Annotated in this window: 58 protein-coding genes and 1 riboswitch (2 of these 59 cut by a window edge); of the genes, 55 read left to right on the forward strand and 3 right to left on the reverse strand. The window is 52.8% G+C overall.

Going from position 1 to position 57,671, the window contains the following annotated elements; translation table 11 throughout:
* From ACFQ2I_RS00275 to ACFQ2I_RS00290, 4 genes are all read left to right on the forward strand, one after another.
* Positions 1-183: the 3' end of an S-layer homology domain-containing protein gene (locus ACFQ2I_RS00275; protein ID WP_377561430.1), read on the forward strand. The gene continues 2,196 nt to the left of window position 1, outside the view; 183 of the gene's 2,379 nt are visible here — the last part of the coding sequence; its start codon lies off the left edge, out of view; the stop codon is at positions 181-183.
* A gap of 291 nt (positions 184-474) precedes the next feature.
* Positions 475-1,824 (forward strand): ABC transporter substrate-binding protein, encoded by a 1,350-nt coding sequence (locus ACFQ2I_RS00280; protein WP_377561431.1) that lies wholly within the window; start codon positions 475-477, stop codon positions 1,822-1,824.
* Positions 1,825-1,927: 103 nt separating this feature from the next.
* Positions 1,928-2,785 carry a carbohydrate ABC transporter permease gene (locus ACFQ2I_RS00285; RefSeq protein ID WP_377561432.1) on the forward strand — a complete coding sequence of 286 codons (858 nt, stop codon included), beginning with the start codon at positions 1,928-1,930 and terminating at the stop codon, positions 2,783-2,785.
* Between the two features lie 22 nt (positions 2,786-2,807).
* Entirely contained in the window at positions 2,808-3,689 is an 882-nt protein-coding gene (locus ACFQ2I_RS00290; protein ID WP_377561433.1) for a carbohydrate ABC transporter permease, read from the forward strand.
* Positions 3,690-3,824: 135 nt separating this feature from the next.
* On the opposite strand, the gene ACFQ2I_RS00295 is transcribed toward ACFQ2I_RS00290, so the two are convergent.
* Positions 3,825-3,968, reverse strand: a complete 144-nt coding sequence (locus tag ACFQ2I_RS00295) for a hypothetical protein (protein WP_262676180.1) — start codon at positions 3,966-3,968, stop codon at positions 3,825-3,827.
* 267 nt (positions 3,969-4,235) lie between these two features.
* Between ACFQ2I_RS00295 and ychF the strand changes: the two genes are divergently transcribed.
* The 3 genes from ychF to prmC all read left to right on the forward strand — a co-directional run bounded on the left by ychF (position 4,236) and on the right by prmC (position 7,942).
* Positions 4,236-5,336, forward strand: a complete 1,101-nt coding sequence (gene ychF / locus ACFQ2I_RS00300) for a redox-regulated ATPase YchF (protein WP_377561435.1) — start codon at positions 4,236-4,238, stop codon at positions 5,334-5,336.
* A 376-nt stretch (positions 5,337-5,712) separates the two neighbouring features.
* Complete coding sequence (gene prfA, locus ACFQ2I_RS00305; RefSeq protein WP_377561436.1) at positions 5,713-6,789, forward strand: peptide chain release factor 1; 1,077 nt, start codon at positions 5,713-5,715, stop codon at positions 6,787-6,789.
* 175 nt (positions 6,790-6,964) lie between these two features.
* Positions 6,965-7,942: a peptide chain release factor N(5)-glutamine methyltransferase gene (gene prmC, locus ACFQ2I_RS00310; RefSeq protein ID WP_377561438.1), complete on the forward strand. Its 978-nt coding sequence runs from the start codon at positions 6,965-6,967 to the stop codon at positions 7,940-7,942.
* A gap of 495 nt (positions 7,943-8,437) precedes the next feature.
* Here the strand turns inward: prmC and ACFQ2I_RS00315 are convergent, their stop codons facing one another.
* Positions 8,438-8,875, reverse strand: coding sequence for a carboxymuconolactone decarboxylase family protein (locus tag ACFQ2I_RS00315; RefSeq protein WP_377561439.1), 438 nt, complete (start codon positions 8,873-8,875; stop codon positions 8,438-8,440).
* 323 nt (positions 8,876-9,198) lie between these two features.
* Entirely contained in the window at positions 9,199-10,092 is an 894-nt protein-coding gene (sigJ, locus tag ACFQ2I_RS00320; RefSeq protein ID WP_377561440.1) for an RNA polymerase sigma factor SigJ, read from the reverse strand.
* 175 nt (positions 10,093-10,267) lie between these two features.
* Here sigJ and spoIIR point away from each other — a divergent pair, with 175 nt between their 5' ends.
* The 48 genes from spoIIR to ACFQ2I_RS00560 form a co-directional block, all read left to right on the forward strand.
* Entirely contained in the window at positions 10,268-10,972 is a 705-nt protein-coding gene (gene spoIIR, locus ACFQ2I_RS00325; RefSeq protein ID WP_377561441.1) for a stage II sporulation protein R, read from the forward strand.
* 70 nt (positions 10,973-11,042) lie between these two features.
* On the forward strand, positions 11,043-12,098 hold the full coding sequence (locus tag ACFQ2I_RS00330) for an L-threonylcarbamoyladenylate synthase (protein WP_377561443.1): 1,056 nt from the start codon (positions 11,043-11,045) through the stop codon (positions 12,096-12,098).
* Positions 12,099-12,164: 66 nt separating this feature from the next.
* The gene (locus tag ACFQ2I_RS00335; protein WP_377561444.1) at positions 12,165-12,713 is read left to right on the forward strand and encodes a manganese efflux pump MntP; all 549 of its coding nucleotides are present in this window, start codon (positions 12,165-12,167) and stop codon (positions 12,711-12,713) included.
* A 36-nt stretch (positions 12,714-12,749) separates the two neighbouring features.
* Positions 12,750-13,319: a low molecular weight protein arginine phosphatase gene (locus ACFQ2I_RS00340; RefSeq protein ID WP_377561445.1), complete on the forward strand. Its 570-nt coding sequence runs from the start codon at positions 12,750-12,752 to the stop codon at positions 13,317-13,319.
* Positions 13,320-13,382: 63 nt separating this feature from the next.
* Positions 13,383-13,464: riboswitch (ZMP/ZTP riboswitch) on the forward strand.
* Between the two features lie 138 nt (positions 13,465-13,602).
* The gene (gene rpiB, locus ACFQ2I_RS00345) at positions 13,603-14,061 is read left to right on the forward strand and encodes a ribose 5-phosphate isomerase B (RefSeq protein ID WP_377561446.1); all 459 of its coding nucleotides are present in this window, start codon (positions 13,603-13,605) and stop codon (positions 14,059-14,061) included.
* Between the two features lie 39 nt (positions 14,062-14,100).
* The gene (locus ACFQ2I_RS00350; RefSeq protein ID WP_377561447.1) at positions 14,101-14,706 is read left to right on the forward strand and encodes a TIGR01440 family protein; all 606 of its coding nucleotides are present in this window, start codon (positions 14,101-14,103) and stop codon (positions 14,704-14,706) included.
* A gap of 75 nt (positions 14,707-14,781) precedes the next feature.
* On the forward strand, positions 14,782-16,029 hold the full coding sequence (locus tag ACFQ2I_RS00355; protein ID WP_377561448.1) for a serine hydroxymethyltransferase: 1,248 nt from the start codon (positions 14,782-14,784) through the stop codon (positions 16,027-16,029).
* A 629-nt stretch (positions 16,030-16,658) separates the two neighbouring features.
* On the forward strand, positions 16,659-18,326 hold the full coding sequence (locus ACFQ2I_RS00360; protein ID WP_377561449.1) for a peptide ABC transporter substrate-binding protein: 1,668 nt from the start codon (positions 16,659-16,661) through the stop codon (positions 18,324-18,326).
* A gap of 130 nt (positions 18,327-18,456) precedes the next feature.
* Positions 18,457-19,392: an ABC transporter permease gene (locus ACFQ2I_RS00365; RefSeq protein WP_377561450.1), complete on the forward strand. Its 936-nt coding sequence runs from the start codon at positions 18,457-18,459 to the stop codon at positions 19,390-19,392.
* A gap of 4 nt (positions 19,393-19,396) precedes the next feature.
* The gene (locus ACFQ2I_RS00370; RefSeq protein ID WP_377561451.1) at positions 19,397-20,341 is read left to right on the forward strand and encodes an ABC transporter permease; all 945 of its coding nucleotides are present in this window, start codon (positions 19,397-19,399) and stop codon (positions 20,339-20,341) included.
* Between the two features lie 31 nt (positions 20,342-20,372).
* Positions 20,373-21,374, forward strand: a complete 1,002-nt coding sequence (locus ACFQ2I_RS00375) for an ABC transporter ATP-binding protein (protein WP_377561452.1) — start codon at positions 20,373-20,375, stop codon at positions 21,372-21,374.
* Positions 21,371-22,327, forward strand: a complete 957-nt coding sequence (locus ACFQ2I_RS00380) for an ABC transporter ATP-binding protein (RefSeq protein ID WP_377561454.1) — start codon at positions 21,371-21,373, stop codon at positions 22,325-22,327. The genes ACFQ2I_RS00375 and ACFQ2I_RS00380 overlap by 4 nt, the downstream gene beginning before the upstream one ends.
* Before the next feature lie 217 nt (positions 22,328-22,544).
* Positions 22,545-23,174, forward strand: a complete 630-nt coding sequence (gene upp, locus ACFQ2I_RS00385; protein WP_377561455.1) for a uracil phosphoribosyltransferase — start codon at positions 22,545-22,547, stop codon at positions 23,172-23,174.
* 39 nt (positions 23,175-23,213) lie between these two features.
* Complete coding sequence (gene wecB, locus ACFQ2I_RS00390) at positions 23,214-24,362, forward strand: non-hydrolyzing UDP-N-acetylglucosamine 2-epimerase (protein WP_377561456.1); 1,149 nt, start codon at positions 23,214-23,216, stop codon at positions 24,360-24,362.
* 190 nt (positions 24,363-24,552) lie between these two features.
* Positions 24,553-24,786 carry a hypothetical protein gene (locus tag ACFQ2I_RS00395; protein ID WP_377561457.1) on the forward strand — a complete coding sequence of 78 codons (234 nt, stop codon included), beginning with the start codon at positions 24,553-24,555 and terminating at the stop codon, positions 24,784-24,786.
* Entirely contained in the window at positions 24,779-25,159 is a 381-nt protein-coding gene (locus ACFQ2I_RS00400; protein WP_377561459.1) for an ATP synthase subunit I, read from the forward strand. The genes ACFQ2I_RS00395 and ACFQ2I_RS00400 overlap by 8 nt, the downstream gene beginning before the upstream one ends.
* A gap of 8 nt (positions 25,160-25,167) precedes the next feature.
* A complete protein-coding gene (gene atpB / locus ACFQ2I_RS00405; RefSeq protein ID WP_377561460.1) occupies positions 25,168-25,968 on the forward strand; it encodes a F0F1 ATP synthase subunit A in 801 nt (266 codons plus the stop codon).
* A gap of 102 nt (positions 25,969-26,070) precedes the next feature.
* The gene (gene atpE / locus ACFQ2I_RS00410) at positions 26,071-26,283 is read left to right on the forward strand and encodes a F0F1 ATP synthase subunit C (protein WP_087569495.1); all 213 of its coding nucleotides are present in this window, start codon (positions 26,071-26,073) and stop codon (positions 26,281-26,283) included.
* 92 nt (positions 26,284-26,375) lie between these two features.
* Entirely contained in the window at positions 26,376-26,858 is a 483-nt protein-coding gene (gene atpF / locus ACFQ2I_RS00415; RefSeq protein ID WP_377561461.1) for a F0F1 ATP synthase subunit B, read from the forward strand.
* Positions 26,855-27,403, forward strand: coding sequence for a F0F1 ATP synthase subunit delta (locus ACFQ2I_RS00420; RefSeq protein WP_377561462.1), 549 nt, complete (start codon positions 26,855-26,857; stop codon positions 27,401-27,403). The genes atpF and ACFQ2I_RS00420 overlap by 4 nt, the downstream gene beginning before the upstream one ends.
* A 15-nt stretch (positions 27,404-27,418) precedes the next feature.
* Positions 27,419-28,924, forward strand: a complete 1,506-nt coding sequence (gene atpA, locus ACFQ2I_RS00425) for a F0F1 ATP synthase subunit alpha (RefSeq protein ID WP_377561464.1) — start codon at positions 27,419-27,421, stop codon at positions 28,922-28,924.
* A gap of 132 nt (positions 28,925-29,056) precedes the next feature.
* Positions 29,057-29,917, forward strand: coding sequence for an ATP synthase F1 subunit gamma (gene atpG / locus ACFQ2I_RS00430; RefSeq protein ID WP_377561465.1), 861 nt, complete (start codon positions 29,057-29,059; stop codon positions 29,915-29,917).
* Between the two features lie 32 nt (positions 29,918-29,949).
* The gene (gene atpD, locus ACFQ2I_RS00435; protein WP_377561466.1) at positions 29,950-31,353 is read left to right on the forward strand and encodes a F0F1 ATP synthase subunit beta; all 1,404 of its coding nucleotides are present in this window, start codon (positions 29,950-29,952) and stop codon (positions 31,351-31,353) included.
* A 24-nt stretch (positions 31,354-31,377) separates the two neighbouring features.
* Positions 31,378-31,779 carry a F0F1 ATP synthase subunit epsilon gene (locus tag ACFQ2I_RS00440; RefSeq protein ID WP_377561467.1) on the forward strand — a complete coding sequence of 134 codons (402 nt, stop codon included), beginning with the start codon at positions 31,378-31,380 and terminating at the stop codon, positions 31,777-31,779.
* A 199-nt stretch (positions 31,780-31,978) separates the two neighbouring features.
* Positions 31,979-33,493: a spore germination protein gene (locus tag ACFQ2I_RS00445; protein ID WP_377561468.1), complete on the forward strand. Its 1,515-nt coding sequence runs from the start codon at positions 31,979-31,981 to the stop codon at positions 33,491-33,493.
* Between the two features lie 32 nt (positions 33,494-33,525).
* A complete protein-coding gene (locus ACFQ2I_RS00450) occupies positions 33,526-34,731 on the forward strand; it encodes a Ger(x)C family spore germination protein (RefSeq protein ID WP_377561469.1) in 1,206 nt (401 codons plus the stop codon).
* 13 nt (positions 34,732-34,744) lie between these two features.
* The gene (locus ACFQ2I_RS00455; RefSeq protein ID WP_377561471.1) at positions 34,745-34,993 is read left to right on the forward strand and encodes a hypothetical protein; all 249 of its coding nucleotides are present in this window, start codon (positions 34,745-34,747) and stop codon (positions 34,991-34,993) included.
* The gene (locus ACFQ2I_RS00460; protein ID WP_377561472.1) at positions 34,990-36,150 is read left to right on the forward strand and encodes a GerAB/ArcD/ProY family transporter; all 1,161 of its coding nucleotides are present in this window, start codon (positions 34,990-34,992) and stop codon (positions 36,148-36,150) included. The genes ACFQ2I_RS00455 and ACFQ2I_RS00460 overlap by 4 nt, the downstream gene beginning before the upstream one ends.
* A gap of 119 nt (positions 36,151-36,269) precedes the next feature.
* A complete protein-coding gene (locus ACFQ2I_RS00465) occupies positions 36,270-36,635 on the forward strand; it encodes an NADH-quinone oxidoreductase subunit A (RefSeq protein WP_377561473.1) in 366 nt (121 codons plus the stop codon).
* The gene (locus ACFQ2I_RS00470; RefSeq protein WP_377561474.1) at positions 36,626-37,144 is read left to right on the forward strand and encodes a NuoB/complex I 20 kDa subunit family protein; all 519 of its coding nucleotides are present in this window, start codon (positions 36,626-36,628) and stop codon (positions 37,142-37,144) included. Before ACFQ2I_RS00465 ends, ACFQ2I_RS00470 begins: the two co-directional genes overlap by 10 nt.
* Entirely contained in the window at positions 37,141-37,782 is a 642-nt protein-coding gene (locus ACFQ2I_RS00475) for an NADH-quinone oxidoreductase subunit C (protein WP_377561475.1), read from the forward strand. Before ACFQ2I_RS00470 ends, ACFQ2I_RS00475 begins: the two co-directional genes overlap by 4 nt.
* A gap of 6 nt (positions 37,783-37,788) precedes the next feature.
* Positions 37,789-38,889, forward strand: a complete 1,101-nt coding sequence (locus ACFQ2I_RS00480) for an NADH-quinone oxidoreductase subunit D (protein WP_377561476.1) — start codon at positions 37,789-37,791, stop codon at positions 38,887-38,889.
* Complete coding sequence (gene nuoH, locus ACFQ2I_RS00485) at positions 38,889-39,899, forward strand: NADH-quinone oxidoreductase subunit NuoH (RefSeq protein WP_377561477.1); 1,011 nt, start codon at positions 38,889-38,891, stop codon at positions 39,897-39,899. Before ACFQ2I_RS00480 ends, nuoH begins: the two co-directional genes overlap by 1 nt.
* Positions 39,900-39,920: 21 nt before the next feature.
* Positions 39,921-40,370 carry an NADH-quinone oxidoreductase subunit NuoI gene (gene nuoI, locus ACFQ2I_RS00490; RefSeq protein ID WP_262676142.1) on the forward strand — a complete coding sequence of 150 codons (450 nt, stop codon included), beginning with the start codon at positions 39,921-39,923 and terminating at the stop codon, positions 40,368-40,370.
* Positions 40,371-40,883 (forward strand): NADH-quinone oxidoreductase subunit J, encoded by a 513-nt coding sequence (locus ACFQ2I_RS00495; protein WP_377561479.1) that lies wholly within the window; start codon positions 40,371-40,373, stop codon positions 40,881-40,883.
* A gap of 3 nt (positions 40,884-40,886) precedes the next feature.
* A complete protein-coding gene (nuoK, locus tag ACFQ2I_RS00500; RefSeq protein ID WP_377561481.1) occupies positions 40,887-41,189 on the forward strand; it encodes an NADH-quinone oxidoreductase subunit NuoK in 303 nt (100 codons plus the stop codon).
* Between the two features lie 5 nt (positions 41,190-41,194).
* The gene (gene nuoL, locus ACFQ2I_RS00505) at positions 41,195-43,075 is read left to right on the forward strand and encodes an NADH-quinone oxidoreductase subunit L (RefSeq protein ID WP_377561482.1); all 1,881 of its coding nucleotides are present in this window, start codon (positions 41,195-41,197) and stop codon (positions 43,073-43,075) included.
* Positions 43,072-44,703: a complex I subunit 4 family protein gene (locus tag ACFQ2I_RS00510; protein WP_377561483.1), complete on the forward strand. Its 1,632-nt coding sequence runs from the start codon at positions 43,072-43,074 to the stop codon at positions 44,701-44,703. The genes nuoL and ACFQ2I_RS00510 overlap by 4 nt, the downstream gene beginning before the upstream one ends.
* A 21-nt stretch (positions 44,704-44,724) precedes the next feature.
* Complete coding sequence (locus ACFQ2I_RS00515) at positions 44,725-46,266, forward strand: NADH-quinone oxidoreductase subunit N (RefSeq protein WP_377561484.1); 1,542 nt, start codon at positions 44,725-44,727, stop codon at positions 46,264-46,266.
* A 1,168-nt stretch (positions 46,267-47,434) separates the two neighbouring features.
* Positions 47,435-50,788 (forward strand): S8 family serine peptidase, encoded by a 3,354-nt coding sequence (locus ACFQ2I_RS00520; RefSeq protein ID WP_377561485.1) that lies wholly within the window; start codon positions 47,435-47,437, stop codon positions 50,786-50,788.
* 33 nt (positions 50,789-50,821) lie between these two features.
* Positions 50,822-51,088: a DUF1146 family protein gene (locus tag ACFQ2I_RS00525; RefSeq protein ID WP_377561486.1), complete on the forward strand. Its 267-nt coding sequence runs from the start codon at positions 50,822-50,824 to the stop codon at positions 51,086-51,088.
* 235 nt (positions 51,089-51,323) lie between these two features.
* Positions 51,324-52,703, forward strand: a complete 1,380-nt coding sequence (murA, locus tag ACFQ2I_RS00530; RefSeq protein ID WP_377561487.1) for a UDP-N-acetylglucosamine 1-carboxyvinyltransferase — start codon at positions 51,324-51,326, stop codon at positions 52,701-52,703.
* A 217-nt stretch (positions 52,704-52,920) separates the two neighbouring features.
* Positions 52,921-54,132 (forward strand): stage II sporulation protein D, encoded by a 1,212-nt coding sequence (gene spoIID, locus ACFQ2I_RS00535; protein ID WP_377561488.1) that lies wholly within the window; start codon positions 52,921-52,923, stop codon positions 54,130-54,132.
* Between the two features lie 77 nt (positions 54,133-54,209).
* Positions 54,210-54,953 carry a peptidoglycan DD-metalloendopeptidase family protein gene (locus ACFQ2I_RS00540; RefSeq protein ID WP_377561489.1) on the forward strand — a complete coding sequence of 248 codons (744 nt, stop codon included), beginning with the start codon at positions 54,210-54,212 and terminating at the stop codon, positions 54,951-54,953.
* 178 nt (positions 54,954-55,131) lie between these two features.
* The gene (gene spoIIID / locus ACFQ2I_RS00545) at positions 55,132-55,419 is read left to right on the forward strand and encodes a sporulation transcriptional regulator SpoIIID (protein WP_377561490.1); all 288 of its coding nucleotides are present in this window, start codon (positions 55,132-55,134) and stop codon (positions 55,417-55,419) included.
* Positions 55,420-55,547: 128 nt separating this feature from the next.
* Complete coding sequence (gene mreB / locus ACFQ2I_RS00550; RefSeq protein WP_377561491.1) at positions 55,548-56,537, forward strand: rod shape-determining protein MreB; 990 nt, start codon at positions 55,548-55,550, stop codon at positions 56,535-56,537.
* Between the two features lie 167 nt (positions 56,538-56,704).
* On the forward strand, positions 56,705-57,568 hold the full coding sequence (locus ACFQ2I_RS00555) for a flagellar hook-basal body protein (RefSeq protein WP_377561492.1): 864 nt from the start codon (positions 56,705-56,707) through the stop codon (positions 57,566-57,568).
* A 41-nt stretch (positions 57,569-57,609) separates the two neighbouring features.
* Positions 57,610-57,671: the 5' portion of a flagellar hook-basal body protein gene (locus ACFQ2I_RS00560; RefSeq protein WP_377561493.1), read on the forward strand. The gene runs 778 nt beyond the window's last position; 62 of the gene's 840 nt are visible here — the first part of the coding sequence; its start codon is at positions 57,610-57,612; the stop codon falls past the right edge of the window.

Here is a 57,671-nt window from a genome sequence, read left to right on the forward strand (position 1 = left end):
AAGGATGCGGACGGCATTGCGAACAAAGGCCAGGCGGCCATCGTCGTCGGCCTCAAAATTATGACGCTGTCGGACGGCAAGTTCCTGCCGAGCAAGGAAGTGACAAGAGCGGAGGCTTCCATCGCCTTCTACCGCTACCTGCAGAAGCGTGCGGAGCTTCATGAGGCGCCGCTGCGCATCTGATCCCCCCTTTTACCATAATAATACAGAGCCTGTACTGCCCTAAGGGCGGTGCAGGCTCTATTTGCATATGGGCCCGCTCACGTCGTTCTACTTGAAAATTTCCCCCTCCCAGCAGAAAATTGTGCCCCGCAAAGCCATGGAATATCCCCCGTGAAATCATAGGAATATCCCCCCGTTACGGGCTCTGGAGCCGTTGACGGAGCCGGCTGCATGCCCTAACATTTTAGGTGTAGCTCACATGAACCCCGGCCGGGATCATACGAATGAACTTTTATCAAGGGGGATTGCCAAGTGAAGAAAACCGCTTTTACTTTCCTAAGTGTGATAGTAGTGATGACGATGTTCCTGGCAGCTTGCGGCAACAGCACGAAGCCAAGCAATGAGGGTAAACAAGGCTCAACCGGCAATGTGAACCAGGAGGCCCCGAAGGAAACGGAGCAACCTAAGCAAGAAGAAGTGAAGCTTCGCGTATTCTCGACGTTCGGCGGCACGGATGCAGCGCGTGAAGCGTTCGCTGGCGCTTTGGATGCGTTCCAGAAGGCGAATCCGCATATCAAAATCGAAAATGACGTGATGTCTGCCAATGACGACGGTTTCAGAACGAAAGTAAATACGGATATGACAAGCGGCAACGAGCCTGACTTGCTGTTCTACTTTATCGGAGCCGATGCCAATGAGATGATCAACGCAGGCAAAGTGGTTGCGCTTGACGAACTGCTAGATGCGGACCAAGAGTGGAAGAATGGCTTCGCTCCCGCCGCGCTGAACTTCGCCAGACATACCGATGGCAAAATATATTCCATTCCGATGACAGGCTTCTACGAAGGCTTGTTCGTGAACAAAGCGCTATTCGAGCAGCACGGTGTGGAGCTTCCGACGGATTGGGAGAAGCTGAAAACAGCTGTAAAGACGTTCTCTGAAAAAGGTATTATTCCTCTGTCCGGTCCATTCGATCAATCGCACTACCTGATTGAGCACTTCGTGCTGGCTGCAGCGGGCGCTGAAGGTCAGAACAAAGGACTGGTCGACGGCATCGAGCCGAATTGGGAGAAAGGTCTTGCGGCTATGAAAGAGCTGTATGAGCTTGGCGCATTCCCGCAGGATGCTGCAACAATCGACCTGAGCATGGCCGGCAACTACTACTCTGAAGGTCTCGCTGCAATGATTCTGGAAGGCTCATGGGCAATCGGCGGCTGGAAGGACGAAACGAAAGCGAATACGACGGTGCTTCCGTTCCCTGCCATTCCGGGCGGAGCGGGTACGGGCAAGGATGTCGTAGGCGGCTTCGGAACAGGCTTCTACATGTCCACGGCAACTTATGAGAACGCTCAGAAGAAAGACGCTACCGTTCTGTTGCTGAAGCATCTGACATCGCAGGATACGATTAAAGCAATCGCGACGGCTAATGGCGGTACGCCGGCAGCGCAAGGCGTTGAGCCTGACGGCCTGCCGCAAGCAGCGCTGGACGGCTTCAAGATGGTCGGAGAAGCGGTGTCCATCAGCATGCCGATCGACAGCAAGGTTACTCCGGAGACGTTCAATACGATTCGCGCCAACATTCAACCGATTCTAACCGGAGAGAAGACACCGGCTGAAGGACTTGGAGCGGCAAGAGAGATCGAGCTTGCCAATAAGAAGTAATCTCTGACATGCAACGATAGGAATAGTCGCCGCCCCTCTGAGCTCAAGGGCGGCGTCATCATTTCAGGGTTGCGTCTTAAAATAATCCCCAAAGGTGATGACGATGAAGGGCGACCGCAAATATATAGGAATGTTTCTGCTGCCTGCCGCAGCTATCATGTCCGTATTTCTGTACTATCCGTTTTTCAAAAGTGTGTTCTTCAGTTTCTTCCGCACAAAGGGCTTCTACGAGAAAACGTTCGTCGGCCTCGAGAACTATGCCAGAATGCTGTCCGACGAGTTGCTCAGAGCAGCGACGCTGCATACTTTGGAAATTATGTTGTATGTGATCGTCTTCCAGGTCGGCATAGCGCTTGTGCTGGCGGTGCTTGTAGACAGCATCAAGTGGGGCAAGAGCTTTTATCGCATGGTCTTTTTCTTCCCGGTGGTTATCTCCGGCACTGCCATCGCCTTGCTGTTCGTGTTGTTCTACAATTTCCAATTTGGCTTATTGAACAATCTGCTTCAGAAGATGGGCATGGATAAGGTGTTGTGGCTGAGCGAGAGCTTTGCGCTGAAGGCGATATCCATCCCTACCGTATGGCATTATGTGGGCTTCTACTTCGTCTTGTTCCTGACGGCGATGTCCAAGATTCCGTCCGACTTCTATGAAGCGGCGAAGCTGGAGGGCATCACCGGGTTCAAGAAGACGATGAAGCTGACGATCCCGCTTATTATGAGCGACATCAAGGTTGTCATCACGCTGGCCATTACAGGCACGCTGAAAGTGTTCGAGTTCATCTTCGTTCTGACCAGAGGACAGAACGGCACGGAAGTGCTTGGCACATATATGTACAAGAAGGCGATTGTCGATCAGAACTTCGGCTACGGCTCTACGATCGCGATCTACATTGTCGTATTCGGCGTGTTGCTGGCGCTGCTGGCGAACCGGCTTATGAAGAGAGAGGAAATCACATATTAAGCAGTATTAGGGGTGTTCATCCATGCAACAGACAGTAAGGGGAAGCGTTCCGCTCCATCGGAGGGCTGCGAAGCGGAAGGGTCGAATCAGCATCAGCACTATTCTCATGTATATTGTGCTTACAGCCTGGTCATTAACGACGATCTATCCCATGTTCTGGGTCATCAATAATTCATTCAAGGTCTCCAGAGATGTCATGAACAATTCGTTCGCCGTATCCTGGAATCCTGTCATGGTCAACTATACGACGGCCTTCGATCGTATCAACATCGGCAAGAGCTATTTGAACAGTCTGATTATGTCGGGCAGCGTCGTTATATTGGTATTGCTGGTTGGCGGGCTTGCCGCTTATGTGCTGGCCAGATTCCAGTTCCGGGGAAGAAGATGGATCTACTCCATCCTGTATGCCAGCTTGCTGATTCCGGCCTTCGCTACCGTTGTTCCAGTCTACGATCTGCTGATCAGATGGGGCCTTGTGAACACACATTTGGGCTTAATTCTGCCGCAGACGGCGGGTAACCTGACTTTTGCCATCCTGGTGCTCGCGGGTTATATGGCGACGATTCCGAAGGATTTGGAGGAAGCGGCGTTCATTGACGGTTGCAACCGTTGGAGTTTATTTACGAGAATATTTTTCCCTGTCGCAAGGCCTGCATTTGCTTCAACAAGCATCTTCGTATTCCTGTGGTCCTATAACGACCTGTTCTCGGCGTTAATATTCGTCAATAAAGAGAATGTTCGTCCCATCGTTGCCTTGCTAAGCGAGATCAGCTCCCAGTACGGCACAGACTTTGGGCTAATGGCGGCTGCGGTATCGCTCACAGTCGTACCGGTTCTGATCGTCTACTTGTTCATCCAGAAGTATATCGAGAAAGGACTGACAGAGGGTGCGGTCAAAGGCTGATGGCATTTGACGGCGCCCGCAAGTCCTCTCTGCGAACCTGGCTCGAAAGGACGAAAGCCAAGCAGCCACGCTATAACCGGAAGTTGCCGGTTATGCCGTGGTTGCTTGTCGTCTATTCAGTGAATGTAACGCAAGCTAATGCTTCTTTTTTTTACGGGAAGTAAAGTTGGAGACGGACTTGGAATCCTCTACTGTATCGTTGACGAAAGCCATATCCTGATTTTTGGCATGCATTTTTGTTGTTCCTTTATAGTTGCCGCGATGCGTGTTGTTTTCCATACAGGGGTGTCACCTCCTCATGGACTGTAGTATTTCCCACCTTTCTGGAGACATTCCGCCTTGAGACGTTGCGAGCTGCATTCCCTAAGAAGTTCCCTAATGGCAATATCGCCCGTGCGGATATCGACGCCGGAGTAGGCGACACATTCTCCTTCGTAGATAAGAGTTGCTTCAGCGCCGGTTGATGAATGATAGTTTCACAAAAGATGGCGTCTGGGGTATAATGACTGGAGTTGTTTACTTTCGGAAATAGGGGTGTCTTCTCGCATGGCTTTGAAAGCAGGTATTGTAGGGTTGCCGAATGTGGGCAAATCAACGTTGTTTAATGCAATTACGCAGGCGGGTGCTGAATCCGCGAACTATCCGTTCTGTACGATCGACCCTAATGTCGGGGTAGTGGAAGTGCCGGACGAGCGTCTATATAAGCTGGTAGAGCTGGTGAAGCCGAATAATGTCGTGCCGACCGCATTCGAATTCGTCGATATTGCGGGTCTTGTGGCCGGGGCCAGTAAGGGAGAAGGGCTTGGCAACAAGTTCTTGGCCCATATTCGAGAAGTGGATGCGATCGTGCACGTCGTACGCTGCTTCCAGGATGAGAACATTACGCACGTATCCGGCAAGGTGGATCCGCTGGGCGATATAGCTACCATTAATATGGAGCTCATTCTGGCGGATATTGATTCCATCGACAGAAGGCTGGAGCGTTCCAAGAAGAACTTGAAGAGCGGCGATAAGAAAGTGGCGCAAGAAGTCGAGGTGCTGGAGCGTCTGAAGGAAGCGCTATACGAGGACAAGCCCGCACGCAGTCTGGAGCTGACCGATGACGAGAAGCTTCTGGTGCGGGATCTGCATCTGCTGACGATGAAGCCGATTCTGTACGCCACGAATGTGAGCGAGTCGGAAGCGGGCGATACCGAGGGCAACGAGTATGTCCAGATCGTGCGCAAGTTCGCGGAAGCAGAAGGCGCCGAGGTTGTGCCGATCAGCGCCAAAGTGGAAGCGGAGATCGCTGAGCTGGAGGGCGAAGACAAGGAGATGTTCCTGGAGGAGCTTGGCCTGACGGAATCCGGCCTGAATCGGCTCATTCGAGCGGCGTATAAGCTGCTGGGACTATACACATACTTTACGGCCGGTGTGCAAGAAGTGAGAGCATGGACGATTCGCCAAGGGATGAAGGCGCCTCAAGCGGCCGGCGTTATTCATACAGACTTCGAGCGGGGCTTCATCCGTGCCGAGGTTGTGTCCTATGACGATCTGGTAGCCGCAGGATCCATGGCAGTCGTGAAGGAGCGAGGCCAGCTGCGGCTGGAAGGCAAGGAGTATGTCGTACGCGACGGCGACGTTATGCACTTCCGATTTAACGTATAATTATCCTGTTACAATTTTTTGAGAAGAAGGATCTTAGTCTCCACTTTGTAGTGGAAATTGAGGTCCTTTTTTGAACGGGATGGCATGTTCGCCCGTTATTTGGACACACTTGAGACAGCTCTGTCCGTTGTATTTTATATAGTTGTGGACAAGGTGTGCACAGCCTGTGGACAAATATGTGTATAAGTTCGGCTAATTTGTGTACAAGTTGTGAGTATCCCCGTGGATAACCGCCATAAAGTTCGTTATCCACGGGGATAACGAATAGCGAAGGGTCGTTCATGCTGATTTCTCCATAAACCTCATATTCAACCGGAACTTTCGTTATGCTATAATGATGATTATCTTAATGGAATATAAACTGAGGTGAATAACGGTGCTAGACCGATTACAAGCGCTGGCCGACCGATACGACAAGCTGAGCGAATTGCTGTGCGATCCCGATGTATCCAGTGATCCCAAGCGGCTTAGAGAGCTGTCCAAGGAACAGTCGGACTTACAAGAGGCGTATGAGGCCTATACGGAATATAAAGAAGCGTCGCAGCAGCTGGAAGATGCGAAGCTGATGTTGAATGAGAAGCTTGACGACGAGATGCGCGAGATGGTGAAGCTGGAGATCGAAGAGCTCTCGCCGCGGGTGACGGAGTTGGAAGAGCGCATTCGCGTTCTGCTGTTGCCGAAGGACCCTAACGACGATAAGAACGTTATCGTGGAGATTCGCGGCGCTGCGGGCGGCGACGAGGCCGCTCTGTTCGCCTACGATCTGTACCGGATGTATACGAAGTTCGCGGATTCGCAAGGATGGCGCGTAGAGTTGATGGATTTCAGCGAGAATGATCTGGGCGGATTTAAAGAGGTTATCTTCATGATTAACGGCAAGGGTGCGTACAGCAAGATGAAATACGAGAGCGGGGCGCACCGGGTGCAGCGTATTCCGGTGACGGAATCCGGCGGACGCATTCATACATCGACGTCGACGGTAGCTGTGATGCCTGAAGTAGAGGATGTTGAGGTGGAAATTCTGGATAAGGATATCCGTATTGATACATTCTGCTCCAGCGGTGCCGGCGGCCAGTCTGTCAATACGACGAAGTCTGCGGTCCGCGTGCTTCACGTGCCGACGGGCATTATGGCGACGTGTCAGGACGGCAAGTCACAGAACGACAACAAGATGAAGGCGCTGCAGGTGCTTCGGGCGCGCATCTATGATGTCCGTCGCCAGGAGGAAGAGGCGAAGTATGCCGGTGAGCGAAAGAGCAAGGTGGGAACGGGCGATCGCAGCGAGCGAATTAGAACGTACAACTTTCCTCAGAGCCGCGTGACGGATCATCGCATTAACTTGACGCTCCATCGTCTGGATTCCGTTATGAACGGCGACCTGGAAGATATTGTAGGGCAGCTCACGATTGCCGAGCAAGCGGAATTGATGGAACGAGAATCGATGGGCAGCTAACACTGAGTTGAATAAGCAAGCGCCGGATAGCCGTAGAATTTGTCCCTTGCCGGGACATACAGGCATATCCGGTTTTTTGTTGGGATAGCGTTATCGGTGGCAACGATAGTGCAGTTGACGAATGGAGCATTCTGGCGACCTGTAGCGGCAGATGCGCGAGAGGAGAGGATGTTCGATGGATAATAAGTCGAATACGGATATTATATTCAGCGAAGGGCTGACTGTCAGGGAAGCCTGCCGCAAGGCGGCCGCTTGGCTTGCAGCTCAAGCAGTCGAGGAGGCTGACAGCAATGCGGAGCTGTTGCTCATGCATGTGCTGGAGTTGGACCGGGCGGCGTTGCTGCTTGCCTGGAACGATCCCTTCCCCCTGCATAAGGGAGAACAGTGGCAAGCGCTGCTGCGCCGCAAGGCATGCGGGGAGCCGATCCAATATATGATCGGCGAGCAATGGTTCTATGGCCGGCCGTTCACGGTAACACCGGCCGTGCTGATCCCGCGCCCCGAGACGGAGCTGCTCGTCGAGGCGGTGCTCACCGCCGCCGATCGGCTGTGGCCGGCGGCGGAGCGGCCCTCGGAGCCGCATAGCGCCGGCGCCGGAGCGGGCGCCGCAGCAGGGCCGACCGTCGTCGACGTCGGCACCGGCAGCGGCGCCATCGCCGTGACGCTGGCTGCGCAGCGTCACGATTGGCGCGTCAGCGCGTCCGATCTGTCGCCGGACGCGCTGGAGGTCGCCCGCAGGAACGCGGCCCGCCATGGGGTGGCGGACCGGGTGCAGTTCCTGCAGGGCGACCTGCTCGCACCCTATCTGCGAGGGTGCGGAAGTGGCGGGCGCGGCGACGTGTCGATCGACGCGCTAGTGTCCAATCCGCCGTATATACCGGCGGCGGATCTGCCCGGGCTGCAGCGCGAGGTGCGGGAGTTCGAGCCGCATCTCGCGCTGGACGGCGGGGCGGACGGGCTGGACCCGTACCGCCGCATGCTGGAGCAGCTGCGGGAGCTGCCGCAGCTACCCCGGCTTGTCGCCTTCGAGCTGGGCATCGGCCAGCCGTCCGTTGTCACCGACATGATGAGGGAGATGGGGGCGTGGAGTAGCATCGCGATCATCAAGGATTACGCAGGCATCGAGCGCCACATTATTGCGACACAGGAGTAGTGGTCGGCTGTTGATTGTATGTAGGGGTGGGGCTTTTCGCTCAAATGATCACATAGACTCGATAAAGTAGTGGGAATTGAGCGCTATCGCTCATTTTGGTCACATAGCCCCGCCAAGCATGCCTCGTGCCGCCAAAAAGTATGCCCCGTCAAGCCCATCTTGCCTTTCGCTTGACAAATGGGTCGAAAAGAGGCTCGTGCTGTGGCAATTGTACGATAAATCGTACAAAATGGACTAAAAAGAGGCCTGTGATGTGGAATTTGTACGATAAATCGTACAAAATGGACTAGAAAGAGGTCTGTGGTGCGGAATTTGTACGATAAATCATACAAAATGAACTAGAAAGGGCCCTGTGGTGCGAAATTTGTACGATAAATCGTACAAAATGGACTAGAAAGAGGCTCGTGCTGTGGCAATTGTACGATAAATCGTACAAAGTGTAAGCTATAGCGAGCCCCTTCCAGCTTTGCCACTCCCCGTCCCCTGTTCTACCGCTTATTCCGGCATCATGCCGGTGCTGATGGCAATCCGATTCCAACTGTTGATCGTGACAGCCGCCATTATCAGGTTGCCAATCTCCTCCTGATCATAGTGCCGTGCCGCTTCTTCATATACCGCATCCGGCACATGATTATCCGCTATAAGCGTAATGGCTTCTGTCAGCGCCAACGCCGCTCTCTCCTTGTCCGTGAAGAACGGCGTCTCCCGCCATGCATTCAGCGCATAGATGCGCCGCTCGGATTCACCGTAAGCTCTGGCGTCCTTTGTGTGCATATCGATGCAAAACGCACAGCCGTTTATTTGCGACGCCCTGATTTTGATCAGCTCCAATATCGTCTTGTCGATTCCTGATGTCTGCACATAATTTTCCATGTTCAGCATAGCCGTATAACCTTTCGGAACCACTTTGTTCATTTGCATCCTCTGTGTCATGAATATCCACTCCCTAATTTGAGATGTCGCCGCTGGCAGTGACGCCTGAATGTGACTCGATACAGTGTCAATACAACTGGCAGACGCTTCACGGATGAACAGCAAGCCAATTGAAGCTAAGCGTCGGCATCGCCGTTCAGAAGCTGCATTGCGGTTAATCGATGATCGGCAGCAAACGTCCAGAAGCTGCATTGCGGTTAATCGATGATCGGCAGCAAACGTTCAGAAGGTGCTTTGCAGTTGCTCGATGATCGGCAGCAAACGTTCAGAAGCTGCTTTGCAGTTGCTCGATGATCGACAGCAATGTGCCGCGGCTTACATCTCTAAGACAACATAGCATCCGGAATTGTGACATGCTGCAGTTTATCCGGATTTTTAATCATATAGATCGATTCGATCCGCCGACTGTCTGCAGTCAAGTGGAACGACAGCACGGTTACAGCCGCCCCATCTTTCACAATGACCACGCCCGGCGATCCATTGACTAACACGAGCATATGGCCATCAGCCAGGAATCCTCTCGGTACGATGCCGCACATAAGCGCGGCAACGCGCTCCTTGCCCAGAATGGGGAATATAGCGGTGCGCACTTTTCCTCCCCCGTCGCTTTTCACGACGACATCCGAAGCAAGCAGCTCAAGCAGCGCTTCCTTGTTTCCCGTTTCCGAAGCATGCATGAACGCTTTCACAATAGCGTCCGCGTTCGGGGCCCGAAGCACGGGCTCTCGTCTGCACTCCGCCAGCTTGGCTTTCGCTCTGCTGAATATTTTTCGGCAATTCGCCTCCGACTTCCCCGTCGCTTCCGCAATGTCTGGATAGCTGTAGCCCAGCGTCTCCTTCAGCAGGAACACCGCTCGTTCCATTCCGCTCAGCTCCTGCAGCATGATGAGCATCGCATATGTTGTCTCTTCTTGCCGCTCCAGCCGGTGCCCGGGCTCCTGACTGCTTGAATATGCGGTTACAAGCGGCTCCGGCAGCCAGATGCCCGTATACACTTCTCGCTTCTTGCGCGCCGATTTGATGAAGTTGAGGCAGCGGTTCGTCACCATTCTCACCAAGTATGCCTTCTCATGCCGAACATCCTGCTCCTCCAGCCGATCGTATCGGGCGAATACCTCCTGCACCATATCCTCTGCATCATTGTAAGAACCCAGCATTTTATAGGCATGCCGAAGCAATAATGCGTAATACTGTCTATAGATTGGTGAAATGTCCAATTCGTCACCTCTTCCGCAATCTTTGTGAAGCCATTATAGCGGACCTCATCTCAAAAAAGAAAGATTCATAGATTTGGAAGGTTTATAGGCTACTCATGCCGGGCATAATGACGGATAGAGACGTTCCGGGACGCAAGCAGGCACGCCGACGGGCGAGCGAGAGGAGCTTGTGCATATGTCCAGCTATTATTCTAATTCTACTTATTCGGCCCAATCCTATAAATTTCCTTATCGTTCTTCCTACGGATTTATCGTTATTGCCATTATTCTGTTGATGATGAGTTGGGAGTCCCAGAAGATCGACGCCGCCATGACGGCGGGAAGCATTCCCGAAGAGGCTATCCGCCTGCGCATTCTCGCCCATTCCGATTCCCCTGCGGATCAGCTGGTGAAGCGTGTTGTGCGCGATGCGATTGTGAAGCAGATGGGAAGCTACACGGCGCAGCCTGCGACAATTGAGGAAGCGCGAGCAGTCATGCAGGAGCATATGCCGGAGATTGAGGAGACGGTAGCGGAGGTGCTGAGAAGCAGAGGATTCTCCTATTCCTTCTCCGTGCAGCTGAATAACGTGCAATTCCCTACGAAAATGTACGGAAATGAAGTATACCCGGCAGGCGAATACGAAGCGCTGCTCATTACGCTGGGGGAGGGCAACGGTCAGAATTGGTGGTGCGTTCTGTTCCCTCCGCTCTGCTTTGTGGATGCGGCGACTGGGGAAGCGTCAGCTGCTTCTGCTTCGGCGGATGCGTCGGCAGGCACAGTGTCTGCTGGGCAAGACGCTGATAAGCAGTCTGCAGCAGCAGGCGAAGCGCCCGAGGTGAAATTTTTCTTATGGGAAATGATCCAGAAGCTGATCGACTGGATTAAATCGTTATTTTGAAAGACAGGCCTGTGATTATGTTATAATAGCGTTGAATTAACGACTATGGTATGAAGGTTGAATATAAGACATGATGGATACGAAGATATGGCAAGCTAACGGGCATACCCAGTCCTTGCAGGAAGCGGCGGAACTGCTGCGGAACGGGGGGCTGGTCGCATTTCCAACAGAGACGGTGTACGGCTTGGGCGCCAATGCGGCGGATAACGATGCCGTGCAGGGCATCTTCCGCGCGAAGGGTCGCCCTTCCGACAACCCGCTCATTGTGCATATTGCGGATATGGAGCAGTTGGACGGGCTGGTAGAGCCTTATCCGCCTCTGGCAAGACGCCTGATGGAGAAGTATTGGCCGGGACCGCTTACGCTGGTGCTGCCGGTGAAGGCCGGGGCGCTGTCGCCGCTCGTGACGGCAGGCCTTCCGACCGTAGGCGTCCGCATGCCGGATCATGACCTTGCGCTGCAATTGCTGCGGCAAGCCGGTTGCCCCGTGGCGGCGCCAAGCGCCAACCTGTCCGGGCGCCCCAGTCCGACGACGGCCGACCATGTAGCGGACGATCTGACGGGGCGAATAGACGGTATCGTGGACGGAGGAGCTACAGGTGTGGGACTGGAGTCGACGGTCGTGGAGCTGGCGAACGCAGAGACGGTGCGTATTCTGCGACCAGGCGGGGTAACGATGGAGTCGCTCACAGCAGCGCTGCCGAATATTCGAATCATTCGTGAAGGTTTGTTTGAAGCGGATGATCAAGCCCCGCGTTCGCCTGGCATGAAGTATACGCATTATGCGCCGAAGGGCGAGCTGTACCTCGTGCGAGGGCAACCTTCTGCTGTAACAGCCTATATTAACGATGAGCTGATGCAGGCGGAGGCGGTAGGAGTGAAGACAGGCGTACTCGCTTTCCGCGAGAGGACTCATAAGTACGAAGCGGCTGACCTTGTGGAAGATTGCGGCAGCGAGCAGAATGTGGAGGAAGCGGCCCAGCGCTTGTATGGCGCGTTGCGGCGCTTCGACGACGAAGGGATAGAACGGATGTGGGCCGAAGGATGCGTGCCGGACGGCGGCATCGGAGAGGCATTGTTGAATCGGTTAGCGAAGGCGGCGGGACATCGTATCGTGAATACGTAACACATGTTTCCCCCCTTGTCCGCATATGTTGAGTAGAGACCATGTGGACATGGGGGAGATAGTAGGATGGAATATACAGGCGGATTCATTACCCTGTTTATTATTGCCGTCGCGTTGGGCTTCGATGCCTTCTCACTTGGACTTGGCATTGGGCTGAAGGGCATTCGGCTGCTGGATATCGCCAAGCTGGGAGTTGTCATTGGGTTATTCCATGTCATTATGCCTATTGGCGGCATGCTGACGGGACAGCTTGTAAGCGGTCTGCTCGGCGATGTAGCGACCATATCAGCAGGCGTATTGCTCATGCTGTTGGGCGGCCACATGATTTATAGCTCCTTTAAAGGAGAAGAAGTGCAGTCCTTTAATCACAGATCAGGATGGGGACTGCTCATGCTGGCAGCAAGCGTAAGCGTTGACGCCTTTTCGGTTGGTGTGACGTTGGGCATGTTCTGGGCGGATTTTTGGTTGACTGTGCTACTGTTTGGATTTTTCGGCGGACTTATGTCTATGCTGGGCTTGCTGCTGGGACGCAAAGTAAGCGCCAATCTGGGGGAGTACGGAGAAGCGTGCGGCGGAGCCATTCTGCTCGTATTCGGCATTTTGTTCATAACCTAGAGATAACGTCAAGCACAACAGGAAGGAGATGACAGCATGAAGCGAATTTTATTCGTATGTACAGGCAATACATGCCGCTCGCCGATGGCTGAGGCCATCTTGCGGCATAAGGCTCGGGAGAGAGGGATTCCGGTGGAAGTCCGGTCGGCCGGCGTGTCGACGATTGACGGATTGCCGATATCGGCACATTCTCTGGAAGCGCTGCGCCGCCGGGACGTCTCGCATGCCGGCTCGTCTTCGTCCTTAACGCCGGAGGCGATCCGGTGGGCCGATCTGATTCTGACGATGACGTCAGGGCATAAGCGTGAATTGCTGCAGTGGCATCCAGAGTCGGTGGACAAGACCTATACCTTGAAGGAATACGCTATACAGCATGCATCGGTATTGCGAGATATTGCGGAGCTGGAGGGACTCTACACCGATATGCAGATGAAGCAGGCGCTGGGAGACCAGCTGTCGGATGCAGAGCGCGCACGGCTGCTGGAGCTGGAGCGACGCATTCCCAGCTTCGATATCGCCGATCCCTTCGGCGGTCCGTTATCGCTGTATAACAGCTGCTCCGATGAGATCGAAGAAGCGGTGGACAAGCTGCTTGACCGGCTTTAAGCAACTTTAAATCAATGGATTGATTATTTTCATCGTTTGAGCTATGATGAGGGAGACGATAATAGTATCCAATGTAACTGGCGACGAAAGTGGGCATACCACGGTGGAGCATTGGATGATACGGCCGGTCGCCTGGGCAAAGAGCATCATGCATACGTGCATGTACTGCTCTTTTTTTCGTTTTTTCCGAGGTAACAAGGTATACTATCAGCAGAGGGATATGCAGCATGAGCGCGATTGCGGGCACATGCGAGCAATATGATTTTGCGAAAGGGTGTTTACTTTGAAAATTGCAATTGGTGCTGATCACGCAGGATATCGGTTAAAGGATGAAATCGTCCCCCTTATTGAATCTTTTGGTCACGAAATTGTAGATGTCGGCTGTAATTGCGAGCAATCGGTCGATTATCCGGATTATGCGTTGCCTGTATGCGAGATGGTGGCGGAAGGGAAGGCTGATCGCGGCATTCTCATCTGCGGCACTGGCATTGGTATGTCGATCGCGGCGAACAAGTATCCCGGCATTCGCTGCGCGCTTGTGCACGATCACTTCTCCGCCCAAGCGACCCGGGAGCATAATGATACGAATGTGCTTGCTATGGGCGAGCGCATTATCGGTCCAGGCGTTGCAATGGATATTGTGCGCATATGGTTGGAGACGCCGTTCTCTGAAGGCGAGCGTCATATTGGGCGGGTTAACAAAGTGATGCAGCTGGAAAAGAAGTTTTCCATCCATCCCTAGTACGGTGGTCATTCGCAATCTGACGGAAGGAGTCGGCTTATGGGAATAGATGAATCGATGAATCCGGGCTGGTCTGCGGAGGTTGAACGCATACTTCAGGAATTGATAGAAGCGGGCGGGCTGCAAGCCGGACAGCTGCTTGTGGTCGGAGCCAGTACGAGCGAAGTGCTGGGCGAGCGAATCGGAACTGCGGGAGCGCTGCAAGTGGCGGAGAGCATATTCGCTGGCGTGGAAGCGGTCCGAGCCCGTATTCCGTTCGTTCCGGTCTATCAGTGCTGCGAGCACTTGAATAGAGCGCTTGTCATTGAGAGGAATGCTGCGGAATCCTATGGCCTGGAGCCTGTCCATGCCGTTCCCGTGGCGAAGGCGGGCGGCTCCATGGCTGCCTATGCATACAGCCAGTTCACTGCGCCTTGTCTCGTGGAAGCTGTGCGAGCACATGCGGGCATCGATATTGGCGATACGTTCATCGGCATGCACTTGCGCCATGTTGCCGTGCCTGTCAGGCCGACGATTCGCTTCATCGGCGCCGCTCATGTCACGATGGCTTACACAAGGCCGAAGCTGATCGGCGGGGAGAGGGCGCAGTACCGGATGCCCGAACAGCGGCTAACGGAGCGGCAATCTGCGCATCATTGTGAATAACGAACCAGTGAATTAGCGAGCATATGGCGTATGCATGCTGTATGAACTCGCCTCAAATATAAGGAGGAATTGAGAGTGGAGCAACTACGCAAGCAAGATCCCGAAGTACTGAAGGCACTAGGACTGGAGCTGCAGCGTCAGCGCGATAACATCGAGTTGATCGCATCGGAGAATATCGTCAGCGAGGCTGTGCTGGAAGCGGCTGGTTCTGTTCTGACGAATAAGTATGCGGAAGGATACCCTGGCAAGCGCTTCTACGGCGGCTGCGAGCATGTCGATATCGTAGAGGATATCGCCCGCGACCGCGCGAAGGAACTGTTCGGAGCCGAGCATGCTAACGTGCAGCCGCATTCCGGAGCGCAAGCGAACATGGCGGTCTATCTGGCTGCCTTGAAGCCTGGCGATACGGTGCTTGGCATGAACCTGGCGCATGGCGGACACCTGACACATGGCAGCCCGGTTAATGCTTCCGGCTTGCTCTACAACTTCGTAGCCTACGGCGTGCAGGAAGATTCCTTCACGATCGATTATGAGGAAGTGCGCAAGCTGGCGTTCAAGCATCGTCCTCGCATGCTGGTAGCAGGCGCAAGCGCGTACCCGCGCGTAATCGACTTCGAGAAGCTGGCGGCCATCGCGAACGATGTTGGCGCTCTGTTCATGGTAGATATGGCGCATATTGCAGGGCTTGTCGCTGCAGGTCTGCATCCCAATCCGGTTCCGCATGCCCACTTCGTAACTACGACGACGCACAAGACGCTGCGGGGACCTCGCGGCGGCATGATCCTGTGCAGGAAGGCATGGGCGGCGGCGATCGACAAGGCGGTCTTCCCTGGCTCCCAAGGCGGTCCGCTTATGCATGTCATCGCAGCCAAGGCGGTAGCGTTGGGTGAGGCGCTACAGCCTTCTTTCAAGCAATACGCACAGAATGTCGTGAACAATGCCAAGGTGCTGTCCGAAGAGCTCATGGCGAAAGGTATCAACATCGTATCTGGCGGAACGGACAATCACTTGATACTGATCGATACCCGCAATCTGAACATTACGGGCAAAGCCGCCGAGCATGTGCTAGATGAAATTGGCATCACGGTCAACAAAAATGCGATTCCATTCGATCCGACGAGTCCGTTCGTCACAAGCGGCATTCGGATCGGTACGCCAGCTGCGACGACCCGTGGCATGGATGAAGAAGCGATGAAGGTTATCGCAGATATTATCGCCATGGTATTGAAGCAGCCTGAGGATGCTACAGTGAAGGAGCAAGCGCTCAGCAAGGTAAGAGAGTTGACAGCGAAGTTCCCGCTTTATCCCGAGATGAAATACTAATATTACCCTTTTTTGAACCCCCGTCCCGGCTTCGTGCCGGGGCTTTTTTTGTTGCTAGAAATCTTGAAGTACGCAAGGCGATTTGTGCTTATCCGCAAGAAACTTTTTGCTGGAATGGGACATGATAAGACAGTGAACCAAGGGATGGTTATCAAGGTACAGAGTGGGCTGAAAAAGGGGTGAAAGTTCAAAAAAATCGATTCTTTTAGAAATATTTTTAATACCATAATATCACAGTAATGTTAACTATACATTGAGAATTTTCGAAAAACTTCTTCTGAAAAACGCTGCAACGTAGCGTAGCTTTAAAGCAAATTTACTATATAGCAATCAGGTAATAAAGCGTTAAAGTGACTATATGACAACATTGTGAAGTGATTTGAGCTATTTCAAGCCAGCACTGGGTTTGCTGACGCAGTCGGTATTTGGAAATAAAATTGGACCAATATATGATTGACAATAATAAAAATGAAATAGTATATTGTTAAACGTTAATGTAGAATGTGAACCTTGTGTAAAGCTTTTTATTTTCAATAAATTGGATGTTATTTCTTGATGATCTGCTTAATCCCTATTGCTTTTAATACGGTTTCAAACAAAATACACATAGAATTGGGAGTTGAATTTTCATGAAAGGAAGTTTCAAAAAGTCAACGCTGTTCATGCTTGTATTCGTACTTGCGCTCAGCACAGTGCTCGCAGCTTGCGGCAAAGACAAAGAGGAAACGGGCCAAGGCGGAAAAGGTGAAGAGGGTAATGCTGCAGCGGCTGAATTCCGGTTCACGATAGCAAGCGATCCACCGTCGCTAGACCCTGCCCTGATGAAGGATTCTACATCCGGCATCGTAGCGGCCGGCCTGTATGAAGGTCTTACGCGCCTGAATGCGGAGGGCTTCCCTGAACCAGCAGTAGCAAAGGATTGGACAGTGTCGGAAGACGGTCTGACCTACATCTTCAATCTTCGCGACGATGTGAAGTGGAGTAACGGCGACAGCGTTACCGCGCATGACTTCGAGTATGCCTGGAAGCGCGTCATCAATCCGACAACTCCTGCGGATTATGCTTACAAGATGAATTATATTGAGAATGCGGAAGCATACAATGCCGGTGAGATGACAGACGCCGCTCAAGTAGGCATCAAAGCGACAGGCGACTATACGCTGGAAGTGAAGCTGCATTCGCCTACTCCGTACTTCCCGAGCATCGTTGCTTTCTACACGTTCTACCCGGTTCACCAAGCGACAGTGGAAGCGTCTGAAGGCTGGGCTGCGGAGCAAGAGACGATTGTCTCTAATGGACCGTTCAAGCTGAAGCAGTGGGCGCATGAAGACAAGCTGGTACTGGAGAAGAACCCGGATTATTATGCTACAGACAAGATTGGCTTCGACAAGGTCACGCTCACAGTCGTTAACGATGAGAACACGATCTTCAACCTGTACGAGACAGACAAGATTGACTGGATCGGCGCGCAAGCTGGCGCATTGTCCATTGACCGTACGCCTAAGATGATTGAAGAAGGTAAAGCGACTGTTCACAATGTAGGGTCGGTATACTACTACGAGTTCAATCATGCGAAAGCTCCGTTCGACAATGCCAAGATCCGTAAAGCGTTCGCGATGTCGATTGACCGCCAATCGTTAATCGACAACGTCACAAAAGCGAAGCAAACGCCGGCATACGGCATTGTCCCGCCTAACATTGCAGGCGCTGACGACCAGACTTACCGCGCTATGTATGCAGACAGCTTCTTCCAAGAAAATGTAGAGGAAGCCAAGAAGCTTCTGGAAGAAGGAATGAAGGAAAAAGGCATCTCGGAGATGCCAGAAATCACGTTGCTGTACAACACAAGCGAAGGCCATAAGAAAATGGCTGAAGCTGTCGTCGATATGTGGCGCAAAAACCTGGGTGTGGAAGTGAAGCTGGCCAATCAGGAGTGGGGAACATTCCTGGAAGCGAAGAAAGCGGGCCAATTCGATATCGCCCGTTCTGGTTGGGGAGCGGACAACAATCACCCGAACTCCTTCGTAGTCGACTTGCTCCATCCAAAATCGGGCAACAATGACGGCAAGTATATGAATGAAGAGGTTGGCAAGCTGCTTGATGCTTCACTGAAGCTGCCTGACATGAAAGAAAGTCTTGATCTGATCGCACAAGCGGAGAAGATCGCTTTCGAGCAAGACATGGCCGTACTGCCGGTGTACTACTATACAACTGTTACAATGCTTAAGGATGGATTCAAGGGCGTTGGTCCTGACTACTCCGGCACAATTGACTGGGTATTCGGCAGCAAAGAGTAACCTTCAAACGAAAGGGTATATATAGTCATCCTATATATACCCTTTTCAAGATATTAAAGTGTATAAGCGAAGGGTTGCTACCGGAATGCAATACGCTGCTTCATTAAAGATCAAGAGAGTAGGTGAACCTTTGGTCCGCTACATTACAAGCAAATTCATCTTTATGCTGTTGTCCCTATTCCTGCTTGTTACCGCCACGTTCTTCCTTATGAACGCCATTCCGGGCAGTCCCTTGCAGTCAGAGAAGGCAACGAGCGAGGCGGTCCAGAAAAACCTGGAGGCTTATTACGGCCTGGATAAGCCTTTGTTTCAACAATACACGACTTACTTGAACAACCTGCTGCAAGGTGACCTTGGCATATCCATGAAGAAAAAGTTTCAGTCTGTTGACAAAATGATTAAGGATTCATTCGGCTATTCATTAAGACTTGGCTTGTCTGCCATTGTGACATCCGTTGTAGTGGGGAGCTTGCTAGGTATTATTGCGGCGATGCATCACCGCAAATTTTTGGATAACATGGCGATGATTATCGCCGTTATCGGCTTGGCGGTGCCCAGCTTGGTTCTGGCGCCCATATTGCAATATATGTTTGCTGTAAAGTTTCCTGTGTTCGCTGTTGCAGGTCTTGATGATCCGCTTGACTATGTGCTTCCGACCATCACGCTTGCGTCTGGGCCGATTGCGTTTATTGCCAGACTGCTTAGATCGACCATGATTGAAGTGTTGAACGCCGATTTTATTAAAACTGCAAAATCCAAAGGCCTTTCCGGATATTTGATCGTATGGAGACATGCGCTGCGTAATTCCATGCTGCCTGTTGTTACCTATTTGGGATACTTGACGGCAGGTATTATTACAGGATCTGTTGTCATTGAAGAAATATTCGCCATACCTGGTATCGGAAAGTACTTTGTTCAAAGTGTGACAGATAGAGATTATCCTCTCATCATGGGGATTACGATTTTTTACGCCGTTATATTAATGGTGGCCCGGTTCTTGGCGGATGTGGCGTACGTGCTTGTTGATCCGCGTATGCGCAAATCCGGTGGAAAGGGAGGGGAATAAAATCATGTCCGATAAATATCACACAGCCGCTCCTGAAGGACTGACTCCCGAGATGTTCGAAAAGCTTCCGAAATCGGAGAAGATGGATTCCGGTGAAGGACGCAAGAGCTTGACGGCTTGGCAAGATATATGGATGCGTCTCGTTAGCAACAAGCTCGCGATGACGGGATTCTGGATTATTGTGATCATGGCGGTATGTGCAATCGCCATTCCCATCCTATCTCCGAATGACCATAGCACCAACTATTTGGATAATACAAACGCTGCGCCTAGCGCCGCTCATTGGTTCGGAACGGACGATCTGGGCCGCGATATGCTGGAGAGGACGTGGAAGGGCGCGCAAGTCTCCCTGTTCGTAGGCGTTGTAGCCGCACTGATTGATTTGGTTATCGGTATTATATACGGCGGTATTATGGGCTACTTCGGAGGCAAGGTCGATGAAGTGATGAATCGCTTCTCGGAAATTCTCGCTGCCATTCCGTATCTGCTGGTCGTAATTCTCCTTCTCGTTGTCATGGAGCCGAGCATAATGACCATTATCATTGCGATGTCTATAACCGGCTGGATTAATATGGCCTGGATTGTGCGCGGACAGATTATGCAGTTGAAGAATCAAGAGTATGCGCTGGCCTCGAAGTCGCTCGGTGCCGGCGCATTCCGGATCATATTCCGCCATCTTATTCCCAACGCGATGGGACCGATTCTGGTCACATTAACGCTGACGATCCCGAACGCGATCTTTACCGAGGCGTTCCTGAGCTTCCTCGGCCTGGGCGTACAGTCGCCGGTTGCTTCATGGGGTACGATGATTGATGAAGGCGTTAGCGCGATCGATTTGTTCCCTTGGCGTTTGCTGTTCCCCGCGTTTTTCCTGAGCTTGACGATATTTGCATTTAACGTTCTGGGCGATGGCCTGCGGGATGCGTTCGATCCGAAGCTGAAGAAATGAACATTCCGGCGAAAAGGAGGTCATAATGGCCATGAAAACTTTGTTGGAAGTAAACAACTTACATGTATCCTTCGATATCTATGCCGGTGAAGTGCAGGCTATACGCGGCGTGAGCTTCGATGTAAAGCAAGGCGAAGCGATTGCAATCGTCGGCGAATCCGGGTCTGGTAAAAGTGTAACGGCACAATCCATTATGCGATTGAATCCTTCTCCGCCAAGCCGGATCAAGGAAGGTTCCATTATATTCGATGGGATGGATCTGCTCACGCTGTCAGAGAAGGAGATGCAGAAGATCCGTGGCAACAAGATCGGCATGATCTTCCAGGACCCCATGACGTCGCTTAATCCCACGATGACCGTAGGCGCGCAGATTATGGAAGGATTGACCAAGCACCAGAAGCTGAGCAAAGGGAAAGCGGCAACCCGTGCGGTTGAGATGCTGGATCTGGTCGGCATACCGAATCCGGCGGCGCGTCTGGATGCTTATCCGCATCAATTCTCGGGAGGCATGCGCCAGCGGGTGATGATTGCGATCGCGCTGGCATGCAATCCGTCTCTGCTAATAGCGGATGAACCGACGACGGCACTGGACGTTACGATTCAGGCGCAGATCATGGAAGTGATGAAGGATCTGCAGAAGAAGATGGGAACGTCGATTATTCTTATTACCCATGACCTGGGTGTCGTTGCTGATGTGTGCGACCGCGTCATTGTCATGTATGCCGGCAAAGTGGTCGAGACGGGTACGAAGTGGGAGATATTCCATCATCCTCAGCATCCTTATACGCGCGGCTTGCTTCGCTCGTTGCCGCGGCTGGACCAGAAGAAGGATGAACCGCTTATTCCCATCAACGGCATGCCGCCGGACTTGATTAAGCCGCCTTCGGGCTGCAGCTTCTGCGCCCGTTGCGATGAAGCGATGAGAGTGTGCGTCGATCATGATCCCGCTCTGGAGCCGCTCAAGGGCAGCGATACACATTCAGCCGCTTGTTGGATGCTGCACCCGTATGCGAAGCGGGAGGTGCCCGTATGAGCTCCCCACTAGTGGAAGTGAAGGATCTGCGCAAGTTTTTCAACTTGGGCAGCAATAAAGTGTTGCAGGCAGTTAACGATATCAGCTTTTCCATCGGACGCGGAGAGACGGTTGGCGTCGTCGGCGAGTCCGGATGCGGGAAGTCCACGGCCGGTAGGACGATTCTGCGTCTGTATGAGCCGACCAGCGGCAGCGTGACGTTCGACGGGAAGGATATCTATAAGCTGCGCGGTTCCAGCCTGAAGGATCTGCGCCGCAATATGCAGATGATCTTCCAGGACCCGTACGCATCGCTGAATCCTCGTCTTACTGTGACGGATATTATCGGCGAGGCGCTGGACATTCATAATCTGGCGGGCAGCAAGGCCGAGCGCAAGCGCAAGGTGGAAGGTCTGCTGGACCTCGTCGGCCTGAATCCGGATCACGCCATCCGTTATCCACACGAGTTCTCTGGCGGTCAGCGGCAGCGTATCGGAATTGCCAGAGCGCTGGCGGTCGATCCGAAGTTCATTATTGCCGATGAGCCGATCTCTGCGCTGGATGTGTCCATTCAAGCGCAGGTCGTTAATCTTATGAAGGATTTGCAGAGGAGCATGGGCTTGACGTATCTCTTCATCGCCCATGACCTGTCCATGGTCAAGCACATCAGTGACAGAGTAGCAGTCATGTACTTGGGCAAGATTGTTGAATTGGCGGATAGCGACAAGCTTTACGACGATCCGCGACATCCCTATACGCGCGCATTGCTGTCGGCTATTCCGATACCGGATCCCGAGGTGGAAGCGAAGCGGGAGCGGATCGTGCTGCAAGGCGATCTGCCAAGTCCGATTAATCCGCCCAAGGGCTGTCAGTTCCATACTCGCTGTCCTATGGCGACGGAGAAGTGCAAGACAGATGAGCCGAAGCTGCTTGAAGTGAAGAAGGGGCATTTCGCCTCTTGCCATTACGCTTGATTAAGATGCGATTGGCGAAGGCCAGATCGCTCATATAGGTTGGAATAAGCCGGGATGCATGCTTGCAAGCAGCTTCCCGGCTTATCTTGTTTGTATACACTTGTAATGGGAATAATAGAGATGCATCAGATTATTGACAGTGCTATAATAAATGGGATTGTGTCCATCTAAGGGGTGGACGATGTTGATAACGTTATTTTGGGAGGAATTACGCTCCATGAGCAAATTGGTTATATGTGATCATCCCCTGATCCAGCACAAGCTGACGTTCATTCGGGATAAAGAGACAAATACGAAGGATTTCCGAGAGCTTGTTGATGAAGTGGCGACGCTCATGGCCTATGAGATTACGCGTCACATTCCGCTGGATACGATTAAGGTGGAGACGCCTGTCGCAATCGCCGATGCCAAGATCGTATCGGGCAGAATGCTGGGACTCGTACCGATCCTCAGAGCAGGTCTTGGCATGGTGGACGGCATATTGAAGCTGATTCCGTCCGCTAAGGTAGGGCACATCGGACTTGCACGGGATCATGAGACTCTGAAGCCTATGGAATATTATATTAATCTGCCTACCGATGCGAAGGAGAGGCTTCTCATCGTCATCGATCCCATGCTAGCGACAGGAGGCTCTGCGATTGCGGCAATTAACTCTCTCAAGCAGAGAGGGTGCGATCACATCAAGCTGATGTGTCTTATCGCTGCGCCGGAAGGCGTGAAAGCCGTTCAGGACGCACATCCGGACATCGATATCTATATTGCTGCCCTGGATGAACGTCTTGACGAGAGAGGCTATATTATCCCGGGTCTTGGCGATGCGGGAGATCGCATGTTCGGCACCAACTGACAGAGCAATCCGAATTATAGAAGTGGGAGTGGGAGATTCGTGTCTAAGTTGAAGGTAATGACGATATTTGGCACCAGGCCGGAAGCGATCAAGATGGCGCCGCTTGTGCTGGAGCTGCAGAAGCGTGAAGAAGATATCCAATCGATCGTATGCGTAACAGCTCAACATCGACAAATGCTGGATCAGGTTCTGGAATTTTTCGAAATCCAGCCGGATTACGATCTGGATGTCATGAAGCAACGTCAGACGCTCACGGAGACAACCGTTAAGGTGCTGCAAGGTCTGGAGCCGATCCTGGAGGAGGCGAGGCCGGATATCGTTCTTGTGCACGGCGATACGCAGACGACGTTCCTGGCGAGCTATGCGGCGTTCCTGAAGGGGATCAAGGTCGGTCATGTAGAGGCGGGACTGCGCACATGGAACAAGATGTCGCCTTATCCGGAGGAGATGAATCGCCAGCTGGCCGGTGTGCTTTCAGATATTCATTTCGCGCCTACGGGCTGGTCGGCGGGCAATCTGCGCAAGGAGAACAAGTCCGAAGAGACTATCTATGTGACGGGCAATACCGCCACGGATGTATTTCAGTATACAGTGGATGAGTCTTTCACTCACCCTGTGCTTGATTGGGCGCGTGGCAAGCGGATGATTCTGATGACCGCTCACCGTCGCGAATCGCTAGGCGAGCCGCACCGTAACATCTTTCAAGCGGTGAAGCGGATTGCGGATGAACATGAAGACGTCGCGATTGTCTATGCCGTCCACCTTAATCCTGCTGTGCGCGAACCGGCTGAAGAGATACTGGGCAATCATCCTCGGATCTCGCTGATCGAGCCGCCTGATGTATTTCAGTTCCATAATTTCTATCCGCACGCCTATATGATCTTGACCGATTCCGGCGGTTTGCAGGAGGAAGCGCCCTCCTTCGGCGTCCCTACCCTGGTATTACGGGATACGACGGAACGACCGGAGGGCATCGAGGCTGGCACGCTGGAGTTGGTCGGGACGGATGAGGCACGCGTATATGAGCGTACGAAGGCACTGCTAACCGACACGTCGCTATACTGTCGGATGAGCCAGGCTGCGAATCCTTATGGCGACGGACGGGCATCAGAGCGCATAGTCGACGCCATTCTGCATCATTTTGGAAGAACGGGGACAAGACCTGATTCGTTCACAGAACGTTCATAGTTGCCATCAGATTGGGGCGCAAGCTGCAGAATGTACAGTGTACAGTGCTACTGTATGGTTTCGCGGGTCTGGGAATCCTTGTGGAACAAGGATTTATGGGATGTTATACTAGCAATTTGCTATCGGATTTCAATTGACAAACCTTGCGCCGCTTCGATAAAATATATGAGGATTGACAGGGGTAATGGCCATGAATGAGAGTAACAAAGGAGATAATCCATGGAAGGCTGCGGCACTTGTCGGAGCGCTTGGCATGGATGTCGGCATTTGTATTTTCATAGGTTATTGGCTTGGATCAAGAGCTGGAGAATCCATGGGCGATGCGAATGCCGGGAAGATCGTCGGCATGCTCATTGGCTTGGCTGCCGGCATTATCTCGGCTATCCTGATCGTCAGGAAGGTGTTGGAGAACTCCGATGGATAACATCCTGAGATCGGCTATGCGCTTGCTGTTCTTTCTCATGTTGGCATGCCTTGTGTTATGGGCAGCAGTTCCGGATTGGAAGACCGTATCAATGGGCTTGCTAGCGGGTTTGGCCGCCAGTGCAATGAATGCGTTTTTATTGAGGCGAAGGATTGCATTGGTAACAGATGCCGCGCTGAGCGAAAAGCGCAAACGGCGCAGTTTGGGATTTGGTAACCGAATTGCAATGGTATTGTTGCTGGCCATGATCGCTTATCGGTACCCGGAGGTCATGAGTTTGCCTGCAGCGCTTATCGGCAGTATGGTCATGCCGTTTCTTATATTAGCGGCGGCGATCAGACACACGATTAAGGAAAACAATGGAAAGGGGTGATACTGTACATGCATTTGTTTCCTATAGTTAACATCATGGGCATTGATTTTGACTTGTCTGCGATTATTGCGATTCTTGTATCGGTAACCATTACCTTTGTAATCGCAAGACTTGCAGTGCGGAATTTGTCAGTGGATAATCCGTCCAAGATGCAGAACTTTATGGAGTGGGTAGTTGAATTTATTCATTCAACGATTGCGAGCTCTATGCCAGTCCAAAAAGCGAAGGCGTATATTTCGTTGGGTATGACGCTGATTATGTTCATATTCATATCCAATTTGCTAGGACTGCCTTTTATGGTTGTAACAGATGCAACTCAGCCGTATCCGTGGATAGGCGTTACGGAACAATATTTGGCTGACCATGGCGGAACCGCGCATATCGCTTGGTGGAAATCGCCTACAGCAGATTTGGGTGTGACGGCAGGTTTGGCTATTGTTGTGTTTGTCCTTGTCCATTACCTGGGCATTAAGCTGAACCGCAAACACTATTTCCAACACTATTTGCACCCGTATCCTGTGTTTTTTCCCGTGAACGTTATTGAGACGCTTGCTAAACCGCTTACGCTTGCTCTGCGTCTATACGCTAACATTCTGGCGGGCGAGATACTGATTTCAACAATTTTGAAACTCAGTTATATCGGGATTCCGTTTATGATGGCATGGCAAGGTTTCAGTATTTTCGTTGGCGCCATTCAAGCCTTCTTGTTCACGGTTTTGACTATGGTGTACATCTCTCAAGCGACCATCCATGATGATCATGAAGAGGTAGAGCCTGTTAAAGCAGGGGTAGAACATGCGAAAGCATGAGTATTAGAATTACGCTTTGGATTGAAGCGTGAAGCTCTTGATCCGAAGATATATTCTTGCAGTTCAAGATAAATATACACTATTTTGAGGAGGAGTTAATCAATGGAAGTATTAGCAGCAGCAATTGCAGTAGGTTTGGGCGCGATCGGCGCGGGTATCGGTAATGGTATGATCGTAAGTAAGACGGTAGAAGGTATCGCTCGTCAGCCTGAGCAAAAATCCGCTCTTCAAACGACAATGTTCATCGGTGCCGGTATTGTTGAGGTTGTGCCAATCATTGGCGTTGTTATTGGCTTCTTGGCGTTCTTCAGCTAATCCAAATCACTCGAATAGGCGGGGATGGCCTAGCCCTCTTCGCCTTTGTTTTGATTATAAGGGGATAAACCGGTTATGAAAGGAGTGCAGCTATGGAAATCGTGTTTTCGAATACAATTATCACCATTATCGCTTTTGTTCTGTTGTATTTAGCGTTAAATAAATGGGCATTCGGTCCGTTGTTCGGGGTAATGGAGAAGCGCAGACAATTGATCCTGGAGCAAATGAACACAGCTGATTCCAGCCGTAAGCAAGCAGAGGCTTCGATGGCAGAACAGAAAGCGGCACTGGAACAGGCTCGTAAGGAAGCGCATCAGATTCTTGAGCAAGCTAGAGTGACAAGCTCCAAGCAAGCCGAAGACATTGTAGAATCCGCGAAGTCGGAAGCTAATCGTCTGAAGGGCGACGCGCTTAAGGATATCGAAAGCGAAAAGAACAAGGCGATTGCCGCTCTTCGTTCCGAGGTGGGCGGTATCTCCGTGCAGATCGCTTCCAAAATTATCGAGAAGCAAGTGGATGAGAAGTCGCAAGAGCAGCTTGTTGACAAGTACCTGAAAGAGGTAGGAAGCAAATGAGCCGGGATGCGGTCGTAGCGAAGCGCTACGCTAAAGCGTTGTTCGAGCTGGCATCGGAAGGCGGCAAAGTATCGGAAGTGGAAGCGGAGCTAAAGCTGATCGCCGAGACGCTTCAACGCGATTCTTCCATCGAGAAGTTCCTGTCCTTGCCCAGCGTGGCGCCAGTGGGCAAGATTGCCGCGCTGAAAGCATCATTCGGTGAAGCGGTATCCCCGCTCGTGTTCGATACGCTGCAGTTAGTCATCTCCCGCGGGCGTCAGACGATTATTGGCGAAGTATATGAAGCGTATACGAAGATTGCCGGCGACTCGCTCGGCCAAGCGTACGCGATTGTCTATACGGCCAAGCAACTGTCCGATGACGAGCTTGCAGGCGTTGCGGCTCACTTCAGCGGTGTGACAGGAAAGAAAATTATTGCAGAGCAAATCGTCGAGCCGGCGTTGCTGGGCGGGCTGCAGGTTCGTATTGGAGACCGTCTGTACGACGGCAGTCTCTCCGGCAAGTTGGATCGTTTGTCAAAGACGTTAAATTCCAAAGCACTGTAGATAGGGGTGAACGAATTGAGTATCAGACCTGATGAAATAAGCACGCTGATTAAACAGCAGATTGAACAATATAAATCCGAGATTCAAGTCGTGGATGTCGGCACAGTTATCAACGTCGGCGACGGTATTGCCCGTGTACACGGCATCGAGAACGCGATGCAAGGCGAGCTGCTCGAGTTCGCGAACGGTGTAGTGGGCATGGCTCTTAACCTTGAAGAGAGCAATGTCGGTGTCGTTATCCTTGGTCCTTATACAGACATTCGTGAAGGCGACCAAGTGAAGCGGACAGGCCGTATCATGGAAGTGCCAGTCGGTGAAGAACTGCTCGGCCGGGTTGTTGACCCGCTGGGACAGCCGCTTGACGGCAAGGGCCCTATTCATACGACGCAGACTCGTGCAATCGAGTCTCCTGCTCCGGGCGTTATCGATCGTAAATCCGTTCACGAGCCGATGCAGACAGGTATCAAGGCAATTGACTCCATGGTTCCGATCGGCCGCGGTCAGCGTGAGCTGATTATCGGTGACCGTCAGACGGGTAAGACTGCGATTGCGATTGACGCAATTATCAACCAGAAGGGCAATGGCGTGAAGTGTATCTACGTTGCTGTAGGTCAGAAGCAATCCACTGTAGCTAACGTAGTTGAGACGCTTCGCCGCCATGGCGCTATGGAATATACAATCGTTGTAACGGCAAGTGCTTCGGAACCGTCCCCATTGCTGTTCCTGGCTCCGTATGCAGGCTGCTCCATGGGCGAGTACTTCATGTACAAGGGCGAGCATGTCCTCGTTATATACGACGACTTGTCGAAGCAAGCAGCCGCTTACCGCGAGCTGTCGCTATTGCTCCGTCGTCCTCCGGGCCGTGAAGCTTATCCGGGCGATGTCTTCTATCTTCACTCCCGCCTGCTGGAGCGCGCTGCGAAGCTGAGCGACAAGCTGGGCGGCGGCTCTCTGACGGCTCTGCCGTTCATCGAGACGCAAGCATCCGACGTGTCGGCGTACATTCCGACGAACGTTATCTCCATTACAGACGGTCAGATCTTCCTGGAGTCGGATCTGTTCTACTCCGGTCAGCGTCCTGCGGTTAACGTAGGTATCTCCGTATCCCGGGTCGGCGGCTCTGCGCAGATCAAGGCGATGAAGAAGGTTGCCGGTACGCTCCGTCTTGACCTTGCGGCTTATCGTGAGCTTCAAGCGTTCGCGCAGTTCGGCTCCGATCTGGACAAGTCGACGCAATCCCGTCTGAACCGCGGTGCGCGCACGATGGAAATCCTGAAGCAAGGCGTGAATCAGCCGATGCCGGTTGAGAAGCAGGTCATCTCTATCTATACAGCAGTTAAGGGCCATCTGGACGACATTGCGATTGAAGATATCCTCCGCTTCGAGAGAGATTTCCTGGCATATCTGGATACGAACAAGCCGGAGATCGGCGCTTCCATCCGCGATACGAAGGATCTAGTCGCTGACAATGAGAAAGCTCTCGTTGACGCTATCCATCAATTCAAGAGAAGCTTCGCTTAAAGACGAAGCAAGCTATACACCAACGTAATGACCATAGGGTCAATGATGTCTACGCCCATCCGCTCTTGACCGGGCGTAGGCCCCTTACCAAGCTTCGGAATCATCCAAGCATCGAAGGCGGGTGAAATAAAAGTGGCAACGAACATGCGTGATATTAAGCGCGAGATAAAGAGCAAACAGAACACAAAGCAGATCACGAAAGCGATGGAGATGGTCGCGGCATCCAAGCTGAGGAAGGCTCAAGGCGCTGCGCAAGCGGCAAGACCTTACGCCGACAAGCTGAAGGAAGTTGTATCGAGCATCGCTTCCGGCAGGAATGATATGAAGCATCCCATGCTGGAGACTCGCCCAGTCAAGAAGACCGGTTATCTGGTTATCACTTCTGATCGCGGTCTTGCAGGTGGTTACAATGCGAATATTTTGCGTAAAGTGATGAATACCATCAATGCAAAGCATAAGTCTGCCGATGAATATGCCTTATTCGTCATTGGCCGGAAGGGCCGTGATTTCTTCCGTCGCCGTAATATGCCGATCGTCGAAGAAGTAATCGGTCTATCGGACTCGCCGACGTTCGCTGATGTGAAGACAGTGGCTGCGGCGGCGGTGCAGAAATTTGCAGATGGCGCTTACGATGAGCTGTATTTGTACTATAATCAATTCGTCAACGCGATTTCACAAATTCCTACGGAATCTCGCTTGCTTCCGCTTGAAGCAATGGATGAAGGCGCGACGGCAATCACCTACGAATACGAGCCATCAGCAGAAGGCGTGCTGGAAGTGTTGCTGCCGAAGTACGCAGAGACTTTAATCTACAGCGCGGTACTGGATGGAAAGGCTAGTGAATTCGGTGCGCGAATGACAGCCATGGGAAGCGCAACGAAGAATGCGACGAAGATGATCAACGGACTTACGCTCACTTATAACCGTGCGCGTCAAGCTGCGATCACGCAGGAAATTTCGGAGATTGTTGCAGGAGCCAATGCACAATCGTAATTTTATATAAGAAGGAACCAGGAGGGAAAGCAATGAAAAAAGGACGCGTTGTATCCGTCATGGGTCCGGTCGTTGACTTAGAGTTCGAACGCGGCAATCTGCCGGAAATTCTGAACGCTGTCAAAATCGATCAGAAGGCTACAGCTGGCGGAGTAGACATCAACCTTACGCTTGAAGTAGCCGTTCACCTTGGCGACAACATGGTTCGCGCGGTTGCGATGAGCACAACCGACGGTCTCGTTCGCGGTATGGAAGCTGTAGATACTGGCGCAGCGATTACGATCCCGGTTGGAACGCCGACTCTAGGTCGTGTATTCAACGTACTTGGACAACCCATCGACGAAGCTGGCGATGTGACATCGGAGAATAATCTCCCGATTCACCGTCCGGCACCGACATTCGATGAACTATCCACACAAGCAGAAATTCTTGAGACAGGCATTAAAGTCATCGACTTGCTTGCTCCATATGCCAAAGGCGGCAAGATCGGTCTGTTCGGCGGTGCGGGTGTAGGTAAAACCGTTACGATTCAGGAATTGATCAATAACATCGCGCAAGAGCACGGCGGTATCTCCGTATTCGCGGGTGTAGGCGAGCGTACCCGTGAGGGTAACGACCTGTACCATGAGATGAAGGACTCCGGCGTTCTTAGCAAGACAGCGATGGTATTCGGTCAGATGAATGAGCCGCCGGGCGCGCGTCAGCGTGTTGCTCTGACGGGTCTGACCATGGCGGAATTCTTCCGTGACGAAGAGGGCAAAGACGTGCTTCTGTTCGTCGACAACATCTTCCGCTTCACGCAAGCGGGCTCCGAGGTATCCGCGCTTCTCGGCCGTATGCCTTCGGCCGTCGGTTACCAGCCTACGCTGGCAACGGAGATGGGTCAGCTGCAAGAGCGTATCACCTCCACGAAGAAAGGCTCTGTTACGTCTATTCAGGCGATCTACGTTCCTGCGGATGACTATACGGATCCGGCTCCGGCAACGACGTTCGCTCACTTGGACGCGACGACGAACCTGGAGCGTAAAATTTCCGAGATGGGTATCTTCCCGGCGGTTGACCCGTTGGCGTCTTCATCTCGTATCCTGAACCCGGAAGTTCTGGGTGAAGAGCATTACAATGTCGCTCAAGGCGTGAAGAAGATTCTTCAGCGCTACAAGGAGCTTCAAGATATTATCGCGATTCTGGGTATGGATGAGCTGAGCGAGGAAGACAAGCTTACTGTTGCCCGCGCTCGCCGCATTCAGTTGTTCCTGTCCCAGCCGTTCCACGTTGCCGAGCCTTTCACAGGCACACCAGGCAAATACGTGCCGGTTAAAGAGTCCGTTCGCAGCTTTAAAGAAATTCTCGAGGGCAAATATGACCACCTGCCGGAAGAAGCTTTCCGTTATGTAGGTGTCATTGAAGAAGCCGTGGAGAAAGCCAATACGCTTTAATAGCGAAAGGCGGGAGGAATCCACATGAGTACCTTTCTGGTAGAAATCGTAACGCCTGAACGCAAGGTGTACGAGGAGACAGCGAACATGGTTAGCGTAACCGGAGTGGAAGGTGAGCTTGGCATCATGCCGAATCATATTCCACTCGTGACGCCGCTTCGCATTGCTCCCGTAACGATCAAGCGTGATGGCAAGACCGATGTAATCGCTGTTAACGGCGGCTTCATCGAGGTTCGCAAGGACAAAATTGTGATTCTCGCGGAAAGCGCAGAGCTCCCGGGGGACATTAACGTCGAGCGTGCGCAGGCTGCCAAGCAGCGCGCAGAGCAGCGTCTGAACGCGCAGCGGGACGAAGTCGACTTCCGCCGCGCAGAGATGTCTCTGCAGCGTGCGATGAATCGTCTGAACGTGAAGCAGCGTGTATAAGCAAAAAAAGTGAAAAAAAGCCGTCAGTGCCCATCTGGGTGCTGACGGCTTTTTTTCTATATAGGCGCCTAAGCGCATAAATCTGCTCCTTCAGTGGGACGATAGTGGATATTATGGAAGGAAAAGGAGGTGAAATTCCCTGCGGAGTCAAAAACAACTGCGTCGTTCAATAAAAGAAGAACAGATTGAGCAGGAGCAGTTGAAGGATTATGAAAAGATACCCATAAAAAGCTCGCTTCTGGAGATGCTGGATGCCATCGGCTCCGAACTCGGGAACAGCGCCGATCTCAATACCAGGCGGTTATCCTGTTCGGGTGGGATGAATTCGGATAGCATTGCCATTGTCTACATGGAGAATATGGTCGATGAATCCCAACTGGACGAATTTGTCATCAAGCCGCTGTTGAACGTTTCCGGCAGCGCTTCTGCTCAGGAACGGATGGAGCAGATACGCAATAAGCTGCTGGCAACCGGAGCTGTAACGGTCATCTCCCACTTCAAGCAATTGTTTCAACAACTTCTCGCGGGCAATACCGTTATTCTCATTGACGGCTGTACGCACACCTTGTCAGCAGGTACGGCAGGCGGGGTAAAGCGCAATATGCAGGAACCCAGGACGGAACAGGCACTGAGAGGCCCCAGAGAAGGATTCACAGAGACGCTGCTGGATAATACGGCGCTGATCAGACGGAAGATTCGGAGTCCCAGGCTATGGCTGGAGAGGAAGACAATCGGGAAGGTGACCCAGACCCCGGTCGGTATCATGTACATGAAAGATTTGGCCGATGAGGGGGTGCTGAAAGAACTGCGCTATCGGCTGGACTGCATTCATATTGATGGCATTCTGGAATCCGGTTATATCGAAGAGTTGATTAGCGATCAGAAGTGGACGCCATTCCCCACCATTATAAATAACGAGCGGCCCGATGTGATTGTCTCTTATCTGTTGGAGGGAAGAGTAGCAATACTAATAGAAGGAACACCGTTCGTGCTGGTTGTGCCGACGACGTTGAACGCCTTCTTCCAGGCTGCCGAAGATTATTATCACAATTACCAGATGGCCACATTCCTTAGAATGCTGCGGTTCGTGTCCTTCGTCATCGCATTGCTAATGCCATCAATCTATGTTGCGATCGTTGGTTATCATCAGGAGATGATTCCGACCCCGCTATTGCTCAAGCTAGCTGCGCAGCGGGAAGGCGTCCCGTTCCCGGCTTATCTGGAGGCCTTCTTTATGGAGTTCGTATTCGAGATATTGCGGGAAGCTGTGCTCAGAATGCCAGGCAACGCGGGTAACGCGGTGCCTATCGTCGGAGGTCTTGTCATCGGGCAATCCGTTGTAGAGGCTGGTATCGTGTCGTCGGCTGTCGTAATCGTCGTCTCGTTCACGGCTATTGCCAGCTTCGTCGCACCGGTATACAGCTTGGGCATCGCGGCGCGCTTGCTTCGCTTCATTCTCTTGTTGGCCGCTTCTACGCTTGGCTTCTACGGCATAGCGCTTGTCGTGCTCTTGCTGCTGCTGCATCTTAGCAACTTGCGCTCATTCGGCTTGCCTTACTTGAAGCCATTCGCACCGTTTAACTGGAGAGACATGAAGGATTCTCTGATCCGAGCGCCGATCTGGATGTTCAAGCAGCGGCCGCACCAGCTTGCGGAGCGTAATCATACCCGCCAAGACAGCCGGCCGGAGCCAAGAGATGAACCGTCTCAATAGTTATTCGTTGACGGGTAGAGGAGGAGCAAGTTATGGTGCCACGGTTACTGGCTGTAAGTTTTGTTGCGATGTCGATTATGCTCGCGGCGACAGGCTGCTGGGATATTCAGTATCTGGACAAGCTGGGCGTTGTGATGGCGATTGGCGTCGACAAAGATCATTCCGGCAAGCATCGCTTCAAGATAACTGTGCAGACGGTGTTGCCCCAGAATGCGGTAGGGGTGAAAGGCGGCGACGGCAGTCCCGTTATGACGCTGTCCGATACAGGGGATACTTTGTTCGAAGCAATGAGGAAAATGTCGGCGAAAACGTCACGGCGATTGTATTTCTCGCATACTCAGCTTCTGATCATCAGCGAGGAAGTGGCGCGGGAAGGCATCTATCCCATCATGGATCTGATTGAACGCAACAGCAACGTACGATCTGATATTAGCGTGATGATTACCCGAGGGATGCATGCGGAGCAACTGCTGCAGATTCAGACCCAGATGGAATCTATTCCAGCCAATCAGATGAGGGATTCAGTCGTTATTAATCAGAAGATCTACGGCAAGACGTATAATGTGCAAGTACGGGATATTGCGCATCTGTCGGAGTCGGCAGGCATGCAGGCAGCAGTACCCGTAATCGGGATTGACGGTCTGGCCGATGCAGGCAATTCCAAGAATAGCGTCGACGTCATCAGCATGAAAGTAAAACCGGAATTGAAAGCGATGGCTGTCTTTCATAAGGGGAAGTTAAGAGGTTATTTGACACCCGAACAATCCAGAGGATTGGCCTGGATTCAGAACAAAATCAAAAATACAGCGGTTAAGCAAGGGTGCCGAAAACATCAAGGGCATTACATTATCGAGGTCATTAAGTCCGCTACGAAAATAAAGGCGCGAAAGGGAGACAACGGACTTCCGCTTATAGAGGTTGAAGTGCGCCTGAAAGCCGCTATGCATGAAGTGGTATGTCCGGACATGCATGTTCATGATGAAACGGTACTGCGTCAGATGGAAAAAAAGCTGGACGAAACGGTGGAAGCGGAAATCATGAATGCCATAAGCAAAGTGCAGAAGGAATTGAGGGCGGACGCGCTGGGCTGGGGAGTGGCAACCTACCACTATCAGCCCAAATTGTGGAAACAATTGTATAGAGATTGGGAGCATGTATTTCCCGATGTGCCCAGCCGTGTGAAATGCATTAGCGAGATTATCTCGACCGGTGTCCGGTCCGACACGATACCTCAATAGAGGGAGGGGTGACATGATGAACGTCTTGCTTGTCTTCATTTGCGCTCTCCTCTTGTCCATCGCCTTGTGGTGGAATTACGAACAGAAGAAGCTTATTCGGGAAGTGGTATGGAGCATCGTGCTGCTATGGTTGGCGGCATGTCTCAGCATGGCGCTCCTGCTCCACATTCCCATGGTATCACCGGCAGATTGGATATCCGTCATCGTTGCGCCAATCTATAAGCCGGTCATTGCGTGGATCAAGGGGGGGAGCACAGGATGAAAGATATGCAAAGCGGCGTCAACGGAAAAATTGGCGCAGGTCAATTGGGCAAACTGCTCTATCTGTTCTCGCTGGGAAGCGCTGCGCTGATCGTTCCGACTGCGGTGGTGCAGATTGCCAGACAGGATAGCTGGTTGTCCATGCTGCTTATCATTCCGCTTCACTATTTCATCATCCTGATTTACCTAGCGCTTGCCAATCGCTTTCCGAATCTTTCATTAGCCCAATACAGCCAACATATACTAGGTACATGGCTAGGTAAAGTCGTCACGGCTACTTACATCTTTTATTTTTCTATGTTGTGTGCGCTCGTGCTGCGCAATATGTCCGATTTTATTGGCAAATCCGTATTTCCACAGACTCCGGAATGGTTTCTCAGCGGAACATTTATGCTGGTCATTGTCTATGGCGCTTATCTAGGAATAGAGACGATTGGCAGAACGGGAGATATCTTGTTCGGGTGGACGCTGATAGTGGTCTTCATCATTTCGGTGGCGTTATTCAATCAAATGTACGGCGGACATTTCCTTCCCGTAATGGGTGAAGGGATTCTGCAAGCGATGAAAGGCATGTATCCCGTATTGGGCTTCCCCGTAGCCGAATGCGTCTTTCTGACGGTGCTGCTGCCGCTGGTTCAGACGGAAGAGAGAAGCAAGCTCTATGCGAAGCTTGCTGCGGCGGTGGCAGTTAATGGAGGCATCAGCACGGTCAATGTGGTTATGCTGATTGCCGTGCTGGGCGTATCCGAGACCGTACGCAGTCCGTATGCGGTATACGAGATGGTGAAGGCGATCAATATTGAAGATATTTTAGTGCGTGTTGAAATTTTGTTCGCGGTCGTATGGATTGGGACCGTATTCATGAAGCTGCTGCTGTCCTTCTATACTGTGACGGTATTGCTTGGACAATTTCTTCATTTGCGTACTTATCGCCCGCTAGTTGTGCCGTTAGGGCTGTTTATTGTGCCGCTGTCGATCATGGTCTATCGCAACAGCGTCCAAAGCACGATATTTGCGATGGATATATGGACGATATACAGCGTAGGACAGGGTGTAATTATGCCGCTGGTGTTATTGCTCATCGCGTGGGCAAGAGGAGCCAGGAGCGAAGAAAGGGGGGCATTTCCGTCAGAAGTGGCGAATCGAACAAGGTCTTAGAACTGTGTTTAGAATGATAACTCTTTCATAGACTGAAGTGGAAGCTTTTGTTATAATTGTGAGGACTGTTGGACATCGTAGAGTATTCTGCATCGAATTCGTTTTACGGAGGCGATTGTGTGGAGAACTACGTCAATAACTACGTCGTTGTCGCCATTTTCGGAGGACTTGGGATATTGCTGCCTGTGGTGGCATTGACCATCGGCAGGCTGCTTCGTCCCCATAAGCCGACAGAGCCGAAAGCGAGCACTTACGAGAGCGGTAACGAACCTGTAGGGGAAGGTCAAGTCCGTTTCAACATTCGATATTATCATTTTGCTTTAATGTTTGTTATTTTTGATGTGGAAACCGTATTCTTATACCCGTGGGCCGTAGCGTACCAGAAGCTCGGCCTTTTTGTGCTGGTCGAGATGATCATCTTCACGGGACTGCTGCTGCTGGGACTGCTGTATGCCTGGAAGAAAGGGGTGCTCAAGTGGAATTGAATCTGGAATCCATCTCGCTGGAGGAGCGTAAGGAGCTGGAGCGCAATGTATTCATGGGCACGCTGGAGCAATTGAAGGCTTGGGCGAGAAGCAATTCGCTGTGGCCGTTAACGTTCGGTCTGGCCTGTTGTGCGATTGAGATGATGGGGACGGGGGCGTCCCATTACGATCTGGACCGGTTCGGCGTCATGTTCCGCACTTCTCCGCGCCAGTCCGACGTCATGATCGTCTCCGGCACCGTTACGAAGAAGATGGCCCCTCTGCTCCGCCGTCTCTATGATCAGATGCCGGAGCCGAAGTGGGTCATCGCGATGGGCTCATGCGCGACGGCGGGCGGTCCGTATGTGAAGTCATACGCGGTCGTGAAAGGCGTCGATCAGATCGTACCCGTCGATGTATACATACCGGGCTGCCCGCCCAATCCCGCAGCGCTCATATACGGCATCAACAAGCTGCAGGAGAAGATTCGTTACGAAGCCAAGACCGGGAAGCGGGTGACGGAGGGATGAGCGACGACCAGAATAAGGCGCAAGGCGGCTCAGCCGCTTCTTCCGACGAGGAGCGCGAGGCGAAGCGCAAGGCTGCGGCGGAAGCCAGAGCTGCACGTGCCGCGGCCAAGGCTGCTGCTTCCGAAGCGGAAGCGCAAGAGCCGGAGTCTAAGCCGCCGTCGCCAAGGCAAGGCGAGCTGGACGGGATTGTAGCGCTGCTGAAGCGGGAGATCGGTGAAGAAGCCGTCGTAGAGGCTGGCATTAATCAGCTGAACGGCGATATGCCGATCGTCGAAGTGCGGAGCGGGCACTGGCCGGAAGCGGCGCGTCTGCTCAAGGAGCACGGGGATATGAATTATCGTTATCTCCGCAATGTGTCCGGCGTCGATTATGAGTCCCATCTGGAGGTTGTCTATTGTCTTCTGTCTCTGGATAGCGGACGGGATTGCGCAGTGAAGGTGAAGACGGATCGGACGGCGCCGTCCATCCCGTCCGTCACTCCGCTATGGTCGGCAGCCAATTGGAATGAACGGGAAATCTTCGATCTGCTGGGCATAGACTTCCCGGGGCATCCCGATCTGAGGCGCATTATGATGCCGGATGATTGGGACGGACATCCGCTGCGCAAGGATTACATACCGCTTGATCCGGAGGTGTAAGGGAAGATGATCCGAACCGAAGAGCTGTTGCTGAACGTAGGCCCTCAGCATCCAAGTACGCATGGCGTCTTTCGCATTATCGTCAAGCTGGATGGAGAGGTCATCAAGGAAGCGACGCCGGTGATGGGCTACCTGCATAGAGGGACAGAGAAGCTGGCGGAGAGTCTGAATTATACGCAGATTATTCCTTATACGGACCGGATGGACTACGTATCGGCGATGACGAACAATTATGTGCTCGTTCATGCGGTGGAGACGATGATGGGACTGGAAGTGCCGGAGCGAGCGGAATTCCTCCGTCTGATCGTCATGGAGCTGCAGCGGGTAGCCAGCCATCTGGTATGGTGGGGCACCTATCTGCTCGATATTGGCGCTATGAGCCCGTTCCTGTACGCCTTCCGGGACCGGGAGATGATTATTAATCTGTTCAACGAGCTGTGTGGAGCGCGGCTCACCTACAATTATATGCGCATAGGCGGCGTCAAGTGGGATGCTCCGCCCGGCTGGATAGACAAGGTGAAGGAGTTCATTCCGTATATGGAGGGGAAGCTGGAAGAATATGACCGGCTTGTCTCCGGCAACGAGATCTTCCTGGCCAGAATTAGGGGAGTTGGCAAGTATGACGCGGAGACGGCGATCGATTATGGGCTGTCAGGCGCGAACCTCCGCTGTACGGGCGTGAATTGGGATCTGCGCAAGAACGAGCCGTACAGTCTGTACGACCGCTTTCAGTTCGATGTGCCGACCGGCAGCGTCGGCGACTGCTATGACCGGTATCGGATCAGGCTGGCGGAGATTGCGCAGAGTCTGCGCATCCTGCGGCAAGCGATTCAGCAATTTCCGGATGAGGGACCGACGATGGGCAAGGTGCCCAGGGTCATTCGTCCACCTGCCGGAGAGGTGTATGTGCGGATCGAGTCGCCGCGCGGCGAGATCGGCTGCCATATCGTCTCGCAGGGGAAAGCGGAGCCGTACCGCCTCAAGTTCCGGCGTCCATCCTTCGTCAATCTGGGCATTCTGCCGAAGCTGCTGGAAGGCGAGACGATGACGAACCTCATAACGATACTGGGAGGCATTGATATTGTGGTCGGGGAGGTGGACTGCTGATGGGTGCTTGGCTGGGAGAGGCTATGACTTGGAATAATGCCATTATCTTATTGTTATGGGCGGTCGTATTCCTTCTGATCGTGCTGGGCTTCGTAACGTATGCCATCTACTATGAGCGCAAGGTGATCGGATGGATGCAGCTGCGCATCGGCCCGAATCGGGTCGGTCCGCTGGGACTGCTGCAGACGGTAGCGGATATATTGAAGCTGCTTGTGAAGGAGGATACGGTGCCTCGCAAGTCCGACCGGCTCCTGTTCACGCTGGCGCCGGCGCTCGCTTTCGTTCCCGCGTTCATGGTGCTTGCCGTCATTCCTTATACGGAGAAGCTTTACTTCACCGATCTGAATGTGGGCTTGCTGTATTATGTAGCGCTATCGGGCATCTCGACGATGGCGTTCGTCATCGGCGGCTGGGCTTCGAACAACAAGTACGCGCTGCTGGGCGGCATGCGCTCAGCCGCTCAGATGATCAGCTACGAAGTCCCGCTCGTCATATCCGTTACTGGCGTTATTCTGCTTAGCGGCAGCTTGAATCTGAGAGACATCGTGGCGGCGCAGAGCGGATGGTTCTGGCAGTGGAACTTTGTTCCTCAGATGATCGGGTTCGCCGTCTTTGTCGTTGCCGCCGTCTCGGAGCTGAACCGGACGCCGTTCGATCTGCCGGAAGCGGAATCAGAGCTGGTCGCCGGCTATCATGTGGAGTATAGCGGCTTCCGATTTGCATTCTTCATGCTCTCGGAATATGTGTATGTGTACGCCATTGCCGCGCTGACGACTGTCTTATTTCTGGGAGGGTGGCATGCGCCGGCGCCCTTTCTTGACTTTGTACCTGGCATCATCTGGTTTCTCGTGAAGTTCGTCGGCGTCGTCTTCACGCTCTTCTGGATCAGGGCGACCTTCCCCCGCGTTCGTGTGGATCAGTTGATGAGCCTGGGATGGAAGGTACTGCTGCCGCTGGCGCTGCTGAATATATTTCTGACGGCTTTTTTCGTGGAATGGTTTGTGAAGTAAGGCGAGAGGGGGAATACGACGATGAAAGGCATGCTGAAGGGATTGGGGGTTACGCTGGGCTCCTTGACTGCGCCTAAAGTGACGACCCAATATCCGGATGTTCCTATGGATATGCCGGACCGGTTCAGAGGCATCCAGCACTTCATACCTGATCTGTGTATCGTATGCAATCAATGCGCCCGCATCTGCCCTACCGACTGCATTACGCTGACGGGCAAGCCGAATCCGGATCCCGAGAAGCGGGGTAAGGTAATCGATACGTTCGATATCAACTTTGAAATCTGCATTCTGTGCGACTTGTGCACGGAAGTCTGTCCGACGGAAGCGATCGTCATGACGAACCACTTCGAGCTGGCGACATACAGTCGCGATGAATTATATAAGGATGCCAAGTGGCTAACCGACAACAATACGCTTGTGCGTGAGGATAATAACAATATAGGAGCGCCGGGCAAAGGGGGCGCCAAATAAATGCTGAACTTTACGATGTCGGGTGAACTGATCGCCTTCTTCATCTTCGCCGCTCTGATGATCGGCGGGGCGGTTTTGATGGTAACCTTGGAGAAGGTTGTTCATATGGTCGTCTCCATGGCCGTCGTATTCATCGGCCTTGGCGCGATGTATGTGCTGCTGGAAGCGGAATTCGTCGCCTTCGTGCAGGTGCTTATATACGGGGGAGCCGTCTCCATCCTCATGATATTCGGCATCATGATGACGAAGCACGGCTCAGAAGGCAGCGAAAGGCCCAGACCATTGTACGAGACGCTAATCGCCATCGGCGCGCTCAGCTTGTTCGGCTTGCTCTTCTATGCTATCCGTACGACCACCTTCCCTCAGCCAGCCCAGTTCCATCCGGGAGAAGACAATACGATGGCGCTTGGAGAGCTGTTGTTCACCGAATATATCGTGCCGTTCGAGCTCGTATCCATTCTGCTTACGGTCGCCTTTATCGGTGCCATTGTGCTGGCCAGGAAGGGGGAATAAGGTGTGCTGCCATCTTATCTGACATTAGCCGCCATTCTGTTCTGCATCGGGCTCTACGGGGCGCTTGCCAAGCGTAATGCGGTCATCGTGCTCCTGTCACTGGAGCTTATGCTGAACGCAGTTAACTTGAACCTGGTCGCTTTCTCCAAGTACGGCGTAGTTCCTTCATTGACGGGCCAAATATTCACCATCTTCACGATTACAGTAGCTGCGGCGGAAGCCGCCGTCGCGGTAGCGATTCTTATAGCATTGTTCCGTGCCCGAGGTACGGTCAATGCGGATGAATTAGATAAGATGAGGGGGTGACGGAATTGGTAGACATATATTCCAAGATCGCATGGCTCATACCGGTACTGCCATTGGCTAGTTTCTTGCTGCTGACGGCAATGGGCAAGAGCTTCCATAATATTAGCAAGCTCCTTAGCGCCTTGTTCGCTCTTGCCTCCCTCATCTTATCTGCTCTTCTACTAGTCGCGCGTTCCGGTAGTGATGCGGTGGATTATTCCTATAGCTATGAGTGGATCGTCATTGGAGACTTCACGCTGCGCATCGGTTATGAAGTGACGAATTTGACAACGCTTATGCTGGCGGTCGTCTCGCTTGTCAGTTTCCTGATTCAAGTGTACTCCATGGGATACATGAGCAAGGATGAACGGATTACCGTATTCTACGGCTACGTGTCTCTATTCACCTTCTCCATGCTGGGGCTGGTGCTGGCGGACAATCTGTTGACCTTCTACATATTCTGGGAACTGGTCGGCGTATGCTCCTTCCTGCTGATCGGCTTCTGGTACAGCAAGCCGGCAGCCAGAGCCGCCGCGAAGAAAGCGTTCGTCGTTACCCGCATAGGCGATGCGGGGCTGCTGTTGGGCATCATTCTGCTATTCTGGCATATGCCGGAGCATGCCCTCAGCTTTACTCTCATTCAGAGCATCTTCGAAGGCGGCTCAGGTGCGGTTACGGAAGGGATGACCACACTTATCGCCTTGCTTCTCTTCATGGGGGCGGTCGGCAAGTCGGGTCAATTCCCTCTTCACGTCTGGCTTCCAGATGCGATGGAAGGACCGACGCCGATCAGTGCGCTTATTCATGCCGCGACGATGGTCGCCGCCGGGGTATTCCTGGTCGCCCGGACGTTCAGCTTGTTCCAAGCGTCGGAAGCGGCGATGACGACCGTCGCTTACGTCGGAGGCTTTACAGCGCTGCTGGCTGCCACGATTGCGCTGGCCCAGAAGGATATGAAGCGGATACTGGCTTATTCGACGATGAGTCAGTTGGGCTTTATGATGCTCGCTCTGGGGCTGGGTTCGCTGGCCGGAGGCATATTCCATCTCTTCACTCATGCTTTCTTCAAAGCGCTGCTGTTCCTCGGAGCAGGCAGTGTAATAATGGCGATACATACCGGTCATATAGGGGAGATGGGGGGTCTGGGCAGACGTATGAAGGTGACGGCATGGACATTCGCCATAGGAGGATTGGCGCTGGCCGGTATGCCGCCGCTGGCGGGCTTCTGGTCCAAGGATGTCATCCTAGCGGCAGCGCTGGAGAAGAGCCCGGTCTTGTTCATCGCCGCTATTGCGGCCGCATTCCTGACCGCGCTCTATATGACCCGGCTGTTCGTGCTTGTCTTCATGGGGAAGCCTCGGGGCGGGATGGCGGCAGAGGGCGTGAAGGAATCACCGCTGGTCATGGTTGCGCCGATGCTGATTCTGGCCTTGCTCGCTGTCGCTGCAGGCTGGCTGGAGACGCCATGGCAAGCTTCGTTCAGCGGCTGGCTGTTCCCGGATGAGCCGGAGGCGCATGGCAGCTATGTTGCGATGCTGATCTCCACGGTCGTAGCCTTGCTGGGGCTGCTGCTCGGCTGGCAGCTGTACGGCAGAGGACGGCAAGAGGGAGATGTGCTGGTGGAACGAATGCCGGGACTTATGCGCGTGCTGGAGAAGAAATATTATATCGACGAGATCTATGGGGCTGTATTCGGCGGTCTCTTGCGTTCCGGAGGTCTCATACTGGCCGGATTCGACAAGTATGTGGTGGGCGGGACGATCGCTATTGCCGGAACCATTGCGAGCTATATTGGCAAGACGGTTCTCAAGCTTCAGAACGGGCAGATCGGAACGTATAGTCTGGCGATTGTGGTGGGCATTATCATCTTCGTCGTCGTTACCGCCCTGAGGAGGCTGCTGCTATGAGTATATTGGCTGATATACCCATCCTGTCGCTTATTATATGGTCTCCGCTGCTGGGGTTTATTCTCATTCTGCTGCTGCCGCGGAGCCGGTCCGGGCTGTTGAAGGGGACGGCTATCGCCGTGTCGCTCGTACCGCTTGTCCTGTCCATGTGGCTGTATGCGGATATGGGAGGCGATCGGAACTCATCGGCATATGAGGAAAAAGTCGCGTGGGGCGATATTCCGCTGAACAGCGAAGCGCTGAACGACCCCGGCATTGGTGTTGTGTTCTCCATGCAATACTCGCTTGGCGTAGACGGCTTGTCCCTGCCGCTCGTCCTGCTGACTGCGCTCGTGACGGCGATGGCTTCCTTTGCGGCCATCCATGTGAAGAAGAGATGGAAGGCTTTTTATTGCTGGTTCTTCTTGCTTGAGCTCGGTATGCTGGGGGCGTTTCTGGCAAGAGACTTATTCCTGTTCTTCATATTCTTCGAGATTACGCTAGTCGCCATGTACTTCCTGATCGGTATATGGGGCTACTACAACCGCGAGCGGGCGGCTAACATGTTCCTTCTGTATAACGGAATCGGTTCTGCATTGATGCTGATCGCCTTTGTTATGCTGACGATGACGGCAGGCTTTCGCGCCGAGCCCGGCGCGAGCGGCATGCAGCTCATTTATAGCGCGAATTACGCGGATATCATGCACAATCTGGCCAATCCGTCAGCTTGGGTGAATGTGATGCCGAGCGAGGAGGCGGTGAACCCGTTCTATATGGATAGCGGCATGCAGTGGACGACATTCATTCTGCTGTTCATCGCCTTCGGCATCAAGCTGCCTGTCTTCCCCTTCCACACCTGGATGCTGAAGGTGCATGTGGAAGCTCCGCCGGCCGTCGTCATGATTCACTCCGGCATCTTGTTGAAGCTGGGGGCGTACGGACTAATTCGCTTCGGCCTCACTCTATTCCCTGAGCAGTACAAGGACTGGTCGCCCCTGTTGGCGGTGCTTGGCGTCATCAGTCTGCTGTACGGGGCCATTATCGCCTTCAGACAGACGGAATTCAAGCTGATGCTGGCTTATTCGTCAGTGAGCCATATGGGAATCGTGCTGATCGGTCTTGCCGCCTTGAATGAGCTTGGTTATCAAGGCGCCGTCTTCCAGCTCGTCTCGCACGGCGTCATCTCCGCGCTACTGTTCCTGATCGTGGGCAGTCTATACGAACGGACTCGAACGACCGAGCTGCAAGAGCTGGGGGGATTATCCAGAAGCATGCCTTTCATGAGCGGGGTATTGTTGTTCGCGGGTCTTGCTTCGTTGGGATTGCCGGGATTGTCTGGGTTTATCGGCGAGCTGCTGTCTCTGCTGGGCTTGTTCGACACGATGGAGTGGGTGGTTGCCGCAGCGATGCTCGGCATTGTGCTGACTGCCGTCTATGTGCTGCGGGGCGTGCTTGCCATTACGTTCGGCGCGATAGACGAGAAGCATGTGACGCTGCGGGATGCCAGATTCATTGAAGCGCTGCCGATGGCTGTGCTTGTCGCGGTTATCGTACTGCTGGGCTGTTATCCGTCGCTGCTGACGAGTATGGTGGAGCCGGGCGCGGCGGTCCTGATGGAGCAGTTGATCAGTGCAAGGACGGGGGGATAAAGAATGGCAGGAGATTCCGGAATGACGTCTGTGAATTGGAGTGACTTCGGCCATATGGCTCCCGAGCTGTGGCTTGGGGCAGCCTTCATCGTGCTTGTCGTAGTGGACTTGCTGCTGCCGAATGGATCAGGCCGACGGTTGACAGTCGGCCTAATAGGAGGCTTGACGCTTGTCAGTCTGTTGGGAGCGCTGGTGCTTGTAGGCGTAGGAATGGCCGAACTCGAGGATAAGGGTGTCGTGTCGCTATTCGGCGACAGCTATCGGATCGACGGCTTCAGCAGTGTGGTGAAGCTGCTGCTGCTGTCGGGGACCGCCATCGTCGCTCTGCTCGGCCTCGGGGAAGCAGGGAGTGACGAGGCCATCCAGGAGAAGGGAGAATACTTCTATCTCCTGCTGCCTGCTGCAATCGGAGCGATGATGATGGCTTCATCGGGAAGTCTGGTGACCTTGTACGTGGGGATAGAATTGCTGAGCATAACAAGCTACGTGCTGGTCGGATTGCGAAGGAGATCTTATGCTTCGGCGGAAGCCGCATTCAAGTATGTGGTGACCGGCGGCATCTCCTCGGCTTTCATTCTGTTCGGCATGTCGTATCTGTACGGTGTGACGGGCTCCATCCAATTGGCTGAGATCGGCGCGGCGCTGCCGCAGGCGGTAGCGGAATTCGAAGCACTGGTCTATGTCGGCTTCGGCTGCCTGCTTGCGGGACTGGCGGTGAAGATCGCAGCGGCCCCCTTCCATGCATGGGCGCCCGATGTGTATCAAGGCGCTCCCGGCGCGATCGCGTCCTTCCTCGCTGTCGTATCGAAGGGGGCGGCGCTGGCGCTCACCTTCCGCCTGATGTATACAACGACTTTGTTCGGCGGCTCCTGGATGGCGCCTGACGTGCGCGATGATCTGTTCTTCGCCTTGCTGCTGCTCGCCGCGGTATCTATGTTGGCCGGTTCTCTGGCGGCGCTGCGGCAGCTGAACGCGAGACGACTGCTGGCCTTGTCTGGCGTGGCCAACGCGGGTTACTTGCTGGTGCCGATCGGCCTGTATATTACTTCGACACATAGCAATAATGCAGCGGAGCTTTTGTTCTATCTGACAGCTTATATGATGATGACGCTGGGAGCTTTTGCAGTATTGAGCGCCGTCAGCCGCTCTAGCGGTCATGAAGAGTTGAAGGCGTTCAGCGGCATGTATTACCGGTCTCCCTGGCTTGCGGTTGCCATGCTCGTATTTATCGTTTCGCTGGCTGGCCTGCCCATCTCTGCCGGTTTTTTCGGCAAGCTGTTCATTCTGCTGGGCGCCGCGGGAGCGAAGAGCTACTGGGTCGTTGCGGTTATGGTGCTGAGCAGCGTCATCTCCTATTATTTCTACTTCGGCATCGCAAGGCAGATGCTCATGCGCAGCGGCGGTCCGCTTGAAGCGGGCAGCGAGAGAATTCCGACGGGTGTTCCAATTGCCGTTGTCATATGGGTGTGTGCGGCAGGCACGATTGTGCTGGGTTTGTTCCCGGGACTGCTAATGGACGGGGTAGACGCCGTCTTCTCCTTCAGCAGAGATTTCCGACCATAGTCTTCATGGCCGCCAGCGATGAGGAGGGAGTGGGAGTGATGGCCGACGAACAGCCCGAATTTGTACCCGTAACATAGCTTGCTATGAGCGCCGATCCCGGATTTTGTGGGGGTCGGCGTTACTTTTGCGATTCCGCCCGTATAAGCCGCTGCTGTCTGGAACGTTTAAATAATCAAATGGCGAAGGCTGTTGCCCAACAAGATGATTTGTTACTTGAGATCATGAATATATTTCGAGTTGGATATGAGCAGATAGCGGTTAGCGAAGTGTGAACTAAAATCGTGTATGAATCTATACTTGAGCTCCGCGGCTATCTCTTATTTATCGTTAAGGAAGATAGTGCAATAGAACTAGATTAGGCCGTTCGGATTGAATTGAAAGGATAGGGTCGCTATACATAGCTAAGGCAAAGGTTAAGTGGTATGATTAGAACGGTTTGAAAATATAAGGAATATACCGACAGAAACAAACGGCTACTTGCGAAGTATATATAGTATGCAGATTGGCTGAATTGAGCGTTCAGAGCATCGTTCTGCTCAAAAAGCAAGATTATGTATCTATTTTACTGTAATGGTGATGTGGTCGGAATATGTCAAATAGGTTCGTAGGTGCGAGGCTTCCGAACTATTAAATAAGTTAGTAATGGCATAGTTAGTGAGTCGGATTGTGAAGCAGGTCGATTGTTTTCATATGACATATCGATTATCTAACTGTATTTCATGTCATTATTTTTCGGATTGCTTCTGCATTATCACCAATAAACTGGATTTCATGCTATTAATCCGGACGATAGACGAGATATAGTGCGATCTGATCTGATCTAACTGTACGTATTCCACTTATAGCATGCAAGTGTAGCGATTTCTACTACAATAACTACACAGAATCCAGTTAGTAGTCTCCCAATCTTGGTTTTCCATGTTTCAACATGATTGACAGACGATCTCATGAAGAAATCATCCGGGCATATCGTTCCCCGTAGTTGAGGTTATCAGATGGCAATCGGTAGAGTGCAGTGTCTATTCCTTTCATTCCGCTGATGAACAAGCGGTAAGATGGTTGATGTTTCAATAATTACTGAGCGGTTTACATCAATAGAAAGATTATTCTCAACGCAAGGCAACTCAGCTCAACTCAATTCAAATATAAAAAAGGTAGAGCACATACTATGGCGAAACTTGTATTCCTCAGCTTTGGCAAAGGGCGAAAGGAGACGCCCACAGATAGAACGGGTGAGAGCCATCGCGCGAACAAGCCGCGACGGTCGTACCGCCGTGCGCTGCTGAGCCTGCTCGCCAGCAGCGTCATTCTCGGGAGCGTCGCCCCTGCCGGGCTCGCTCCCGCCAGCGCGGCTCCGCCAGCCGCCGTGCCATCGGCACAGGCACAGGCAGCGGCCGGAGCCGCCGAAGAGCAGCCGCAAAGCTGGCTGCTCAAGTGGACTGACCCCGCGCTCGCGCACGAGCTGCGCGGGGTCGAGGTGCTCCACCGCCAGCCGGAGACGGCGGTGGAGGTCATTCGTCCTGCGCCGGATTCCGGCGGGGACGTGGAGAGCTGGCTCAGCCGTCTGCGCGGCGAGCCGGGCGTGCAATATGTGCACCCGAACAACCGGGTCAGCATTCTGGATGCATCCGCCTCGGAGCAAGGAGAGGCGGATGAACTCAGCAATGAGGCGGGAACAGCGGGGTCTCACCTCCAATCGGAGCAGATGGAAGCTCTAGTGTCCCAGCAGCAATTGGTGAAGTCAGAGGCTGCAGTGTCCCAGTATCCATCTGAGAAGTCAGAGGCTGCAGTGTCCCAGCAGCAATCGAAGATGACGGTAGTAAAGATGCTTCAGCAGGATGACGGATCGCAGACTGGTGAGCATGTCGATGAGCAGATTGAGAAGCAGACTGATGAGGATGCTGAGCAGGAGTCAGTCATACAGGAGCCAGTCACGCAACAACCTGCCGCGTCGGAGTCTCCTGCAGCGTTGAAACAACCGGATCAGCAGGCTGCGAACGATGCGGCGAACGAGACTCCACAGATGATGGCCGCTTCGCCGACGGAGGCGAATGACCCGCAGCTGGACAAGCAGACGCATCTATCCCGCATTGGCGCCCAGAAAGCTTGGCAGACCGTGCGCGAACAGAAGAATGTCATCATCGGATTAGTGGATACGGGCGTCGATCTGGATCATCCCGATCTGAAGGACAACCTTGTCGCGGGCACTAACCTGATCTACCCGGAGCTGCCCCCGGACGATGACAACGGCCACGGAACAGGTGTAGCCGGCGTCGTCGGAGCTGTGGGCAATAACGGCTTAGGTGTAGCGGGCGTCGTATGGGATGCGAAGATTATGCCGATCAAGGCGCTGGACCAGTGGGGCGACGGAACGGAGAAGGATCTCGGAGAAGGCATCTTATATGCGGTACGCAACGGTGCAGGTATTGTCGTCATGTCTGTCGGCTTGCATCGCTACTCACCGTATATGGCAGATATCGTACGTTATGCTGAGAGCCAAGGCGTGCTGCTGGTCGCTGCTGCGGGCAATGACGGTACTATGCTTGGTTCCAAAGCCGCGGTGAAATACCCTGCGGCGTATCCAACCGTACTGGCGGTAGGGGGAGCGAAGCCGAACGGCGATCCTGATCCGCGTTCCAATCCCGGATCGGAGCTGGATCTGCTTGCGCCCTGGAATGTGTATACGACGGCGCTGGATGGCGAATACAAGTGGGATGAAGGCACATCGCTTGCGGCGCCGCAAGTGGCGGGAGCAGCAGCGCTGCTGCTCGCCCTGCATCCGGAATATGAGCCTTACCAGCTTCGCGCCATGCTGCGGCAATCTGCGAAGGATATCGGTGCGGCAGGCGTTGACAGCATATCGGGTTACGGCTTGCTGCGCGTCGATCAGGTCGTGAGCGGGGAGCTTGTTCCGGATGCGAACGAGCCGAACAACAAGCAGTCGGCCGCCGCCAAGTTGCCCCTGTTCTCACAAGTAACAGCGGAGCTGCCTCCTAAGCAGGACGTTGACTGGTATGTGGTGGATACGCCGACGGAAGGAACGTTGAAGCTGGATTTTCAAGCGTTGAATTCCGAGCAAGCCGTCTCTGCCATAAGAATTAGTCATTATACGCCTGGCGGACAGTTGCTGCGCAGCGAGGATACGAAGCTGTCCAGCAAGTCGATCTCGTTCACAGCGGGTAAGGGAAAGCAATACGTGGAAGTGAAGTTCAGCAATCCCGCCAACGACAAGCCGATGGCTTATGCGTTGACGACGTCATTCACGATGAAGGAAGATCCTTACGAGCCGAACGACCGTCATGATGTCGCATTCCAGCTGCAGCCCAATTCCCAGACGATAACCGCTTCCTTCCACCAGAACGCGGACAGGGACTGGTACAAGGTGTCATTCGAACGGGAAGGAAAGCTGCAACTGACGTTAAGCACAGATACGGTGCGCATTGATCCCGGTCTGGCGGTCATGCGAGAAGGACAAGCGCTCATGTTATTCGATGAGAATGGCGAGGGAGATGCGGAGCATTCTTCTGTCATATCTGTCACGCCGGGCCAATATTATATTCGTGTTCATAATGCAATTGCGGTGGAAGCTCATGCAACGGTGGGGACATACCGACTCCAGGTGCAATTCGAGCCGCAGCTAATGGACCCCAATGAGCCCAACGACAAAGCTTACGAAGGCTTAATGATGAAGCCGGGGACAGAGTATATCGGTCTGATCCATGAGCGGACGGATACAGACTGGTTCCAGTTCCGACTGAGCAACAAGAGTGTGATCAGCCTGAATGTGACCGGTGTGCCGAGCGATACGAGCTTGCAATTGCTTCTTCATGATAAAAAAATGCAGCAATTACGCGTCTCGGAAACGGGTTCCGTTGGAAAGCTGGCGACGGGCGACGTCGTGCTGCAGCCCGGTGTCTACTATGTACGACTAACTGCCGACCAGGCATTCGGACATCAGTATTACCGGATGAAGCTGACGGAGGAAGAATTGGTTGCCGGATTCCGCGACATTGGCGGTCACTGGGCGCAAGAAGAGATTGCTGCATTGACGCAGGAAGGCGTGATCCATGGCGTAGGCAACTATAGCTTCAAGCCTGACCGTAGTATTACGCGCGCGGAGGCTGTTGCTCTTATTGTGAAAGCTTACAATCCGAATGTGGCGAATCTGCCCGGTAATAACTTCTCCGACTTGAATTCGACGCACTGGTCTTATTCCTATATTATGACCGCCGTGCGGGAAGGCTGGGTGAACGGGTTCCCGGATGGCCGCTTCAAGCCAGACCAGCCTGTGACAAGAGCGGAGATGGCTATTATGATCGGTAACGCGGAGAACATTCGGCCGCGCACTCCTCTATCGCCGCCGTTCGCTGACGTCCCTATGAGGGAATGGTATGCTCCCATGCTGTATAGCATGATGCTGGAGGGCAAGCTGAAAGGGATGCAAGGCAACAGCTACAAGCCCGACGATCAAGCGAGCAGAGCACAGTTCACTACATTGATTTATCGTTATTTAACGGAATAACGGCGATATGATTCGTATGTCTAGGAGGATCACATGGACGGAATCAATGCAATATCCATGAGCGGATTTATGAACACTGGCGTGACAGGGCTGTTTTTTATTGTAGTCGAAGTGCTCAGCATTTTATTTGTCTGGTCGCTGCTGCAGGAAGTGAAGTGGGATAAGTTGTTCCGCTTCCCCCGCAATGCCAAGGCAAGAATGTTCCAGGTCATATTGGCGATCGTCATCGGCCATTCCTTCGCACAATTCATTCTCCAGTATTGGGAATACACAGTTCTGCTTCGCGGTTTTGCCGAATAACATCGGCATAATTTGCAAACAATGGGTATTAACTTGCATTAATTTAATGCCGAATGCAGTCGATATTAGGAAGTAGGACCAGAAAAAAGTGGCAAATAATTTGGGCTTGTCGATTTGTAGCAAACGATGTTAAGATGAAGTTTAGTATTGTGAACGTAGTATGCCTTGCAGTAACTTACTAACCAAATGATATGGAATATGCAATAAATATGCTATTCGCGGAGGGAACACGAAGATGACAAAAATTATCGTCCGCGGAGGCCGGCGTTTATCGGGAACGGTCCGCGTCAGCGGGGCCAAAAATGCAGTGCTCCCCATTCTTGCTGCCTCATTACTAGCGACGGAAGGAGACAGCGTCATCAGTGACGTGCCCCTCCTCGACGACGTTATGACGATCCAGCAAGTGCTTGCCTCATTAGGCGCAGGGATAACTTATAACAATGAGACGATGCGCATATCCGCACCGATCATTACTTCGCATGATGCGCCATATGAACTGATTCGGAAGATGAGAGCTTCTTTCCTGGTGATGGGACCGTTGCTTGCGCGTATCGGTAAAGTCCGGATCTCGCTGCCTGGCGGATGCGCAATCGGAACGCGTCCCATCGATCAGCACTTGAAGGGCTTCGAAGCGATGGGCGCCCAGATACAGCTGGGGCATGGCTTCATAGAAGCGATTGCAGCTGAAGGTCTTAAGGGAGCGAAGATATACCTTGACGTTGCGAGCGTAGGCGCTACGGAGAATATTATGATGGCCGCCGCACTTGCAAGCGGTACGACGACGATTGAGAATGCGGCGAAGGAGCCGGAAATCGTCGATCTGGCCAACTATATTAATGCAATGGGCGGCAAGGTGCGCGGAGCCGGAACAGGCATTATCCGGATTGAAGGCGTAGAGCGGCTCACCGGCGCTCGTCATAATATCATTCCGGACCGTGTGGAAGCCGGTACGTATATGATCGCAGCGGCAATTACAGGCGGCGATGTGTTCATCGAGGGGGCGATTGCCGACCATCTGACACCGGTTATCTCGAAGCTCCAGGAGATGGGGGTCGATGTGGTCGATAACGATAACGGCATTCACGTTCGAGCCGGCAAGCAATTGAAGGCGGTAGATGTGAAGACGTTGCCGCATCCCGGCTTCCCCACCGATATGCAATCGCAGATGATGGCCTTGCTGCTTACGACGGAGGGCACCAGTGTCGTTACCGAGACGGTATTCGAGAATCGGTTCATGCATGTAGAGGAATTCCAGAAGATGAACGCTCATATTACGGTAGATGGCCGATCGGCCATCGTAACGGGCGGAGTGCCCCTCACCGGAGCCAAGGTATGCGCATCGGACTTGCGGGCCGGCGCCGCACTTATCTGTGCCGGACTTCGTGCAGATGGCGAGACGGAAGTGACAGGACTGCATCATATTGACCGGGGGTATGTCGATATTACCGGCAAGCTGGCTTCCCTGGGAGCGGATATTGTCCGTGTAGAATCCGCCCAAGCCAAGCACGCGGAGGAGGCAGTCGTCGCCAAGCCAAGCAAGGCGGAGAAAGAACCGGCCGCATACGATCGCGAGAAGGATGTCGCCGTATTGAAGGTTCAACCTACTTGGGCGTAACCTGTATAACGAGAGAAGTTGATGTTGTTCCCTTTTCAACAAAGGTGACGACATACGGCTTCTCTCGTTTTTGTTATCATGGGTAGGTATGATTAGCAAGCGGACAGCCCATTCATTAAGAAAGTTTAACTTTGACAATCGATAGCGGGAGATTCTATCCTAGCATTCGGGCTCATAGGATATACCATCAGAATGAAGGGGATGGGAAGGAGTCTGTATGAGAGGAATAGAGAGACAGTCAATCACTAGAGTATCCTCCGGCGGGGTCGGCCGCATGGAATGGTGGACCGTATTCGGAGTAGGAATTCTGCTCGGTGCAGCCATCTTATTAATGCAGCTGCTTTTGACTGAGACGGGCACTGCACCTTCAGGAGCATGGCTGCAGCCGCAAGCCGCACCAAGTATGGATCGGCCCGGTCGCGCGCTTGTGGATGTTCACGCACAACCTCCTCCTGGCGGGATTCCGAAGAACGAGGGAGAGAACCAAGCACAGGCACAGGGCAATGCGAGCATTCCAGCAGAGGAGCAGACGGTGGCATCCCATACACTAGATCAGGTTGTCGTGCAAGTCTATAGAACGGCTAGCAGCAGGGTAGAGAGAGTCGGGCTGGAGCAATACGTGCAAGGTGTGCTGGCCGGTGAGATGCCTGCAAGCTTCGAACTGGAAGCACTGAAGGCGCAGGCGATTGCGGCTAGGACTTATATGATGCGGCGGCTGCTGCTGTCGGATCGAAGCGGCATGGAGGGGAAGCGGGGAGATGTAACGGATTCGGTGCAACATCAGGTCTATCTATCCCCAGAGGATATGGAGGCGAAGTGGCCGGAAGAGGAACGGGAGGACAATTTTCGGAAGCTGAAGCGAGCGGTAGACGAGACGAAAGGCCAACTGCTAATGTATCAGGGAGAGCCGGTGCAAGCGTTCTACTTCTCTACAAGCAACGGGTATACTGAGAATTCGGAAGATTACTGGGGAAGCGAGATTCCCTACTTGCGCAGTGTAGCGAGCCCGTGGGACGAAGCGATCTCTCCTCGCTATGAGACGGAGATAAGCTTGAGCCTGAAGGACTTCTATCGCAAGCTGAGTATCTCCGGTAAGGCGGCGTCGACCAAGCTGAATATGAAGGTAGTCGAGAGAACGGAAGGGAACCGGATTCTTGAGGTAGCGATCAACGGGAAGTCGTTCACCGGGCGAGAGCTACGCGAGAAGCTCGAGCTGAATTCTACGGCATTTCAATGGCGAGTGGACGGGGACAGGATCGCCATCAAGACGTATGGTTTTGGCCACGGCGTAGGGATGAGCCAATGGGGAGCTAACGGCATGGCCATGCAAGGAAGAACAGCTGAGGATATTCTGCAGCACTACTATAAGAATACCGGTGTGGAGGAAGCTTCGAAGCTAGCAATGGAGCTATTGTCATCGAATCTCTAATTCTTGCTTGAAAAATTGCATATCGCCAACGTATAAAGCTAGCAGATGTGGCAACAATGGCTAGTGAGGTGATATGAATGAATGATCAAAACGAAAATCAATCACAGCAAAACCAAGAAGAATCTCCTAAAACTGTAGTAGGAGAAGTGTCTGCCGCCAAATCTAGCAATGGTGCGAGAAAGCTGTTTGCAAAAAGATGGGTTTCTCCGGCAATCTTCATGGCAGCGGCAGCAATTATCGTAACCTTAATGTGGCTCTATCAGGGATCGGACCCGGCTGAACCGACGACCGGACCCGAGAATGGAACTGAAGTGACACAAGGTGACGAAGGTACGGGCGTCAACACAGGCGGGGAGAAAGGTGTCGATGCTGTCGCATCGGGCACGATGAGCTGGCCGGTCCTTAATAAGGACGCTATGAATGTCGAGACGCATTATTATGATGCAGCAGCGAGTCAGACGGAGAAGGAAGCGGCGCTTATACAGGTGGACACGACGTTCTCACCGCATACCGGAATCGACTTCGTAGATCCCGAGGGCGAATCGTTCGACGTGCTGGCGGCACTATCCGGTGAGGTAACCTATGCCGGTCAGCATCCGTTGAACGGCAACATGGTGGAGATCAGCCATGGCGAAGGACTGGTCACCGTCTACCAAAGCTTAAGCAGTATTGGGGTTGCCAAGGGCGATGAAGTGGAGCAAGGTGAGGTTATTGCGCAGGCGGGCCGCAACGAACTGGAGAAGGATTTTGGCGTCCACCTTCACTTCGAGACTCGTCTGAACGGCGAGACGGTTAATCCCAGCGATTTTATTTCCGAATAATATTCACGAGTCGCTGTGATAGCAGAAACAGCAGGCAGGCAAGGGATTATACCCTTGCCTGCCTGCTGTTTTTGGAAAATTTATTTCATTTCAGAGCTTGTCACGCTTGGACACAACGAATATATACCCGCTCGACTCATATAATGTACCAAACTATTTCGAGTAGGGAGGCGGGAACGTGCACGATTACATCAAAGAGCGAACCATTAAAATAGGCCGCTGCATCGTTGAAACGAAGCATACGGTGCGAACGATCGCCAAAGAGTTCGGTGTGTCCAAAAGCACGGTGCACAAGGATCTGACCGAACGGTTGCCTGAGATTAACCCGGACCTGGCAGATCAGGTAAAGCACATTCTCGAGTACCACAAATCGATTCGTCATTTGAGGGGAGGAGAAGCGACTAAAATTAAGTATAAAAAATCAAGCGGCAAGAAGCGGGAGGTGATGGCGGCAGCTAAGCTGTAACGAATTTGCCGTGTGGTCGTTCTATCCCTAATTTTTGCAGTAGGCATAGAGGAATTTCTATTATTTTGGCGAATAATGTTCGTTAGGAAATAAAGGCAAACATTATTCGGTTGGAGGACTTTAGCCTTATGCTGAGCAAGGACATTGGGATTGATCTTGGAACGGCCAACGTATCTATTCATGTGAAAGGAAAAGGCGTCGTGCTTGACGAGCCATCGGTCGTCGCCATTGAGAGCGACAGCAAGAAAGTTCTGGCAGTTGGCGAGGAGGCGCATCGGATGGTTGGGCGTACGCCGGGCAATATTATTGCCATTCGGCCGCTGCGCGATGGCGTCATTGCCGACTTTGAAATTACGGAAATTATGTTGAAAGCGTTTGTTGATCGTGTGGAAGGCCGCAAATGGTTCAGTCGTCCGCGTATTCTCATATGCGCCCCGACGAATATTACGTCAGTGGAGCAGAAGTCGATTCGCGAAGCGGCAGAGCGAAGCGGAGCCAGAGAAGTCTATATGGAAGAGGAGCCGAAGGCAGCCGCGATCGGGGCTGGAATGGACATATTCCAGCCCAGCGGCAATATGGTCGTAGACATCGGCGGCGGTACGACCGATGTAGCGGTATTGTCTATGGGGGATGTTGTGACGGCTTCCTCTATTAAGGTGGCTGGCGACAAGTTCGACGACGCGATTATGAAATATATTAAGAACAAGTACAAGCTGCTGATCGGCGAGAGAACCAGCGAGGATATTAAGATCAAGATCGGGACCGTCTATGACGACGGTCGCAAGGAAGAATTGGATATTCGCGGCCGGGATATGGTATCGGGGCTTCCATTAACAGTGACGATTCGTACCGATGAGGTGAGAGAAGCGCTGTGGGATCCTATCATGTCGATTGTCGCCGCAGCCAAGTATGTGCTGGAGCAGACGCCGCCAGAGCTATCGGCGGACATCATTGACCGCGGTGTCATTCTGACCGGAGGCGGAGCGCTGCTGGGCGGTCTGGACGGCCTCCTGGCGGATGAACTGAAGGTGCCTGTCCTAATCGCGGAGGATCCCATGCATTGCGTAGTAAAGGGAACAGGATTGCTGCTTGATCATTTGGACAAGCTGAAGAAGTAGAGGCGGACGGCGGATTATCGCTGGAACTAGGTTTATCGTCCTGTTTTTGACGGCTTACGCGTTATAATTAATTCCAAAGTCACGGGGACTAGCTATTCAGCGTCATCCTCTATATGCCGATAATAGAGGAGAATAATGGATTTACGCAGCGAATGAGGGGGAGCATAATGCTAAGAGGTTTACACACTGCAGCGTCGGGCATGATCGCCCAGCAACGCAGACATGATACCGTAACGAACAACATCTCCAATATTCATACGCCCGGATACAAGCAGAACAACGCTGTCACGCGTTCTTTCCCGGAGATGCTGCTAGCTATCACCGGCGTAGAGCCTACGGAACGCCGTGAGATCGGACGTTGGACGAGCAGTGTGTTCGCGGAGGAGAGCTTGTCGATTCATGTGCAGGGGGATCTGCTTCAGACGAATCTGTCTTCCGATTTCGCTTTAATCTCTAATATAGATGTAGATGGACAGGCATTCGACGCATCCGGCAAGGCGATTGCCGATAATGGCGATGTTATCTTCCAGCCGCAAGCTTTCTTCACTGTACAGGATGAGAACGGCGAGATTCGTTATACGCGCGGTGGCAAGTTCACCGTGACGGGCGACGGCATTCTGATGAGCGGAGACGGTTCCAGTGTGCTGGGTGTGGACGGTCAGCCGATTCAATTGCCGCCAGGTATAGGTCTGGATCAGCTCGTCATGACAGACAATCAGCGCTTTCTGAATGGGGAAGGTGAGGATATCGGCGTGCAATTGCTCATTACGCGTATTAATAATCCGAACGATCTTATTCGGGAGGGTAACGGTAATTTCCGCTTCGCAGGAAATGACGCCGATACAGCCCCGATTGCACCGGATGAGCGGGTAGAAGTACGGCAAGGCTACATAGAGCGTTCCAATGTAGACCCGACGCAGGCCGCTGTCGATCTGATGTCTGCGATGCGCGCGTATGAAGCGAATCAGAAGGTCATTCAGTTCTACGATCAGAGCTTGCAGAAGACAGCGAATGAAATTGGACGTATCTAGCGCAGCCACTTCTCGGCAATTGGCTTAAGGAGGAAATGAGAATGAACGCTTCTATGATTAATGCCATGGTATCCATGAACTCCCTTCAGCAGAGGTTGGATGT

Source organism: Paenibacillus chungangensis, assembly GCF_042675905.1.
Lineage (GTDB): Bacteria > Bacillota > Bacilli > Paenibacillales > Paenibacillaceae > Pristimantibacillus > Pristimantibacillus chungangensis.

What these genes read in the sequence shown, in the direction of transcription:
- ACFQ2I_RS00475 (WP_377561475.1), top strand. Translation starts at nt 37,141, where the DNA reads ATGAGCGACGACCAGAATAAGGCGCAAGGCGGCTCAGCCGCTTCTTCC.
- ACFQ2I_RS00510 (WP_377561483.1), top strand. Translation starts at nt 43,072, where the DNA reads ATGAGTATATTGGCTGATATACCCATCCTGTCGCTTATTATATGGTCT.
- spoIIR (WP_377561441.1), top strand. Translation starts at nt 10,268, where the DNA reads ATGTCCAGCTATTATTCTAATTCTACTTATTCGGCCCAATCCTATAAA.
- ACFQ2I_RS00395 (WP_377561457.1), top strand. Translation starts at nt 24,553, where the DNA reads ATGAATGAGAGTAACAAAGGAGATAATCCATGGAAGGCTGCGGCACTT.
- ACFQ2I_RS00370 (WP_377561451.1), top strand. Translation starts at nt 19,397, where the DNA reads ATGTCCGATAAATATCACACAGCCGCTCCTGAAGGACTGACTCCCGAG.
- atpF (WP_377561461.1), top strand. Translation starts at nt 26,376, where the DNA reads ATGGAAATCGTGTTTTCGAATACAATTATCACCATTATCGCTTTTGTT.
- murA (WP_377561487.1), top strand. Translation starts at nt 51,324, where the DNA reads ATGACAAAAATTATCGTCCGCGGAGGCCGGCGTTTATCGGGAACGGTC.
- ACFQ2I_RS00295 (WP_262676180.1), bottom strand. Translation starts at nt 3,968, where the DNA reads ATGGAAAACAACACGCATCGCGGCAACTATAAAGGAACAACAAAAATG.
- nuoH (WP_377561477.1), top strand. Translation starts at nt 38,889, where the DNA reads ATGGGTGCTTGGCTGGGAGAGGCTATGACTTGGAATAATGCCATTATC.
- ACFQ2I_RS00555 (WP_377561492.1), top strand. Translation starts at nt 56,705, where the DNA reads ATGCTAAGAGGTTTACACACTGCAGCGTCGGGCATGATCGCCCAGCAA.
- ACFQ2I_RS00480 (WP_377561476.1), top strand. Translation starts at nt 37,789, where the DNA reads ATGATCCGAACCGAAGAGCTGTTGCTGAACGTAGGCCCTCAGCATCCA.
- atpE (WP_087569495.1), top strand. Translation starts at nt 26,071, where the DNA reads ATGGAAGTATTAGCAGCAGCAATTGCAGTAGGTTTGGGCGCGATCGGC.
- atpD (WP_377561466.1), top strand. Translation starts at nt 29,950, where the DNA reads ATGAAAAAAGGACGCGTTGTATCCGTCATGGGTCCGGTCGTTGACTTA.
- atpB (WP_377561460.1), top strand. Translation starts at nt 25,168, where the DNA reads ATGCATTTGTTTCCTATAGTTAACATCATGGGCATTGATTTTGACTTG.
- ACFQ2I_RS00315 (WP_377561439.1), bottom strand. Translation starts at nt 8,875, where the DNA reads ATGACACAGAGGATGCAAATGAACAAAGTGGTTCCGAAAGGTTATACG.
- ychF (WP_377561435.1), top strand. Translation starts at nt 4,236, where the DNA reads ATGGCTTTGAAAGCAGGTATTGTAGGGTTGCCGAATGTGGGCAAATCA.
- spoIID (WP_377561488.1), top strand. Translation starts at nt 52,921, where the DNA reads ATGAGAGGAATAGAGAGACAGTCAATCACTAGAGTATCCTCCGGCGGG.
- upp (WP_377561455.1), top strand. Translation starts at nt 22,545, where the DNA reads ATGAGCAAATTGGTTATATGTGATCATCCCCTGATCCAGCACAAGCTG.
- ACFQ2I_RS00525 (WP_377561486.1), top strand. Translation starts at nt 50,822, where the DNA reads ATGGACGGAATCAATGCAATATCCATGAGCGGATTTATGAACACTGGC.
- ACFQ2I_RS00495 (WP_377561479.1), top strand. Translation starts at nt 40,371, where the DNA reads ATGCTGAACTTTACGATGTCGGGTGAACTGATCGCCTTCTTCATCTTC.
- ACFQ2I_RS00360 (WP_377561449.1), top strand. Translation starts at nt 16,659, where the DNA reads ATGAAAGGAAGTTTCAAAAAGTCAACGCTGTTCATGCTTGTATTCGTA.
- prmC (WP_377561438.1), top strand. Translation starts at nt 6,965, where the DNA reads ATGGATAATAAGTCGAATACGGATATTATATTCAGCGAAGGGCTGACT.
- nuoI (WP_262676142.1), top strand. Translation starts at nt 39,921, where the DNA reads ATGAAAGGCATGCTGAAGGGATTGGGGGTTACGCTGGGCTCCTTGACT.
- ACFQ2I_RS00285 (WP_377561432.1), top strand. Translation starts at nt 1,928, where the DNA reads ATGAAGGGCGACCGCAAATATATAGGAATGTTTCTGCTGCCTGCCGCA.
- ACFQ2I_RS00450 (WP_377561469.1), top strand. Translation starts at nt 33,526, where the DNA reads ATGGTGCCACGGTTACTGGCTGTAAGTTTTGTTGCGATGTCGATTATG.
- ACFQ2I_RS00420 (WP_377561462.1), top strand. Translation starts at nt 26,855, where the DNA reads ATGAGCCGGGATGCGGTCGTAGCGAAGCGCTACGCTAAAGCGTTGTTC.
- ACFQ2I_RS00335 (WP_377561444.1), top strand. Translation starts at nt 12,165, where the DNA reads ATGGAATATACAGGCGGATTCATTACCCTGTTTATTATTGCCGTCGCG.
- mreB (WP_377561491.1), top strand. Translation starts at nt 55,548, where the DNA reads ATGCTGAGCAAGGACATTGGGATTGATCTTGGAACGGCCAACGTATCT.
- ACFQ2I_RS00400 (WP_377561459.1), top strand. Translation starts at nt 24,779, where the DNA reads ATGGATAACATCCTGAGATCGGCTATGCGCTTGCTGTTCTTTCTCATG.
- ACFQ2I_RS00515 (WP_377561484.1), top strand. Translation starts at nt 44,725, where the DNA reads ATGACGTCTGTGAATTGGAGTGACTTCGGCCATATGGCTCCCGAGCTG.
- ACFQ2I_RS00440 (WP_377561467.1), top strand. Translation starts at nt 31,378, where the DNA reads ATGAGTACCTTTCTGGTAGAAATCGTAACGCCTGAACGCAAGGTGTAC.
- ACFQ2I_RS00340 (WP_377561445.1), top strand. Translation starts at nt 12,750, where the DNA reads ATGAAGCGAATTTTATTCGTATGTACAGGCAATACATGCCGCTCGCCG.
- ACFQ2I_RS00380 (WP_377561454.1), top strand. Translation starts at nt 21,371, where the DNA reads ATGAGCTCCCCACTAGTGGAAGTGAAGGATCTGCGCAAGTTTTTCAAC.
- ACFQ2I_RS00350 (WP_377561447.1), top strand. Translation starts at nt 14,101, where the DNA reads ATGGGAATAGATGAATCGATGAATCCGGGCTGGTCTGCGGAGGTTGAA.
- ACFQ2I_RS00540 (WP_377561489.1), top strand. Translation starts at nt 54,210, where the DNA reads ATGAATGATCAAAACGAAAATCAATCACAGCAAAACCAAGAAGAATCT.
- ACFQ2I_RS00290 (WP_377561433.1), top strand. Translation starts at nt 2,808, where the DNA reads ATGCAACAGACAGTAAGGGGAAGCGTTCCGCTCCATCGGAGGGCTGCG.
- ACFQ2I_RS00455 (WP_377561471.1), top strand. Translation starts at nt 34,745, where the DNA reads ATGATGAACGTCTTGCTTGTCTTCATTTGCGCTCTCCTCTTGTCCATC.
- ACFQ2I_RS00330 (WP_377561443.1), top strand. Translation starts at nt 11,043, where the DNA reads ATGATGGATACGAAGATATGGCAAGCTAACGGGCATACCCAGTCCTTG.
- ACFQ2I_RS00375 (WP_377561452.1), top strand. Translation starts at nt 20,373, where the DNA reads ATGAAAACTTTGTTGGAAGTAAACAACTTACATGTATCCTTCGATATC.
- ACFQ2I_RS00520 (WP_377561485.1), top strand. Translation starts at nt 47,435, where the DNA reads ATGGCGAAACTTGTATTCCTCAGCTTTGGCAAAGGGCGAAAGGAGACG.
- ACFQ2I_RS00460 (WP_377561472.1), top strand. Translation starts at nt 34,990, where the DNA reads ATGAAAGATATGCAAAGCGGCGTCAACGGAAAAATTGGCGCAGGTCAA.